We start from the raw sequence: 57,671 nt of genomic DNA on the forward strand, positions 1-57,671 counted from the left end.
TAAAACAAGCAAAGAATACATCGAAGAAATTATCGTTTCTAACCGAAGCAACGTAGAAAAACTGGAACAATTACAAGCGCGATATAATGTGTCTACTACAACAGATTGGAAGCAGCATGTTACATTTGTTGATACGATTGTTTTAGCAATGCCGCCTTCTGCACATGAAGAATTATTAGCAGAATTATCTCCTTTACTATCGAATCAACTTGTCGTAACGGTAGCTGCCGGCATCGGCCCATCTTATTTAGAAGAAAGACTTCCTAAAGGAACGCCTGTTGCTTGGATTATGCCAAATACAGCTGCTGAAATTGGTAAGTCTATCTCCTTATACACGATGGGACAATTCGTAAACGAGACTGATCAAGAAACCCTGCAATTGCTTTTAGGGGGGATTGGTACTTCGCAACTTTGTACCGAGGAAGAAGTTCATCAGCTTACTGCAGTTACTGGAAGTGCACCAGCCTTCCTTTATTACTTTGCTGAAAGCTTAATTGAAGCAACAAAAAGTTATGGAGTCGATGAAGCAACCGCAAAACACCTTGTCATTCAAATGATTTCCGGCTCTGCTTCTATGCTTGAACAAACGCAAGATCCAGCTAACCTCCGCGAACAAGTAACAACACCCGGTGGTTCCACAGCTGAAGGTCTCAAAGCTTTATATGAATATAATTTTTCAGAGGCAATTCAAAAAGCAGTAGAAGCAACAAACAAAAAAGCTAGGGGGAAATAATATGAATTTAACAAGTTTAAAAGACTATACAACATTACATAACGGTGTAAAAATGCCTTGGTTCGGTTTAGGTGTTTTTAAAGTAGAAGATGGTTCAGAAGTAATTGAATCTGTAAAATCAGCAATTAAAAATGGTTACCGCAGCATTGATACTGCAGCAATCTATCAAAACGAAGAAGGCGTTGGACAAGCAATCCGTGAATCAGGTGTTGCACGTGAAGAATTATTTATTACATCAAAAGTATGGAATAGCGATCAAGGATATGAAACAACACTTCAAGCATTTGAAACTACATTAGAAAAATTAGGTCTAGAATATTTAGATTTATATTTAGTACATTGGCCTGTAAAAGGAAAATATACTGAATCATGGAAAGCGTTAGAAAAGCTTTATAAAGATGGCCGTGTTCGCGCTATCGGTGTGAGTAATTTCCACATTCACCACTTACAAGACGTATTTGAAATTGCTGAAATTAAGCCAATGGTCAATCAAGTGGAATACCACCCACGTTTAGCACAAGAAGAATTACACCATTTCTGTAAAGAACATAATATCCAGCTTGAAGCTTGGTCACCGTTAATGCAAGGACAACTACTAGATAATCCAACGTTGCAAGAAATTGCGACAAAATATAATAAATCAACTGCGCAAATTATTTTACGCTGGGATTTACAAAACGAAGTTGTAACAATTCCTAAATCAATTAAAGAACATCGTATTATTGAAAATGCAAACATCTTCGACTTTGAATTAAGTGCTGATGATATGAAAGCAATTCAAGCTTTAAATGAAGATCGTCGCGTTGGTCCAGATCCAGATAACTTTAACTTCTAGTAGAAAAACCACTGCCATATGCAGTGGTTTTTCGTTAAAGAAAACTGAAAATTTAAACTATATTTCATTCAGTTGACACTTCATCATCCAAGGTGTAAGATTTTGAATTATCAAATAAACACAAAAATTAATAAAGTTTATTCGTTTACTCATTGTATCAAGAGAGGTGGAGGGACTGGCCCTTTGAAACCTCGGCAGCAGGTTCATTTTTGAATACTGTGCCACTTCCTGCAAGCTTTATAGCTTGAAAGATAGAATGAGGGACTTCGTTTATATACGGGTGCATAACTTGTACGTAAAAATCCCTCTTTCTCAATATGAAAAGAGGGATTTTTTATTTTTCATTTCCCTCATCATCATCCAAACTTAATTATTTAGGAGGAAAATCAAATGAAAAAAAAGTTTGTACCCGGTATTGCATCAGTTGTGGGAGTAAGTATTTTATTAACTGGTTGCGGTAGTTATAAAAACGAAGCAAGCGGAGCAAATGCAAAAGACGAGGCGCCTAGTAAACAGGTTTTAAACTTATCTTCACCTACTGAAATACGAACAATGGATACAGCTCGTGCTACAGATACTGATTCTGGTCAAGTAATGAGAAACGTATTTGAAGGTTTGTATAACCTTGGTGAAGGTAATAAACCTGTCCCTGGTGTTGCAAAATCTCATGAAGTAAGTGGCGATAAAACGAAATACACATTCCACCTGCGAGATTCAAAATGGTCAAACGGTACTCCTGTTACAGCGAAAGATTTTGTCTTCGCTTGGCAAAGAGCTGTCGATCCAGCAACAGCCTCTGAATATGCATTTCTATTCTTTGATATTAAAAATGCAACAAAAATTAACAACAAAGTACTTCCAGCCGACCAACTTGGTGTAAAAGCAGTTGATGACCATACGTTTGAGGTAGAATTAGAGCGTCCTGTTCCTTATTTTATTAGCTTAACAGCGTTCCCAACATTTCTACCAATTAACGAGGAATTCTTTAAAAAACAAGGTGATAAGTACGCTTTAGAAGACAACACAATCTTGTACAACGGCGCTTTTACACTAAGCGATTGGAAGCATGAACAAAGCTTTAAATTCAAGAAAAACCCTACCTATTGGGATAAAGATACTGTCAAACTAGAAGAAATCAATTTTAACGTTGTAAAAGAAAAATCAACAGAAGTAAACTTATTCGAATCAAAACAATTAGACCGTATAAAATTAACATCTGATTTCGTTGATAAATATAAAAAGGATGCAAACTTTAAAGAACGCCCGAACGTAGGCGTACAATTTTTACGTATGAATCAACAAAACAAAGTACTGCAAAACGTTTCTGCACGCCAAGCAATTGATCAAACAATTGATCGAAAATCCTTTGTAAATACGTTATTAAATGATGGCTCTACACCAACCTTTGGTCTCGTTCCAAAAAACTTTGCAAAAGGGCCTGATGGAAAGGACTTCCGTACTATAAATGGAGATTTAACTAAAGTTGATACAAAATCTGCACAAGAGTTATGGAAAAAGGCAAAACAAGAGCTTGGTTCTGAAAAGATTACATTAGAATTATTAACGAGTGATGCTGACCTTGATAAGAAAACAGGTGAGTTCTTAAAAGGACAACTAGAAAAGAATTTAGATGGATTAACAGTAAATGTGAAACCACAACCACGTAAACAACAAGTTTCACTTTTATTAAAAGGTGACTATGAAATCGGTATTGATGGCTGGAGCCCTGACTTTGCTGACCCAATTACATTCCTTGAATTGTTTACAACGAATAACCCTTACAACTTAGATCATTACTCTAATAAGGAATTCGATGAAACAATTGAAAAAGTTAAAACGACTTTAGCTGGTGATGAAAAAGCTCGCTGGGAAGCATTACTAGCATCTGAAAAAATATTATTTAAAGACTCTGTTATCGCTCCCCTTTACCAAAAAGGCGAATCTTATTTAGAACGTTCTTATGTGAAAGGAATTGTGCAAGTAGACTTTGCAGGTCAATTAAACTTCAAATGGGCACAAATTGAAAAATAAAAGGCAAGCTGAATCGATGTTTTTCTATCTACAGTAATTATTTTATTAAAAAAATGTATTAAAAGCGGATTCTCAATAAGAGGAAATCCGCTTTTTTAATATATTATTTTAAAAAATTAATGCTCAACTTTTTATTATTGACATATAGTTCTCTCCAGTGTTAATATTCTAAATAATCAAAGAAACGAAATATTTCACCATCATAATATAACGTCTACTACGTCGAAGCATATAATGATAAATTATAGTTCAACATGTATATACATATAGAACACCTGATTACCTACATGTACATATTTATAATAGGTTTTCTCTTCTTCTATAGATACACTTCAAAACATGGACATTATGACGTTACGAACAACACATTTAGGGAGGAACGAACAATGAAGAAAAAAGTTGTACCTGTTGTTGCATCTGTTTTAGGGGCAAGTCTATTACTAACTGCTTGCGGGGGAAATAAAGATAACGCAAGCGGAGCGAAGGCAAATGATAAAGCACCTGATAAACAGGCAATTAACTTATCATTTGCTTCAGAAATTCCAACAATGGATGTTGCAAAAGCAACGGATGGGGAATCCATGAACGTAATGCGTAATGTTTTTGAAGGGTTATATGCAATGGGAGAAGATAATAAACCGATTCCTGGTGTCGCTGAGTCGGTTGACGTTAGTCCCGATAAAACGAAATATACATTCCATCTGCGTGATTCAAAATGGTCAAACGGTACTCCTGTTACAGCAAAAGACTTTGTCTTCGCTTGGCAACGTGCCGTAAACCCTGATACAGCAGCTGAATATGCATTCTTATTCTTCGATATAAAGAATGCGAAACAAATAAACCAAAAACAATTGCCGATTGATCAACTAGGGGTCAAAGCTATTGATGACAAAACATTAGAAGTACAACTAGATCGTCCTGTTCCCTACTTCTTAAGTTTAACGACATTCTCAACATTCTTACCAATTAATGAAGAGTACTTAAAGTCTCAAGGCGATAAATACGGTTTAGAAACAAATCATTTAATTTACAACGGTGCCTTCACATTAGATAACTGGAAACACGAGCAAAGCTTCCAACTGAAGAAGAATCCTAACTATTGGGATGCTAAAACGGTGAAATTAGAAGAAATCAACTTCAATGTCGTTAAAGATAAGTCTACAGAAGTTAATTTATATGATTCAGGACAAATTGATCGCGTTGCTTTAACTGCGGAGTTTGTTGATAAATATAAGGGCGATCCAAACTTCAAAGAACGCGCTGAAGTTGGCATTCAATTTTTACGACTCAATCAAAAAAATGAAACATTAAAAAATCAACATGCACGCCTTGCTATTAACGGAGCAATGAATAAGAAAGCATACGTAGAAACAATTTTAAATAACGGCGCTGTTGCAGCTGAAGGAATGGTTCCTGCGAAATTCGCAAAAAGTCCTGATGGCAACGACTTCCGTAAAGAAAATGGAAATCTAGTGAAAGATGATGTGAAAACAGCGAAAGAAAACTGGAAAAAAGCGAAGCAAGAACTTGGTACTGACAAAGTAACAATTGAACTCCTAACAAGTGATAATGCTTTAGCTAAAAAGACTGGTGAATATTTAAAAGGTGAACTAGAAACGAACTTAGATGGATTAACAGTGAATTTAAAACCACAACCACGTAAACAACAGTTAAAACTACTGTTAAGTGGTGACTATGAAATCGGTATTGATGGCTGGGGCCCTGACTTCGCTGATCCAATTACATTCTTAGATTTATTTACAACAGATAGTGCTTACAACTTCGATAAATACTCTAACAAAGAGTACGATGAGCTAATTCATAAAGTAAAAACAGATTTAGCTGGTGATGAAAAAGCTCGCTGGGAAGCAATGAAGCAAGCTGAAAAAATTCTATTACAAGACGGTGCTGTCGCTCCTTTATACCAACAAGGTCGTTCTTACTTACAACGCGGATTTATTAAAGGACTTGTAACAACTGACTTCGGTGGTGAGTTTAACTACAAGTGGACAGAAGTTGCAAAATAATAAGTGCTAATAAAAAGGTATCCCACCGAGGATACCTTTTTATTTTATGCTTCTTTAACTACAGAGCTTCTTCTTCCCTTTACCATTCCTTTTATAGCTAAAGTCATCACTGCCACTGATTGTGTAACCAATACAATAACTAATAACGAAATAATATTTCTCTCTAAATTAACTCCTCCAAATATTATTGTATAATAGCCATTCGCTGCATATGTTGCAGGAAATAATCCGCCGATTGTTTGATATGTTTTAGAAAGCATCTCATGTGGGACAATTACACCGGAACTTACAAGTTGTAACGATAGTGAGATAATATTAAAAATCATACCTGCGTTTCCAAACACAGTTAGAAACATTTGTGTTAATGAAAGAAATGCGAAGAAGACTATTGCTTGAAACACCCATATACTCCATACCGTTTCGTGCATCTCAATTTGGAAGCCTTTCATCAAACCAATTGTAATACATGCAAGTAAAATCGATACTGTACCGTTTATAATTTGTCTTGATAAGAAATTACTCCAACTGCCCTTTACTTCTTTTGCAACTTTTGATAATTCCATACTCATTATCATTGCTCCTACAAATGAAGCTAATACGATCATTAGCGGTACCATATTCACTGAAAATCCTTTTGCATCATTTACTTTATGAACTGTAAAACCAATTGAATCTTCAGTTAACCCTTTTATCACTTCTACATTCTCATGTCCTACAGCTTGTAGCTTTCCGACAATCGCTTGTTTCTTATAACTTGCTACCTCTTTATTTACATTATCTCGAATTTGTTTTGCAGCTCCTTCCATCATTTGCTTTGCCATCATGGCATTCGCTTGATTAATGTGGAAGTTTAAATTTGATTTTCCTGTTTCATTTATATCTTTTGAAAAAGAAGCAGGAATTTCAATAATCATATCGTACACATGGTCATTCATTTCTTTGTTTGCTTTTTCCACAGAATGTTCTGCCTTCACTTGAAATGGTAAATTTCTCTGTAAGCCTTCTGCTATTTTACTCCCTATATTTGCATCCTCATTCACAATAGCGATACGCATTTGATCTGCTCGTTCATTCACTCCATCATATGCCGTTAACCACACGCAAAAGAAAATAAGTTGAAATGATAGCGCTACGATCATTCCTACGTACGTACCTGGTCTTTTCAAAAACTGTTTTAATGTATCCATCTTCCCGCTCTCCCACTCAGCAAGTAAGTACATGCTTGCATTTTATTTTAAATAAATACTAGGGTCTTAATGCCCTAGCATATAAAACAATATTATTTTCAATAAATTTCTCATCATCAACTTCTGTCAGGCGATCGGCAAAACGTAATTTAGATAAGAAATATCCAAAATTAATCCAGATAAAGTTCATTACTTGCGCTTCAATATTTGTATCAATAATGTTTCCTTTTTCCTGCATTTTTGCAAAATAGATACTTAATTCTTCTTTTAGTCCTTGTGGTATTTTAGCAATTTCCCCGTCTAATTCAGGAAATTCTCCAGCCTCACGTATACCAATAGCAATAATATCTTTTACCCCATCTAAAAAATTATGATAATGCCTTGCTAAGTTCTTTAAATCCGTTTCTAATTCCCACACAATTTCTGTTTGTAAAAACTGCTTTAAATGCGGTACATATGAAAATTCAGCAACCGCAGCTTCAATAACACCCTTCTTACTTTTAAAATTGCGGAATATCGTTACTTCATTAACACCAGCACGCATTGCAATTTCTTTCGTTGTCGCTGCTGTATATCCTTTTTCTTTCACTAATTCAATCGCTGCTTGAATAATTCTTTCTGCTGTCTTTGAACGCGCCATAAAACCCTCTCTTCCTTATGCAAGTGATCACTTACATTTAGATTATATAACTTTTCCAATAATTGTCAATAATCCTTTCTCCCTTCTTTTTGCACGGAACCAAAACTCATCATAAATATAAACACAAACATCAAATATGTTCTCCACGTCAAAGAAGGTATATGCCCTGACCAAAGATAGCTAACTAAATAATTAATTCCCATAATACAAGACGATATTACTAAACTAATACTTATTAGTTTTACATATTTGAGCATATCTTTTCTCCTTGTTTTTTATTTTTCTAATTCTTCAAATTGTAGATTCACTGGTTCTTCTAAAAGTGTTTCATAAAAGTTCTCTGCCAAATCTGTTGTAGGAATTTTTTCATCTACTTCATCAAATCGAATACTATCTAGCCACACACAACCTTCTCCTGATAATAAAACACCAAATGCAATACCAAGCGCTCCTTCTTTTATATCTAATACAACCGAGTACGATTGCCAATTATTCGTATTTTTAATGGGACGATTTTGCATATTATCCATAGCAAGCGGTTCTGTCTCTTTTCCATCTACTCGCATCCACAATCCTGCCCAATCTCTTACATTTTCACTCTTAACAAATGCTGTAAAACGTAATCTCTTCCCTACATATTTATCTGCTCGGAACATTTGCATTAATGTTGAAAATCCTCCGTGCGTAACATTCTCTTTTGCTTTTATGTATGCAGATACTTTCCCTTGATGGACAACTTCATAATCTAAACCCATCTCATATTCAGCAGGATGACTTCCACTTAAGATCCATCCTTTCGGTATACCTTTTTGCATTGAAACACCCTCTCTTTCTATATAAAATGACTGGAAGTACTTTCGATATTTCTTTGGTGGCAATTGAAACATTCTTTTAAAAGCTCTCGTAAATGCCTCTTGTGAGGAAAAACCATATTGCATTGCAATATCAATAACTGCTCTTTCAGTCGATACTAAAGTCTGCGCAGCATGAGTTAACCTTCTCTTTCGAATATAATCCGTTACACTCATCCCAACATATCTTTGAAAGATACGATGAAAATGGTACATCGATACTGCACTGTGAGATGCCACTCTTTCTGTTGTAAGCTCCTCATGTAAGTGATTCTCTATATATTCAATTGATTTTTTTATTATCTCTTTATACTCTTCATGCATTTTAGTCCCTCCCTCACAACTTCAATTTACCATATACATACAAATCGTTTTTGATTTAAATTGCGGATTAGCCCTTATGACTACAGAATAATAATTTATTTTCAACACATACATAATTACATGTTTTTGGGAAAAACTTGTATAGAACGAATTTACATAAGGAGGAATTTATAATGAGAACTCTACTATCAGTTTTATTAGCTCTTATGCTAGTACCTGCATTAACAGGATGTAAAGCTCCTGCAAAAGAAGATACAACTTCTAATAAAAAGACGACTGAAGAAGCAAAAAACGAGGCTCCTGCAGATTTAAAACTAAACTTCAATGAATTCGATTTAAAGGCAGACTACCAAGATACAAAGAAAGACTACGAAGCAGACTATAAAAATGTAGCAGCTGATAAGAAAATGGAAGCAAAAATTGAAGATCATAAAGCAGATGTAAAATTAACAGGAGACGAGGCTATCACAAAATTAAGCCCACTTCTACAAGAATTAAAATTTGATAAAGATACTGCTGACCAAGAAGTAATCGATCAAGTAGTGAACGTGTTCAAACTTGATAAAGACTATCAAAAATTTGATTTAGAAGTTGTCTTCTCTGATGGAACGAAAAAAGAATATAAAAGAGAAATAAAATAAAGAAGTAGGCAGTTGCCTACTTCTTTATTTTTTAATTTTTGCGTATCTTAATTCTGGACTAGAACCAATAATGAATTGGACACCGGATACTGATGATTTTTGTAAATAGGAAGCACTTGGGAAAATAATTGGGATTAATGGTGAATCTGTAAACATAATATCTTCCGCTTTATGCAATAAGTCAAAACGCTTATCTTCATTTTGTTCAACTTCTGCTTCCTTCACTAAAGCGTCAAATTCTTTATTATGCCATTTTGCATAATTGTTTGGACCATCACCTGCATATAAATCTAGTTTAGTAATTGGATCTAATAAAGAGCCGCCCCATCCCATATAAGCTAATTGGAAATCACTTTGCTTGTATGTGTCGATGTAACTCTTCCACTCTTTATTTTCTAATTTAATATCTACGCCAAGATTTTTCTTAAACATTTCTTGCATTGCTTCTGCTACTTTTTTATGTTGTGTATCTGTAGTGAATTTTAATGTTACTTCAGGTAATGTAGACCAGCCTTGTTCTTTCATGCCTTCTTCTAATAACTTTTTCGCTTCTGCTGGATCAAATTTAACGTAATCACCTTTTTCTTTACGGAAATCACGGCCACTTTGTGTTTTTGCTCCTTCTGGAACGAATGCATATGCTTCTTGCGCATTATTTTTATACAATTTTTCAACGATAAATTTACGATCAACCGCTAATGAAAATGCTTTACGTACCTTTGCATTTGTAAACGGCTCTTTTTCTACGTTAAACGAATAAATATAAGAAGAGAACCCTGCAACACGCTTATATTCTTTATTTCCTTTTTCTTTTTCGATCATCTCTTGTGGTAAACCACTTAGTAAATCTAATTCTTTGGATTTAAATAATTGATACGCTGTTTTAGAGTCTGGAATAATACGAAACTCAATTTCTTTTAATGTTACCTTTTTATCATAGAATTCTTTATTTTTTTGTACTGTAATAGCCTGGTTATGCTTCCACTCTTTTAACGTGAATGGCCCATTCGTAATTAACTCTTTTGGATCTGTTTTTAATTTATTATTATCATCAATCGACTTTTTAGCTAATGGAATAAATAGTGAGCTTGCTAGTTTTTGTTTAATAGAAGCAACTGGGTGTTCAAGGGTTACCTTTAATGTTTGAGGATCAACAACTTGAATACCAACTTGTCCTTCTTCACCTTTTCCAGTATTATACGCCTCTGCCCCTTTAATAAAATACATTTCTGTCGCATTCATAGAACCCGTTTTCGGATTTAATAATCGCTTCCATGCAAATTCAAAATCATTTGCTGTAATAGGAGAACCATCTGACCATTTAATATCTTTCTTCAAATGGATTGTATATTCAGTTCCATCAGCATTTACTTCTTCTTTCTCCGCTAATTCATTTTGATATTTCCCATTACTATCTTGCGTATATAAACTTGAAAACAACTGCCCAATTATATAACCTGACGTGCTATCTGTTGCAATAGCAGAATCAAGTGTATATGGATCACTACTAATATTCGTTACTAATCGATCGCCTTCTCCCTTACCAGCACTCGCCTTTTGCGTTTCTTTCTTACCGCAAGCAACAGAAGTAATTGCTAATACGGTCATAATGACAAACAGTAAAAACTTCTTCATCCTACATTCTCCTTTAACCTGAAATTTTTGGTGTAGATGCTAATAATGTTTTTGTATAAGAATGTTGTGGATTACGGAATACTTCGTCCGTATTTCCAAATTCAACAAGTTCTCCTTTGTATAAGACAGCTACTTTTTCACATAAATAGTGAACCATCGGTAAATCGTGCGCGATAAATAAATATGTATAACCTTGTTCTTTTTGGATTTTTTGCAGCAGATGTACAATTTGAATTTGCAATGAAACATCTAATGCCGAAATTGGTTCATCAAGAATCAATACTTCCGGCTCACACAATAACGCTCTTGCAATAGCAATTCGTTGACGTTGTCCTCCGCTAAATTCGTGCGGATAGCGATCAATATATCGTCTATCTAACCCCACACGCTCTAGCGCATCACCTGCTACTTTATCCTTTAATCCTTTATCACCTAAACCAAATGAAATATAGCCTTCCGTTACGCTATCGCGTACTTTCCAGCGCGGATTTAATGCAGCTGTGGAATCTTGAAAAATAAACTGTACTTTCTGTAAGAAATCACGTTTATGAGCTGCCTTCAACTTGTGAACGACTTGACCGTTATAATCAATTTCACCAGACGTTGGGCTCTCAATCCCAGCTATGAGCTTACCAAGTGTTGTTTTTCCTGAACCACTTTCTCCAATAATGCCAAGCGTTGTTCCTTTCGGGATCGCAAGTGATATGTCTTTTAACGCTGCGATTTCTTTATTTTTACTTCCATACGTTTTCGTTACTTGCTTTACAGTAATTAAATCTGTCGTCATGAGGCATTCACCTTCTCTTTTGATTTCGCTTTATTATGCTCCAGAACATGTTGCCAGCAATGTGAACTATGCTCCCCAGAATATGTTGTTCTCTCTGGGAAACGATGAATACATTCTTTTATCGCTACTGGACAACGATTTACAAAAGGACAACCAAAGCTATTTAACGTCTCAATGGAAGGTGTCGTCCCTTCTATTGCACGTAATACTTTTTCGGAATCGTCCATATTGGGAATTGCTTGTAATAAGCTTTTTGTGTATGGATGTTTAGGAGAACCTATCACTTCCTCTATCGTTCCTTTTTCAACAACACGTCCTCCATACATCACAACTACTCGATCCGCTACTTCACGTACAAGTGCTAAATCGTGCGTAATTAGTAAAATACTCGTATTTTGCTTTTCCTTTCTTTCCTTTAATAACTTCATAATTTGCTTTTGAATTGTTACATCTAATGCTGTCGTAGGTTCATCCGCAATAACGAGTTTTGGGTGGCAGGCAAATGCGATCGCTAAACAAATACGTTGCCTCATGCCTCCGCTTAATTGATGTGGGTACTGTTCATAGCGTTTCTCTGCTTCATGTATTCCTAAATCATTTAATAAGTTAATTGCAATTTCTTTTGCCTCTTTTTTCGATTTCTTTTCGTGCTGCAAAATCACCTCTGTAATTTGCCTTCCCACCTTCATCGTCGGATTTAAAGATGAAAGTGGATCTTGAAAGATAAAAGAAATATCTTTCCCACGAATTTGATTCCATTCTGATTCTTGTAGATTCGTTAATGCCTTTGATTCAAAAGATATATTTCCATCATCAATTTGAATTGATTCTTGATTTAAGCCGATAATAGATTGTGCTGTAACACTTTTCCCTGAGCCACTTTCTCCTACAAGTGCAACTATTTCACCTTTGCTAACAGAAAAGGAAACATGCTTCACAATTGCTTGTTTACTATTCTCTTTTTCAACGGCTAACGTTACGTTTTCTAAAGATAAGAGCTGTCCCATGTTTTTTCTCCTTTCGATTCTGTTTTACGATTTTTGGATCAATTGCATCTTGTAAACCATCACCAATCGCATTAAATGCGAACATAATGAGCGCAATCATGATTGCTGGGAAGAATAGCTGCCACCATTCCCCGCTTAGTAATGTCCCAAGTGCATCATTCGTCATCGTCCCCCAGCTTGCTGCCGGTGATTGCACTCCTAGTCCGATAAAGCTTAAAAATGATTCTGAGAAAATAGCTGCTGGAATTGTAAATGATAAATTTACGATAATAATGCCTGTTAAATTCGGAATTAAGTGCCCGTATATAATTTTCATATGTGATGTACCTAATCGCTCCGCTGCAATAACAAACTCTCTTTGTTTTAAAGATAAGACTTGCGCCCTAACGAGACGTGCCATACCAATCCATCCTGTTAATGCAAGGGCGATGATAATGGTAAAAAGACCTGGTTTCATAACAATTAATAGTAAAATAACAATTAATAAATACGGGATACCGTATAATACTTCGATTCCTCGTATAATCCACTCATCAATTAATGTCCCAAGGCGATTGCGCCCTCTCACATATCCACTAAATCCTCCAATTAGCACACCAAGTCCTATATCAAGAGCAGCTGCCACTAATCCAACTGTTAATGAAATTTTCCCGCCAGCCCAAGTACGTGCCCATATATCTCTTCCCAAATCATCTGTTCCGAACCAATGCTCACTACTAGGTGGTAAGTTTGTCGCCTCTTTTACTTGTTCACTCGCAGTAAATTGCGTTAAACTTTCACCAACAAGTGAAAAAACAATAATGAGTAATAACGTCACTGATCCTAAAACTGCGATTGGATTCGATACAAACTTACGAAACACTTCTTTCTTTCGGCTAATCTTTTGCTGATCTTTATTTATTGTTAATTCTTTTTTCTCTTCATTTGTTAATAACTGGTCATTAATTTCATAAGCCCCCATCTAAACATCTCCCTCCTTACGTAATAGAACGAATACGTGGATCAACAATACGATGAATAATATCTGTAATAAAAATACATACAATTAAAAGTGCACTATAAAAAATGGTTGTTCCCATAATCACTGGATAATCTCGATTAAAAATACTATCTACAAAATATTTTCCGAGACCAGGAATTGAAAAAATCTTTTCAATAACGAAAGTACCTGTTAAAAGTCCCGCCATTAACGGTCCAACAAATGTAAGTACCGGAACAATTGCATTTCGAAGAGCATGTCTTATAATAATTTTCTTAATCGGTATACCTTTCGCTCTCGCTAACTTAATATAATCACTCTGCAAAACTTCAATCATATTAGAGCGAACAAATCTTGTAATCACTGCGATTGGTCCTAACGCTAATGCAAAGGATGGCAATACCGTATGTTCAAATGTACCCCAAGAGGCTACTGGTAAGAGCTCGAATTGAATAGCGAATACTTGTATAAATAGTGGTGCTAAAATAAAGCTCGGAATAGAAATACCGAGGATGGCAAGTAAACTTACACCGTAATCAATTACCTTCCCATGATAGAGAGCCGCAAATGTACCTGCAGCAATTCCGACTAGCAATGAAATAATAAGTGCTTGTAAACCAATAATTGCTGATGGACCAAAACCAGTTGTTATAATTTCTGATACACCTTGCCCGGTTGATTGAACAGATTCACCAAAATCAAAATGAACTACGCCGTCTAAATAAGCAACATATTGATTCCATAACGGTTCATCAAGGTGATACTTCGCTCTCATGTTTTGGATCACTTCTTCAGGAAAGATTTTTGCATCTGATGAAAATGGATCCCCCGGAATAATATGCATAATTAGAAATGTCACCGTCGTAATAACCCATAGCGTGAACACCATAACTGATAATTTTTTAATTACATACACTTCATTAACCCCCTAAACACATATATTTACTTAGTTTTATGAACGTACTTTTTCCATTACTCCCTTTTCTCTTTTTAGAATACAAAAAGCCTTGATCTTAAAAAATAAGATCAAGGCTTAATAAACAAAGGCCTATCACTTATCTTTCAAGACTTGCTTGCTGGAATTAGCACGGTGTTCCTATTACAGAACCCGCTGCTGAGGTGTCATAGGGCCAGTCCCTCTACCTCTCTGGATAAGTAAATTGCTATTTTATTATTTGGTTCAAATTGTATATTTCGAATTATAATTCTGAAAAAATGAAAAGTCAATCAAATTGGATATATTTAGAAAAATCAGTTTTTAATAGTGTGTTTATCTAAATTACAGTTTTTCGCCTATAATAAAAAAAAACGATATGAAAGGAGTTATATGATGGATCCCTTACTTCTAGCAACTATAGGATTACCATTAACAATCGTTATACTTGTTATCATTGGATTTTATAAACTTTTCATTAAAAAGAAAAGCATTACCTCTTTTTACACCCCCTTTGATAATATTACCGGGCAAACTATTTCCGAATTTCACGAAGAACAGAAGGTATTAGTATCCGAGGATGAAGACGGCGATCGTAAGAAGAAAAAATAACCTTGCACAGGCAAGGTTATTTTTTCGTTTCTGCTTGAAAACGTTTATAGTATGTCGATGCTGTTGCAAAATTAATTTCTATATCACGAATCAACGATGAATCTTCTTCTTTAGCTAACTTCTGTAATTTTTTCATTGCTTGTTCCGATTCATTCAAGAAACCGACATATACCTCATGTTCTTGCTCTTTCGACTTCGGAACACGAATTTCTTTTCGTATATGACCAATATCTTCTAACATGCTTGTTGTTACCTTTTGCACATCTTCTTTATATGTAGCAGTCGTTATTTCCTTACCGCCCTTTTCTTTTGCCACTTCAAATAACTGCAGTGCGTTATTAATTTCTTTATTCATTTTCAAATCGTATTTTTCATGTACTGCACGGTATTCTTTCATTTCTTCTGTTTGTTCTGTAGATTGCTCTACCTTTTCTTTCGGTTCTTTCGTATCCTTATTTCCATTACATCCTGCTAGAAGGATCATACTTCCCATTACAGCAATACCCAAAACCTTCTTCATCTCTTCTTCTCCTTTTATCTACAGCTACTACTCATTATAGTTTCTTTTATCTCCACTTGTTATTATACCGAGAACATCCTACTTTTTACACTTAAGACGACATCGTAATATATATACCAACATGTTTGTCACAGTATCGTCACTTTATACAAATAACTTTTGCACTGCTTTACTACAGCACCTTATAAAACTATATGAGGTATTTCAAAGAAATGAAAAAAAGAACTGATTCAAATATTCCCTTTGAATCAGTTCTTTTTTGTTAAGCCTCTAAATTTTGTCTTGCTTGCAGTTCAAACTGCTTTTCACTTCTTCTAGCCATAAATAAATAGCATAGTACCGCACCAATTTCACAAAGAGCTATTACAACACCCATCGGTAATGCGGTATTACTTCCACCAATACCTACTAGCGGTGCAACAAGCGCTCCTGAAATGAACTGTAATAAGCCTAATAAAGCTGATGCTGTTCCTGCAGCTTGTTTTTGATTTCTCATCGCTAATGAGAACCCAGTTGTTGAGACAACCCCAACACTTGATACGACAAGGAATAACGAGCATAAAACACCAATTAACCCTATTCCTAATAAGATTGTTAGTAGTAAAGATAAACCACCAACAGCTGCAATAACAATACCAGAGACAAATAATGTCTTCTCATTCACTTTCCCTGCTAAACGACCCGTAACCTGACTCGCAATAATAATACCGATACCGTTGATTGCAAAGAATAAACTAAATTGCTGTGGTGATGCTCCGTATATGTTCTGCAACACAAATGGTGATCCCGAAATGTATGCAAACATTGCCGCCGTTACTAATCCTTGTGACAATGCATATCCCATAAACAAACGGTCCTTTAACAATTTTCCGTACGTCGCTAACGTCCCTGACAAACCGCCTGTTTCTCTTTCTTCAGGAGGTAATGTTTCACGCAATACGAAAGTAGCTGATATTAACATGAATACACTTATTGCTCCGAGAACGATAAAGACACCGCGCCACGTTGTAAACTGTAATAATTGTCCCCCAATAATCGGTGCCAAAATAGGTGCTGCTCCGTTTACTAACATAAGCAGTGAGAAGAATTTCGTCATTTCAGAACCTGAATACATGTCACGTACCATTGCACGTGATATAACAATACCGGCTGACCCTGAAACTCCTTGTAGAAAGCGTAATAACACTAAAGTCCAAATAGATGGCGCAACAGCACAAAGTAAAGAAGAAGCAACATAAATAATAAGAGCAATAATAAGAGGTTTGCGTCTTCCGTAAATATCACTAATTGAGCCAACAAATAATTGTCCTACTGAAAGCCCAAGCAAACAAGCTGTTAATGTAAGCTGTGCTAGAGATGCACCTGTTTGCAAGTCATCCGTTAATTTCGGTAACGAAGGCAAATACATATCAATAGATAATGGTCCAATCGCCGTAAGTGTTCCTAATACAAGAATCATCCATAACCTGTTCATCTTTACAGGCTTATATATTTCCTGATTAACTTCATTCACTTTTTTCGTTCACCCTTTCCTATACATACTAAATCGTAACAATTATAGTTACAACATAAACATACGTCAAGTATAGCGCATTTTCCTGTTTAATTTTGTAAAAAAAGCGATAGAATCTCTATCGCTTTACTTGTTCAAATTACTATTTGTAAATTTAGATACGGAAGACATCGCCTCTCCTGTATCTAAATATGTGATTTGAATTGGATCTCCCACTTCTGTAAACATAGCATATGGGAACTTTTTCGCAGGTATCATAAACACTTTTTGTTCGTTCTCCAACAGTACATAAACAATTGTATTTTCACCTGATTTTTCTTTATATACACGTTGTACAACGCCTTCTTTTTGCGCCTCTTTTCCATTTGAAGTCGGTCTAAATGAATCTCCGCTTCCACTCAGCGCATTTTTATAATTCTCAAGCGCTTCTTTTTGCGTCGAACCTGTTGCAAATATTTTCGCATTAGAAGCATAGATAACCGTATGGGCACGCACTAACCCTCCATCATCAATAACAGGTACAATCCAAGAAGGTTTACCGTACACGTTATAAATAACCGGCATCGTTCCATGCCATTTCTCTCTCTTAAAGGAATTATCCACGACTTCCGAAGCAGCCGAACCATCCATAATTCCCTTTACTTCTTTTCCGTTATAGTAATACAACTTACCTGTACGCGCATCGATAAGTGAATAACCTAGTGCAGAATCTACTCCCTCTTTCGGAGAGGTGAAATCAGTAAAGTAATATAACGTTCCATCCTTACCGAAGATTGGTGTAACTCCTTCTTTCGTTCCCCACTCAGTCGGAATCTTCATGTCCGTTTGCGAGAATTTTGTATTCCAAAATCCGTGAATGTACTTACCGAAATACGTATTTAATGTAGATGCGGTCTCGTGATTTAATACACCATCAACAAATTTAGGTGCCTTTCCTTTATCGTATCTTTTCACTTCACCTGTTTGTGCGTCTACTACTACAACGCCCTCTACCTCAAATCCAGATCTTCCTGAAATAAATTCACCGTACGTCATTGTATAATACGGTTTCCCTTTATCATCCACTTCAAATTTAGGTTTTCCTTTAAAGATTAAATTTGGTTCTGCTTTCCTTACCACACGCTCTAAATTATTTCCGAAAAACATGCTTGGCACGTATTTCATTTTATAACCAAGGTGCAGCTTTGCTTCTGCATCAGGATTCGTACCTGACATCGTGACGTACCCTGGAATTGTCTCAGCTTTACGTGCTTTAAAAAATCCTGAAACTTCAATCGGTGCTACATATAAAGCCTCGCCATTTACCATTTGTGGCGTTAATTCTCCTAGCTCAAAATAAGCTACTTTCGGAATATCCCCAAATACTTTTTTCATCTTATTCTCCGCTGTCTTTGGCGGCACTGTAAATGGCTGATCATTTTCAGTAAATGGCTCTGAAATATCTTTCTCTACCTTTACAACAGAATCATATTTCTTTTGCGAGATTACTATATCGTGCAAATAACCAAAGTAGCCGTAACTTGCAAGTAAAACAAACATTAGAAATCCTTTTAACGTGCCTTCTAATTTACCTATTTGATCTTGGGAAAATAAAACAAGCCCAATTAAAATCGCTACTGCAACAGAATAATGAGTAAGAATTGAATCTGCTCGATCATCAATTAGCCAAAAATATTCATAGATTGCAATACCTATCCAAAATAAAACTGGAATAACTAAAATAGATGATTTCTTACCCTTTACAACCTTCTCATCCCCTTTCTTATCCACTGCTCGAAGTTTACTACCGCTTCTTCTTGTCCATGGAATCAAAAACAAAGTGAGAATAGCTAAAATTAAAAATTTCATCAAAGGCAATGTCCCCTTTTCTTTTGTCTTCCCCTTTAGTATAACAAATAAAGGTTATTCAGGTAAAAATGGGAATTGTTATATTTTTTTACTACTTAGTACAACTCCGCTCACTACATATAAGATAGATGCAATATAAAAAATCGTGCCGATCGTAAAGAAATCTACTAAATATCCTGTTGCAATAATTGCTACTGCTCCTCCAATCGATGTCCACACATGATATTTTCCAATCTCATAACCAGCATTTTCTTGTACAACTTTTCGTGCTAACGAAGTCTTCTCCGTATTACGCTGCACAGCCCCTAAAATACCCATTAAAATTTGAAGAATGTATACATGCCATACTTCTGTTGCAATAGGAAAACAAAGCATTAATATTGCCATAGACCAGGCGTATATAATTAGTAACTTTCTATCACCTACTCTATCAGATATTCTTCCAACTAACGGATATACTAGAGCTGAAGTTAAGGCAAATAAGCCATATGCCCAGCCAAACTGTGAGAAGCTATTTCCAACATTCCGAAGCAATAGAATGTAAAAAGGAAATACCATACTTCCTGCCATCATAATGATGCTTTGTGAAGCTACAAATCTTCTATATGTCATTTCGTATACTCCCTATAAAATAAATTCACAAATCTCTCTTTTGGATCCGCTTCTTTTTTCTTCTGAAGAAATTCTTCTATACGAGGATATGCTCTCTTTAACTGCTCTTTCGTTGGATAAGAATAATACGGTAAATAATAACTACCGTTATGCTTTAACGTAACATCAATCATCTTCTGAATAACATCCTCTGTTTTCTTTATCTCATTTTCAGAACGCCCTTGATTAATTAAAAGAACCAGTGCAAACATATCACCTTTCGCATAGGATAAAACTGCATTTTCATTCTTTTCCACGTAACGAATCGTAATATTGAGCAAATTAAACTCTTCTTCATTTAATACGTTACGTAAATTATCTATGTATTCCGTGAAAGAATCTATAGGCACAAAATATTCTTGTAACACCTCTGTCCTATTCGGATTTTCATATTCCATAAAGGCACTATCTGACCTCATAACATTATTTCGCGTCTCATACTTTCCATCTGTACGTTCGAAATAACTTCTTTGTATATCCCAAAACGTATTCTTTCCCCAATCACTATAGCGTGATAATCCAAGTAAAAATTTCGGCGCTGCTATAATAGTTTCTTCTTTTAGTTCACTATACTCTTCCCTCATATTTTGATTTTGTGCCAATGTATAATCTGTCACATACATTTCTCTTAAGAATGAATTTGGAGCAACAGAAATACGAGCTAAGTGCATACGAACATTAGCATCTTTTTTCACTTTTTCTTTGAAATAAGACGTGTATTCTTTATAATCTAGCATTTTCGTATGCGTTTCATATAATTCATCATTTGTTAACTTTAAAGTCACATCTAAAATGACACCAAATAACCCATAACCGCCAATGACGTAAGGAAATAAATCCGCATTCTCTTCTCTACTTACATTACGTACAGTGCCATCTGCCATTAGTAATCGAAATGATTCGACTGTATCAATCAATGCCTCATGACGAATATCACGACCATGTACATTTACACTTAATGAACCACCAACCGTAAAAATATTTTGAGATTGCATCACCTGAACAGCAAGACCATATGGATTTATTTTCTTCTGAATATCATTCCACGTGACACCACTTTGAACTGTAATGCGCTTCTTCTCTGGATCAAATTCTAATATTTTATTATACCCTTTCATATCAAGCATCGTACCATGTGGATAATACGTCTGCCCGCCCTGACTATGTTGCATACCAGCAATAGAAATCTTCTCTCCAGAAACATTCGCATCTTGCACTAATTTTATTAACGATTGCTCATCAGTAGCACTTTCAACACGTTTTATTTTTGTCGGAAGCAATTTACCTACATCACTCATAATAGGATGATCGAGTTGTTTTTTATATGTATGTACAGACGTTGCAAGCAACACTGTATATGCTACAATGACCACCGCTATCTTTCCTTTTTTCAAATGACACTCTCCTCTTCTACATCTTTTCCTCTTTATATTGTACCTATTTTCCTATGAAGAAAGAATACAAAAAAGAGGGACCTTATTTTAGGTCCCTCCTTATCAAAACTGTTACTTTGCTGCTGGCAATTGTATTGGGTCAAACTTTTCATACGACGTATATTTTGCGTTCGTAATAATGTGTGCTTTATCCTTGCCATTACTACTCATAATCATGTCTATCTTTGCTGATTCATATTTAAAATCTTTTGTAATGATATATTCTGCATCCACTTCTTCTATCTTCGCATTTTGTGCTTGTAACATTTTCTTCTGCGTTTCATCCATGCTAGTTAACATACTTTCTGTTTCTTGCCCTTTTAATGTAAATTTCAGTTTATATTTATCTCCGCTTTTCTCCAGCTTCATTTTATCTAAAACTACTTCCGGTACTTCTAATTTATCTATAATATCTTGAGTCGCTTTCATTCCACCAGCGTTTAATTGCTCCTCTGGTACGGTTATAACTTCTCCTGTATTAGGGTTTTTTACCTCACCAGCAACTTTACCATCCACAGTATACACTACAACATCTGTACCGGAAATATTCATTTCAGAACGAGAATTCTTTGTCTTTGGCTCTAATTGCATCTTAGCCTTTAATATATCCATCTCTGTTCCCTCAGCTTTTACCCCTACACCATATGTCATCGTTACATGTTCTTCATTTTTAAAAGCTTCATTCGTTTTCTTGAAAACATCTTTCGCCGTTAATTCCTTTTCTTTTTGAACGGATTCTTTTTTCGGCTCATCCGTCTTTGCTGTTTTCTCATTACTACATCCTACCCCTAGACTGATTGCAAGCACTAAACTTGAAATAAAAATAATTTTTTTCATAATTCCGCCCCCCTTTCCCAAAATAATATCATCTCTTTTCCTATGAAATCTATATAAATTTCAATCTATATTCGCTATATAGCGACATGTTTAATGAAGAGTTTAAATATGATGTAAATAACGACAACTCATTTCAGGAGGTCATTATGAAGGCGATCATTTGCACACAGTATGGACCACCTAACGTTCTTCAGCTTCAAAATATAGAGAAACCTATACCTAAAAAGAACGAAGTATTAGTCAAGATTCACGCAACGAGTGTAACGACTGGAGATTGTAGAATACGTGGATTTAATAGCCCTCTCTTATTTTGGATTCCTATGCGAATCATATTAGGTTTTAGAAAACCGAGAAAGCCTATACTCGGTGTAGAGTTATCCGGCGAAATCGAAGAAATAGGAACAGATGTAACTCAATTTAAAAAAGGAGATCAAATTTTTGCATTAACAGAGCTTAATGTCGGTGGTTATGCAGAATATACATGTGTACATGAAAGTGGATTAGTAGCATTAAAACCTACCAATGTAACGTATGAGGAAGCAGCAGTTATTCCCTTTGGCGCAACTTCGGCACTACACTTCCTAAGAAAGGCCCGTATAAAAAGGGGGCAACAAGTACTAATATATGGCGCATCTGGATCAGTAGGAACAGCTGCCGTACAACTTGCTAAATATTTCGGCGCAACCGTTACAGCTGTTTGTAGTCATTCAAATTTTGAACTCGTGCAATCTTTAGGGGCCGACAAAGTAATCGATTATACGAAAGAAGATTTTACTAAGCAGGGGGAATACTATGATGTTATATTTGATGCAGTTGGAAAATATAAAAAATCCCTTTGTAAACAAGTATTAACACCTAATGGAATATATGTATCTGTTAATGGAATGATGGCAAAGGTAAGTAAAGAAGATATGTTTCTACTAAAAAAACTAACTGAAACAGAAAATTTAAAGCCTGTTATTGATAGAACTTACCGATTAGAAGAAATTGCTGAAGCTCATATATATGTAGAAAAAGGGCATAAAAAGGGGAACGTTTCGATTACCTTAAAATAAAATATATTCAGAAAATAACGTTGACAATTCTTTTTGTAAGATTTACTATTAGTACCATATTAAAAAAACTACATACACATACTCTTATCAAGAGTGGCGGAGGGACTGGCCCGATGATGCCCGGCAACCGAGCTTATAACGTATAAGCTAAGGTGCTAATTCCTGCAAAACGAGTTCTCGTTTTGGAAGATAAGAGAGGAATCTATTTTGTCTATTCGGCACCTCTCTTATTTTTGAGAGGTGCTTTTTATTTTGGAACGTATATTTAAGGGGGAATTATAGATGAAGAAAGTATTATTAAGCATTGTAAGTGGGGCTGTATTATTATTAAGCGCATGTAGCGGGAGTTCAGATAAAGAAGTAAAAGCGTTAGATGAGAAAAAGATTACTGTCGGTGTAACAGGAGGGCCACATGAACAAATTTTTGAAAAGGTAAAAGAAGTAGCAGCGAAAGACGGTCTCGAAATTGATATAAAAGTATTTAATGATTATGTAGCACCGAACGTATCCCTCGATGAAAAAAGCCTTGATGTAAATAGCTATCAAACAAAATCATATTTAGACGTATTTAAAGCTGAACGTAATATGAAATTAACTGAAGTATTTTCAACAGTAACATTCCCTATGGGCGTATATTCAAAAAGCTTAAAGGATGTAAAAGAATTAAAAGAGGGCGATGCAATTGCTGTACCAAATGATCCAACGAATGAACTTCGAGCTTTAAAACTATTTGAAAAAGCAGGGGTTTTAAAAGTGGATCCAAAAGCGACAGAAAAAGCGACTGCAAAAGATGTAATTGAAAATCCAAAAAATTTAAAGATCGTTGAATTAGAGGCATCTCAATTACCAACACAACTAAGTGAAGTGAAAGCAGCTGCCATTAATACAAACTTTGCATTAGGTGCAAAATTAAGCCCTGCGAAAGATTCTATCTTCCGCGAAGGAAAAGATTCACCATATGTAAACTGGGTCGTTGTTCGTACTGAAAATAAAGATGATGCTGTTGTAAATAAATTAAAGAAAGCTTATCAATCTAAAGAAGTAAAAGAATTTATCGATAAAAAATTTGATGGTTCTGTTTTACCGTCTTGGTAGGAGCTGACGATAATGATTGAATTAAAAAATGTATCCAAAGTATTTACAACAAAAAAGGGGAATGTGGAAGCTCTTAAGTCTACTTCCCTCCAAGTAAAAAAGGGCGAAGTATTTGGAATCATTGGATATAGCGGCGCTGGCAAAAGTACATTAATTCGCTGTGTAAATTTATTAGAAAAACCAACAACAGGAAATATTATTGTAAACGAGCAAGATTTAACAACACTGTCTACAAAAGAACTAGCAAAAGCGAGACAAAAAATCGGGATGATTTTTCAAGGGTTCAATTTACTTAAAACCGTTACCGTCTATGAAAATATCGCACTACCTTTACGCCTTGCTGGCATTCCAAAAGTAGAAATTGAAAAAAGGGTAGAAAAGTATTTACGTATTGTCGATCTCTTTAATCGAAAAGACGCCTATCCAAGTGAACTTTCTGGTGGCCAGAAACAACGTGTAGCCATCGCGCGTGCACTATCACATGAACCGGAAGTGTTATTAAGTGATGAAGCAACGAGCGCTTTAGATCCAGAAACAACTGATTCTATTCTTGACCTATTATTAAAGATTAATGAGGGAATCGGGATTACAATTTTATTAATTACACATGAAATGAATGTCATCCAGCGTATATGCGACCGAGTTGCTGTTATGGAACATGGAGCAGTAGTTGAAAGCGGGACTGTGAAAGATATTTTTACAAACCCACAACATGTAACAACGAAGAAATTTGTAAATAGCGCATTTGCAGCGAAAATTCCAGAAGAGGTACAAAAAGAACTTCAAACTACTGGTGAAATTGTAACTCTTTCTTTTATAGGAAATTCTTCAGGAGAACCAGCATTAGCTGTCGCTACAAAACGATTCCAAGTATATCCGAATATTTTATCCGGTAATATTACTCAATTAAAACATGAAGCATACGGGAAACTTATCATCCATATGCAAGGGGAACAAAATGAAATCAACCGTGCTTTATCATTTTTACAAGAACAGGGAATCATCGTAGAAGGAGGTAGAACAGACCATGGAAAACAAGTCCTTTTTGGATGAATGGGGTAAAGTTATATGGGAGGCGACCATACAAACTTTTCAAATGACATCTATTTCATTACTCATCTCGATCCTTATTGCACTGCCACTTGGTGTCACACTTGTTTTAACGAGACCTGGTGGACAGCGAGAAAACAAAATCATTTATCCAATTCTTAATACAATTATTAATATCATTCGCTCTCTTCCATTTATCATCCTATTATTCTTCATTCTACCTTTTACAAAATTTCTAATGGGAACATCCATTGGTGTACAAGGTGTTATCGTACCGCTTGTCGTCTTCACTGCTCCCTATATCGCAAGATTGATGGAGGCCGCATTATTAGAAGTCGATCGTGGTGTGATTGAAGCTTACCAAGCGATGGGCGTTTCTACTATAAAAATTATTTGGCACGTCATGGTGAAAGAAGCTCGTCCCTCCCTTGTACTTGGATTAACAATTGCAACGATTGGCTTAATCGGCGCAACAGCAATGGCTGGTCTTGTAGGCGCTGGTGGGCTAGGGGATTTAGCATATCGATTCGGACATTTACGCTATGAACCTGAAGTAATGTATGCAACTGTCTTTATTTTAATTATCCTCGTTCAAGGATTACAGTCTTTAGGGAATGGTATTGCGCGAAGATTGAAGAAAGATTAAAAAAGAAGGTATCTCACCAGGGTGAGATACCTTCTTTTTACCTTTTGAATCCACCTTCTGAATGAATAACTTGTCCAGTAATCCATTCCGCTTCTTCACTTACTAAAAACTTAATAAGTCTTGCTGCATCCTTTGGTTCACCAATTCTACCAAATGGAAACATCGGTTTTAATCCTCGCTTTATCTCTTCAGTCATCCAGCCTGTATCAGTTGGACCTGGGTTAATTGCATTCACTGTTATTCCTAAATGAGCTACCTCGGCTGACAACGAACTAGTAAGAGCATCAATAGCCCCCTTCGTTGTTGCATACGCTAGTTCTCCAACCATAGGCCCTTGAAATTGTCCCGAAGTCATATTCACAATTCTACCACCAGATTTCTTATCAAACCCTCGGGCAAATTGACTACTTAATAATGTAGTCGCACGAATATTGACCATGTAGTGCTTATCTAATTCTTCAGCAGTCAAATTAGAGAAATCATTATTCGTAGAATACGCTGCATTATTAATTAATATATGAGGGTAGCCTAGTTGTTCAGTAACTTTATTTATAAGCTCTTTCGGTGCATCATTCTGAGTTAAATCTAACTCCATACTCGATACTTTCACACCGTTTTTTAGTAACTCTTCTTGTAATTGTATTTGTTCACTTTGATCAACGCCCCAAGGCATCTCTTTATCATACTCTGTCCAATACGTAAAAAATATATCGTATCCTGCTTCAGCTAATTCTTTACAAATTGCTGCGCCTATACCATCTAAACGACTTACACCTGTAACAACTGCTACTTTATGTTTTAATTGATTCATCATATACTCCTCCAATTTTAAAGGACGCATATTTTATATAAGAGATATGAATTTCCCCACATACGTATCTATCCTTACAAAGGGGATGCACAAGCCAAATATGCAGTCCTTGCATGATTTACAGATAGCTAAATACCCCCTCACTTATGAGAGAAAAATTCATCTATCTAATTTCGAATCATTACAAGTTCATCCACATATTGAGTCCTTGTCTCCTTTCCATATATCTCTAAATTTCATTTTAACATTAAAGATTTAATATTTCAAAAAACGAAATAATTACTCCTATTCATGAAGTATCATGTACTATAAACCGTAGTTAATAACAAATTTGCATTTAAGTGTATACATTTACTATTACCTATTCGTTGTATAAGTGTAGGGAGGAAAAATGATGGGAAAAGAAAATATATTAACCTCCTATCTTATCAATTTAGGAGAGGAAGTGTTCAAACTATTATTAGCGAAAGGGGCTATAAAAGAAGATGCGGAAGACATCATCCAAAATACCTTCTATAAAGTATACACATTGCTAGATAGCTTAACCGAGGATAACATACGTCCATGGTTTTTCAGAGTCGCATTAAATGAATACATTGACTTAAAGAGAAAAAAAGAGCAACAGAACATCTATTTAACTGAAGAGATTTATTCAAAATTACAATATACAGACCGGGAATTGGATACTGTTTTAAATAAAGATGAGATTTTCTATCTATTAAAATATATAAAACTTGAATACAAAGAAGCCTTCTTTTTAAAGTATTATTATGATTTTACATATGAAGAAATCGCACTAATACTAGATATTCGAGTAAACAGCGTCAAACAAAAGTTACATCGCGCACGTAAAACAATTCATTCTACAGTAGGAGGAAAACCTTAATGGATACTTCTTTAAAAGATGCATTAAAAAAAGCTAAAAGGAAACAGTTACTTAAAATCATCATTACTTCTATTATCGTTGTCATCATACTTATCCCTATCATTTATAAAGTGGGTAATTACTTCGCAGCGAAAGGCTCTATGAGGCTTCACGAACAACTCTTTTTATATAATTCAATTGCAGAACCGAATGTACAAATTGATTCTCAAGTAACGAGTAGCTCCTCTATGTTTGGCGGCAATATTACATCAAATCGTTCTAAAAATATTAATGGTTACGTAGTGAAATGGAATACACTGACAAGCCCTTACGATTGGTTTCGCTCTAACATCGATTACAATGAGGTAATACCAGCAACTCATTGGGGGAGGTCTAATACAGAGTCTTATAATTACGATAAACAAACGAAAAATAAAGTTGCCACATTTTATAATCCAGCTATCAAGGAATATTACGATGGAGTCAAAAATGAATTAAGTGCAGTTTCCAAAATGGAAAACTATGTTGCGGAAGTCGCTATCTCTTTCGATCAACCTTATACATTAAAAGAAATTCAAACAAAAATACCAGACAACTTAAATATCGTATGGCTATATATGGTCTCACCTATTAGAGATGAAAGCGGAGGTCCTGCCGGTATGCCAGTTTATGGATTTGAGCCAGGAACCCCTCTCGAAGAATCGTACAAAGGGTTCTTTGATTCCCTTAAACAATATAATGATAGGTATGACAAGGACATTCAAAAGTTTTTAAAATCAAATGAAAACAAACCATTTGATCAAGTGAAGATTTTAGGTGTTATGCTAACAGGAAAAACGGAAAACTTTAAGGCATTAGAAAACCAAAACTTTATTCGTGGTGCTTCTGTAGGGGTTACTGCACAAATTGTTCCTTATATAAAACCAGAGAAATAATAAGGAACGCCCAGATGAACTTAAAGAACACACATAAACCTGTTTACTACGGGAGCTATCCGCTACAATAGATAGCTCCCATCTCTCATTTATTGCTTAATTTTCAAAAATAAACTTCATAATATTTTAGGTGCAATTTTATAAATAAAAAATCATATATTTGTTCACATTATATCCATTGTGAATTTTTTCACAATGGATATATAATAAACTTGTAAATACAATATTGGAGGGATTTCAATGGTTATCAATTTTTTAAGAACTGATAAACGTGCTGCTTTCATATTATTATTTTTACGACTTTACATAGGATATACATGGCTCGCTGCTGGAATCGGCAAAGTCTTTGGACAATCTTTTGATGCAAGTGGTTTTCTAAAGGGCGCTATTGCTCAAGCATCAGGTGACCACCCTGCCGTACAAAGTTGGTGGGCAGATTTCCTTCAACACTTTGTTCTTCCAAATGCAGACCTATTTAGCTTTTTAGTTCAATGGGGAGAAATTTTAGTAGGTCTAGGTTTAATTTTAGGCGGATTAACAAAAACAGCTGCATTTTTCGGAATCATAATGAATCTTGCATTTTTATTAAGCGGAACTGTTAGTGTAAACCCAAACCTGCTTATTTTAACTATGTTCATTTTAGTTGCAGGACAGAATGCTGGACGCATTGGATTAGATGGCTATGTTTTCCCAAAACTTTTCCGTAAAAACAACCACGGAACATATAAATTAAGTAAAACTGCGTAGTAACGGTTTACTCTTAAAATATAAATAAGAAAAAGAGCCTGCGTATAGGCTCTTTTTTATTTACTCCAAATTTAAACTCTTAACGAGCCACGAAAACCTCTGGCAGCATAATAAGAGTCTGCTCCATTGTGGTACACGAAAACATGTCCGAAGCGATAATCGCAAAATAACGCACCACCGAGTTCTCTAATATCTGAAGGTGTTTGTACCCAGCTTGATGATTTCATATCAAAATCTCCAAGTTGTTGTAACTCTCGATATTGTTCTTCAGTTAATAGTTCAATACCCATAGCGGCTGCCACATCAATAGCGTTATTTTCTGGTTTATGCTTCTTTCTTGATTCTAACGCTTCAAGATCATAACAAAGGCTTCTACGACCTTTAGGACTCTCCTTTGAACAATCATAGAAAGTATACTCGTCCTTCTCTTTGTCATATCCAACAACATCCGGCTCACCGCCTGTTACTTCCATTTCATTAAGTGACCATAATTTTTCAGCATTAGCTTCTATCTTCGCTTCAACTTTAGCCCATTCAAGACCTTCATGGCGGGTCATGTTTTTCTCAAAACGAGCTTGTAATACTTTTATTAGTTCTTCACGTTGTTCTACAGATAACTCATTTTTATTCGCTGTCATATTCGTCCTCCGAATTACGTTTCTTTATACTCACTTAAATCTCTTCAATAATAGTTTAGTTTACAACAAATTATATAATTTGTTGAATCTCTTTTTCAACAATCTGACCCGATTACCCAACGGAAAATCCCTGCGCGGATATCTATTATATAGTTCTAAAATCTTTCATACTTTCCCCAAGTATATAGTGTGAAAACCACATCAAGTTCTGCTTCATAATAGCTACATGAATTCCTGGCTGATCAGAACTATATGCCATTTCTTTAAATATAATTAGTTCTGTATCAACTTCCATATCTCTTAATCCTTCATATAACTCATATGCATTTGTAACTGGAATTCTTGCATCCTTTTCGCCATGTTGGATTAAGGTAGGTGTACAAGCTAATTTAATATACGTCATTGGTGATGTTTTCGTATATATATCTGGATCATTCCATGGAGTATTTCCTAAATGCATCCTAATGAAGTAAGGGATATCTGTATTTACGTAATGAGTACTCCAGTTCGTAATTCCGCCCCCAACTGAAATTGCCTTAAATCTGCTACTAAATGTAGCACAGAAAGCTGATATATATCCTCCGTTACTCCATCCCATAACTCCTACTCTATCTTTATCTACAATCCCTTTTTCAACTAGTTCATCCACTCCAGATATAACATCATCGTAATCAGCAAGTCCTTGTTTTCTGTAGTTCGCTTTTAAAAATTCATTGCCATAACCAGAACTTCCTCTATAGTTTGGCTCTAAAACGATAAAGCCTTTTTCAACAAACTGTTCAATCGGATATTTCTCATTGAAGCAGTCTGAAAATATCGGAAAAGATGCCCAAGCCGGACCTCCGTGAATTACTACTAATAAAGGATATTTTTTATTTGAGTCAAACTCTACTGGTCTTGATAAAACACCCTCTATTTTAAGACCATCACTACTTTGCCATGAGATGATTTCCCTGTTGCTTTTAAGCTTCCCTTCGAAAAAGCTATTTTCATTCGTTATTTTTTTATCGTCCAAATAGATTTCAAAGGTCTCATTTGTTATAGCTTTACTATAGGTTATATGATTTCCATCCTTTGTTATAGAAGCATCCATTATAAAACCATCTACGTTGTCACTTAATACTTCCATAGTGCCATCTTCAGCTAGTAATCCAATACGATAATTCGTTTTATCCTGCCATCTAATTAAAATCCCTTTAGCTGTCCACTGTAATGGCATAACCGTACTATCAAAGTTTGTTAAGGGCTGAAGTACCTCTCCAGTATTCATATCATATATCTCTAATGTACTCTCTTGTATATGGCTTCTATAATACTCCTTCTCTCTTATGCTTGCTGAGTAACATATTTTGTTGCCCTCAGGAGAAAAGCAAACGCTCCCGCCCAACAACCTATCTACATTCATCTTTTGTAGTTCCTCAGCTTCAACATCTAATATGTATAGATCACCATTCATATAATCGTTTAGGCTTGGTGTAGCCATACATACAACTTTTTTCCCATCATTTGAAATATCAAAGTCATGGATATAAAAATCCTTACCATCAGTTAATTGATAAACACCGTTAATCTCTCGTTCCTCTTTATCATTTTGTATCACTTTTTCTATTTCAACGTAGCATAAACAATTATTTTGATGTTCCTTACCTACATGTTGAAAATCTCCATATAGCTCCTTACGTTTCTTTATTTCCTCACATTCTTTTGACTGTGTAATATAATAAAAACCTTTACCGGTAGGATTCCATTTGAATATACTGATCCCTTCTTCCTCATCAGTAATTTGCACCCCACTATAACCATCTAATGACTTAACGAAGATTTGATTTTTCCCATTACCACCAGGGCTAAGGTATGCAATATCCCTAGAATTTGGAGACCATAACGGGCATGTACTATCTATATCCCCATTTGTTAATGGATAACTTTTCCCTTTACCTTTTTCATATATCCATACATAATTTCTATATGTATTGTCTTTCCAATTAGCTGTCCTCTTAACAAATGCTACATTTTTGCCATCATCACTTATGTTTGCACTTGATAAGGCCGGTAATGAAATAATCTCTTCTATACTTAAATATGTTTTTTCACTCACTTTCATCCATATGCCCCCTTGCAATGTCCATAAATCTCTCTTCCCTTTTTGTCATAATAAAGTAAATTGTTCACGGCTACTTAAAATAGTAACGGAAAATTCAGATAAGTAAAAGTGAAGTTGATAAAGTAAAACTTTAATCTATAGAGTTCTATCCACTCAAATTAAAGATTATGTGGTTTTCATCTAAATGGGAAAAATAAACGCATTTTGATTCATACATTCGTTTAAAGTGAACTTCCATCAGTGGGAGTCTTATAGCCTACGAATTGTGGAATAAAAAATGGACTAAGAATTTAATCTTAGTCCATTTTTTATTTTATATCCATTTTGTATGGAATGTACCTTCTTTATCTACTCGTTTATACGTATGCGCTCCAAAATAATCGCGCTGCGCTTGCAACAAGTTTGCAGGTAGTTTGGCAGTACGATAGCTGTCATAATAAGAAATTGCTGCTGAAAATGCAGGTATCGGAATGCCCTGTTGCACCGCCATTGAGATAATTTGGCGTAATCCACCTTGATATGACTCTACAATTTCTTTAAAGTATGGATCAAGTAAAAGGTTCGGTAGGTCAGTGTTAGTCTCATAAGCCTCTTTAATGTTCTGTAAAAAGGCAGCACGGATAATACATCCGCCTCTCCAAAGCATAGAAATGCTGCCAAAATCAAGGTTCCAATCATATTCCTCAGAAGCTGCCTTCAATTGCGTGAATCCTTGTGCATAAGAACAAATTTTACTCATATATAAAGCTTGGCGCACCGCTTCAATTAATTCGGCTTTTTCAACTCCAATTGCCGTTTTATCTTTAGGGCCAGATAAAACTTTGCTTGCGTTCACACGCTCTTCTTTTAAAGCAGAAATGCAACGTGCAAATACAGATTCCGTGATAATAGGCAGAGAGATACCTAAATCAAGTGCGCTTTGACTTGTCCATTTCCCTGTACCCTTTTGTCCTGCAGTATCAAGAATAACATCCACTAATGGCTTACCAGTTTCTTCATCTTTCTTCTTGAAAATATCGGCTGTAATCTCAATTAGATAGCTGTTCAGTTCACCTTTATTCCATTCAGCAAATATTTCATGGAACTCTTCTGCAGTCAAATCTAGTGTTTGTTTCAAGAAGAAATATGCTTCACAAATTAATTGCATATCTCCATACTCAATACCATTATGAACCATCTTTACATAGTGTCCTGCCCCATTAGGTCCGATATAAGAACAGCAAGGCTCGTTATTCACTTTTGCAGAGATGTTTTCAAGCATATCCTTTACTTTTTCGTATGCATCCTTCTGTCCGCCTGGCATAATAGATGGTCCCTTCAATGCACCCTCTTCGCCGCCTGACACACCTGCCCCGATGAAATTGATTCCTTCTTCGGCAAGACGTTTGTTTCGGCGAATTGTATCGACAAAGTATGTATTACCACCGTCAATTAAAATATCGCCTTTATCGAGGTGAGGGACTAGAGAATCAATCGCTTTATCTGTAATTTCCCCCGCATTAACCATTAATAAAATCTTTCTAGGTGATTCGAGTGAGTTAACAAACTCTTCAACTATATGAGTACCAACTAAGTTTTTACCACGGTTTTCCTCAATGGTTTCATCAACTTTTTCCTTTGAAATATCATATAGGGCAACAGAATACCCTTTACTCTCAAAGTTAAGTGCGAGGCTTTTTCCCATAACGCCCACACCAACAACTCCAATTTGTAACTTTTCCATATTCTATCGTTCCTTTCCATGTATGTTACTCTGTATTATAGTATATATACCTAAAATAACATTTTAATCAAATAATCCAACTTTTTCATTTCAATAGGCTCTGCCAGTATTCGTGCAAAAGGTTAAAGGGACACGGCACATCACTATCAAGTTAAAAAATAAAGAGAAATTTTCATCCTTATTAATCAATCATGAAAAATAACTGGTTAATTATGAAAAATCACATTAAACAGCTTCCGTATCCCTTTTACTGTTTAGAAAGATCTATACAAATAAACTTAATAATAAAGTAAACCCTAATCCGGCTACAGAAACGATAGTCTCAAGTAAAGTCCATGTTGCAAATGTTTCTTTCATGCTTAAACCAAAGTACTCTTTGAACATCCAGAAACCAGCATCGTTCACGTGTGAAGCAATTAAACTACCAGCCCCTGTTGCAAGGACAACTAAAGCAAGGTTAACATCAGATTGGCCTAACATCGGAATCACTAAACCGACAGTTGTTAATGCAGCAACCGTAGCAGACCCCAATGAAATACGTAAGATGGCAGCGATAATCCATGCGAGCAAGATCGGTGATAATGAAGTTCCTTTGAATAATTCGGCTACATAGTTACCAACGCCGCCATCAATTAATACTTGTTTGAAAGCGCCGCCTCCACCAATAATTAAGAGCATCATCCCAATATTCGAGATCGCTGTTGTACAAGATTCCATCACGTTTTTGATTGGAATATTTCTTGCCAATCCCATTGTATAGATCGCAACTAGTAAGGATATCAACATGGCAGTATCCGCATTCCCAATAAACTCGATCGTTGCTAGTAAACTATTATCTTTGAATCCCATTGTTTTTTGCAACAAAGTAATAATTGTAGCGACTGCCATTAAAAGAACAGGCAGTAAAGCGGTAAAAACACTGATTCCAAAACCAGGAGTTTCTTCAAGTTTAAATACTTTCTGCTCACCCAATGATTGTATATTACCGGTTTTTGTGAACGCCTCAGGTACTAGTTTTTTTGCAAGTTTAGTAAATACAGGTCCAGCTAACACAACCGTTGGAACCGCTATCATAAAACCGTAAAGTAATACTTCACCGATGTTTGCATGCAATTCACCAGCGATAGCAGTTGGTCCTGGGTGTGGTGGTAAAAATCCGTGTGTTACAGATAAAGCAGCTGCCATCGAAATACCGAGATATAAGATAGAAACTTTTAATTCTCTTGAAATTGCAAATACAATCGGAATTAATAATACTAATCCTACTTCAAAAAATAATGCAATCCCGATAATAAATGAGGCAGTCACAACAGCCCATTGAATGTTCTTTTCACCAAATTTTTTCACAAGGGTCATGGCAATGCGTTGTGCACCCCCAGAATCTGAAAGCAACTTACCTAACATCGCACCAAGTCCAAAAACGAGTGCTAAGTGCCCAAGTGTTCCGCCTAATCCCGCTTCAATGGTTTTAAAAATCTTTTCTGGTGGCATTCCAAGTGCTAACGCAACCCCGACGGATACAATGATTAATGAAATAAAGGTATTTAATTTAAAGCGCATAATCAGTAAAAGTAATGCTAAAATCCCAATTGCTACAATGACTAATGGCATCGTAGTTCCCCCCTAATCTTAGCTGTATTTGTATTTATCCCGCTATTCGTGGGCAGTAAGGCCCCCACCACCTCGAGATTTAGATAGAAGCGAGGCGTGGGAGATTACTGATGAAAGTTTTACTTTATTAAATTTCTTTGATAATTTGCAATTCGTGTATAATCATCTTCTAACGCCCTTGATAGGTTAATAAATATAGGCAGTAATTGTCTGTATTCTTTTGTTGCTTCTTCTTTCGGTGTATGTTTGTAGGTACTACCAACCATTTCGGAAACGATTTCAAAAGAATCAATTTTTCCTGTGGCATAGAGACCTAATATACATGCACCTAGACAAGAGCTTTCGTAGCTCTTTGGAACAACGACTTCAGATGCAAAAATATCGGACATCATCTGTCGCCAAACGTCAGACCTTGCGAAACCGCCTGTTGCTTGAATACGAGTTACAGGACCATCCATACATTCTGTTAATGCTAAAAATACAGTGTATAAATTATATATAACACCTTCTAAAGCTGCACGAATCATATGTTCCTTCTTATGTGACATCGTTAAACCGAAGAAGGAGCCACGTACATCTGGATTCCATAATGGTGCACGTTCCCCTGCGAGGTACGGATGGAATAATAATCCGTCTGCACCAGGTCTCACGCGTTCTGCTATTTTAGTTAATACATCGTATGGATCAATTCCTAGTCTTTTCGCAGTTTCTACTTCTGATGAAGCAAGTTCATCACGAATCCAGCGAAGGACCATCCCTCCATTGTTTACTGGTCCACCAATTACCCAATGCTTTTCTGTTAAGGCATAACAAAATATTCTTCCTTTTGTATCTGTTTGTGGTTTATCAATGATGGTCCGAATAGCACCACTTGTTCCAATTGTGACAGCAATCTCCCCTTTCCGAATTGCATTCACACCTAGATTAGAAAGCACCCCATCACTAGCACCAATGACAAACGATGTTTGGGAATCGATACCAATCTTTTGGGCTAAATCTGGATTGCAGTTGCTGAATATTTTGGTGGTTGGTACGAGTTTAGATAATTGAGCTGATGTTATACCAGCAATTTTTAAAGCTTCCTCATCCCAATCTAGCGTTTTTAAGTTCATCATACCCATGCACGAGGCGATGGAATGATCAACAACATATTGATCAAAGAATTTTTTGAAGATATATTCTTTAATTCCAATATATTTTTTCGTTCTAATCGCAATTTCCGGATGGGCATTCACAATCCATGTAATTTTACTTAATGGTGACATTGGGTGAATAGGTGTTCCTGTTCGTCTATAAACTGCATGGCCATTCAATTCATCTTTGATTTTATGTGCCCATGCCTCACTACGATTATCTGCCCAAGTGATACAAGGTGTCAGCGGCTGATCATTTTCATCCATAGCAATGACACTATGCATAGCACTGCTAAATGAAATAAACGATGGTTTTTTATCTGAATGCTGTTTCGTTATATTTGATATTGCTTGTAAAACAGCTTGGAAAATCTCTTCTGGATCTTGTTCCGCTGTGGATATATCCGGTGTGCGAAGTGGATAACCAATATTCTCGGTTTGAATGACTTCGCCTTTTTCAGTAAATAAAACTGCTTTCGTACTTGTTGTACCGATATCTATACCTAACATATAGCTACTCATGTCCTTGCTCAACTCCTTTAGATAGCATTTGTTGTGACATCCAGAGGTCTTCGACTTTCCCTTGAACATCATCAAAGTTTTGATGTAAGGCCTTAATCATGAGGGCTCGATCTTTTGATTCGATTGCTTTTATATAAAGCTCATGATTTTTAATAATCCGTTCAAAATCTTCGTACTTTTCCTGGAAACGAGTACGCATTGATAAAAGGATTAAGCTTTCCATAACAGGCTTTAAATTATTCCAAATCATCAGGATGTAGGAATGCTCAATGGTTCGAATAATCGTTTCATGGAATAAGAGATCTTGATAAGAAAATTCATCAGAATCATGATACTTAATGGCGATTTTCATCATTTCCATTATTTTATTTAGTTCTCTTACTAAATCATTTGTGTCCATCTTTCCAAGTCGCTCAAAGATAAACGTTTCTATAAGTAAACGAACATCATATATTTCTTCAATTTCTTTCTCGGTTAAACCAATGACAACTGCGCCCATTCTTTCTAAGCGAATAATATTTTCAGAAGCTAGTAATTTTAATGCTTCACGAACGGGTGACCGACTTACAGAAAAATCGGCAGCTATTTTATTTTCTGACAGGATGGTACCGCTTTCAATCGCACCTGCAATAATGCGCATTCTCAATTCGCTCGCAACACGATCACCTGTAGAAGCTTTTGAAAGCCATTTTTCAGGATAAAGAAATTCCATTGATTTCGTCATAAATCCACCTCGTGTTAATCAAGTATACTTGTATACAAGTATTATAACTCGGATTTTTAATTATGCAAGCGCTTTTATTGTTCGCGTTGGTTCTATTAGAGGAAAGCACATAATTATTAAGCTAACAAATCAAGTCACCCCAAAACTATTATTGTTGATAAAGAAGATTTAGGAAATGGAAAACTAAACAAGTGGTATGAAAGACAAATAATTATAGAATCTATGTAAAAAGAAGCAGCTACCTTTAAATGGAGAGGTAGCTACTTTTTTAGTTGTTCATATTCTGCTGATGCTTTGAAATTAATTTAGACATATAGACAAAACCCTAAATTACGTATTGTCTTGTAACTCCATGAATATCTATTCGCGCTATTGTGTTTATACATTGCTCATTGATAGTTTCCCGATTAATTCTCAATAACATCATGTAACCTCTCAGCAAACTCTTTATGATGCACTGTGTTATAACCCACATGATGTCCTGGAAACTCTGCGAATTCTGTTCCGAGGTGTTCTGCTAAGTTGAATGCGCAATGATAAGGAAAAGTTTCTCTTGAAATACTTCCACCAGCTGGACGTACCTGTATCGATGCAGGTTTTAATAGGGACTTTAATGCATCGATATTTAAAGTATAGCTGAGAATTCCCGGGATTTCATACTCAGTGAAATACATCGAATTGCCAAGTAGTCGCTCTGTTAGCATATCCTTCGATGGTTCGGAATTAATATCATCAATATTTGACAATAACTTCATGACCTCACTTTGATGATTCCCTTTAAGGTCTTCCATGAAATTTATAGCCTGCTTCAACTCATTTTCAGATAAAAGTTGTAATAAAACCGGTTCGTGTGGAATTAGTAACTGTACCTGCTCAGGATGACGTATGCACAAATCAAGTCCGATAACAGCACCAGAACTACTTCCGAATACATAAGCCGGTTCTTTGGTCAGATTAGCTAGCAACCGATGAGCATCTTCGCTATGCGTGTGCACATGGTAATCCTCATTTTTATTGACGAGATTGCTACGGGAATGACCACGACGATCGTAAGTAACAACGGTATACCATTTAGCAAGATAGTCGGCGACATTATGGAACTTGTCGGCATCACCACCCCCACCATGAATCAAAAGAAGAATTGGACCCGAGCCACGCACCTCATAATAGATGCTTGCTCCAATTACTTGCAATGTTCCGTTTTTTACTATACTCATTTGTACATTCTTCCTTTCTTTTGTCATCTCCCTTAACATTACATGATTGGTGAATGATATAAAATGCAGGAAATAACTAAGAAACAAATTCACCATAAGAAAAAGCAATGTGTAGCTTTAAAATAAAGTTTGATTAAAAATACTGTGTTAAACCGTATTCTATGATGAATAAAAAGAAACCATTTTGAAAGAGTCTAATCAAAATGGTTTCTTATCCAACAGGTTTATGTTTATGTTTTATAAAAAGGTTTGATCATAGCTTATTTACAATTCTTTGATTAAAGAGATAAAGCATCGCACCTTTTTTATAAACGTCTTAACTTTATTTCAAAACTACAATATATGTAGGTTTAAAATAAAGTTTGATTAAAAGAGTACTGCAAACGTTGTTTTTATAATAGAAGAAACCCACACATTTTGAACAAAGATTGATCAAAATGCGTGGGTTTTGGTTTCGAAGTATTGAAGTTTTTATAAAAAAGATTGATTAAAAAGAGCTTTGTAAAGTATTTTCAATTTGAATAGGAACATGAATACGATCTCTTGCTACTACTGTATCTTCGTAAACAATATAACATTCTACGAAATGATCTCCATTGAAATCTGCTGATTCTGTACGCTTTTCCATTCCCTTTTTTATTTGCCCTCGAATACAGTTTCTACGAATTGCTTCGTCACCTCTATTCAGGACTTTCCAATATATATCGAATTTGATTTTTTCATCCGAACTAAAGCTATTTATTTGGTTACGTTCTTTAATAATTTGCTCAAATTCGTTTTCAACAATAAAAAATTCAAGTGTCCTTTGGCGTTTAATTCTAATTTGACCTTTCAAAAGGTCTCTTAAAAATGTCGGTCTATAACCATCTTGTTTAATAATACAGTCAACTTTAAGCGAATAACGTATATCAACTCTAAATTTATTTTCAATGAATTCCTCGGTGTTAGTTGCTCTAGTATAAGCAGATTCAAAGTAGGCAACAGATTTATTAACTGTTTCTGGAACTGGGAAGGTTTGGCCAAATAAATATACTAGCGTTTCATATAAGTCTGTACTATCCTCATCTAAATCTTTAATTTTGTTATAAGCCTTCTTTGCTTTCTTTACGAACTTACACTTTTTATTGTAGACTTTTTGATTACTGCCTAGAGCATACCAATATGCTTGATCTTCATTCAAATCTTTTAAATACTTAAATAAGTCTTTTAACAAATCTAAATAATCAGTAAAATCTGCAGAATAATATTTAGAATTTGCGTTCAAGAATTTGTAGACTAATGTATCAAGCAGTAATCCGCCAAATTTAAACCCAATGTTATTTTTCCAAGCTCTAACTAAATAACAGACATAGCTAAAATTATTATTGGTAGTAATATTGAAAGCAGCTGCTTCATCAATTTCTGGAATAGGGTTTGTTTTTTTCCAACTACCACCTTCATTTGCATCAGGATATAAAAAAGACCCGTCCGACTGTTCAAATACAGGACAAACTTCAACAATCTTTTTTAAGCTTTCAAAACTCACAACAACAACTTGTCCATCGCCACGTACAATTGTCCTAGAATAGCGCTTTTTTATTTCTTTTTTTACATCTTGCAGTAGTTTTGACTGGCCATTTCCATCATGGTCATCATATTGCTTCTTTTTACTGCTTGGTAAAATAAATAACATATCTACATCACTAAAAGATTTAATTGCCGTTTGTCTTCCAAGTGATCCAACGACCTCACAATGTTCGGTTTCACTTTCACAATCATCATAATAGGATTTGTTTAGTCTCTTTGTAATTTCTTTTACACGTTTAGTCTCCTCTTCAGTATCTTTTATCTTTAAAGAATCAATAAATTCTTCTATGTGTGTAGCTAGCATCCCTTATCCCCCTTGCTTCTAATTCTCAATACAAAAATTTATTACAAGAACTAAATTTGTAATAATTACAATGGCAGTCCATATTCTAAAAGACATTGGAAATTTATCTTTCCAAGTGAATCTTTTTTGCTCATCAATCCATTCATGCTGCGCTTGATAAAAGAATTTATAATGGGCATACCAATCACTAAATGTTATTTGCTTTGTGATGCTTATGGCATAATAGTCATTCAACAGTTTTTGTAGTTTTTCTTGCTCTTCATTGGTCACCTCAGATTCAGTAGAACTCTTTGTCTGATAATACATATCTTTTAATTCATTATGAATTTCTGTTAGTTTTATGCCAGCTTTCATATAATCTTCTTTATTAGAGTTGTATAGGTTTATTTGCAGTGCAACAACACTTACTAAAATAATCACAAGAGACACTTCTTTGCTATAGTCAAAAGACGGTGCATACAATTGCCATATCCCGATTAATAATGTAATCAAAGCTATTCCACTTGGTACTTTTTCAACAATATCGTAGGTCGCAAAATGCTTTTTAGCACCAAACATCACATTGTATCCATGTTCTGCTAACGACTTTAAAAAAATTTCTTTTTTCATATTAACTCCTTTTCTATAAAAAAAGCATTCTAATATTACGTAATACTAGAATGCTTTTTGATTTTTAAATAAACATTTGTTGCATGAATCCTTGTTTTTGTTTTTGTAAAGCTTTTTGTTTTATTTGTGCTAAATGAACTTTCATATCTAGTTTTGCAAGAAAACCAGCAATTTTTTCTTGTTCTTTGACGGAAGGCAATTTGATTGGAATACTATTAATAGAGTCATTATTTAATGTAATTCCTTTTACAGCCTGCATACCGAAACTAGCAATGTTAATAAAAGTAAAGTAATAATACATATACTCTGTATTGACGTTTTCTACTTTCCAATTAAAATGACATATAGCTTCATTAGTAAAAATAGGCTTTTTAATGATTGCTAATTTCCCTATTGTCAATTTAAAACTCATAATTAAAGTATTAGCTTCTACTCTATTATGTTTTAATTCGCCAATAGAAGTGACTCCTTTATTACCCTCTGCAATATACTTTTCTTTCATACCAGCTATAGATAACCAATTCTTTAAATTATCATCCCAATAAGAAGTTTCTTTAGTATCAGGTGTATATCCTTTAGATACTAGGGCTATCTCCTCAACACTTCTTATTTCCCACTCTGGATAATCTTTCCCATCTGCATCCTTGAACCTTAACTCCTGCTTAAAAATCTTCTGCATATACCCTTTTTTCTGCTCTTGCAGCAAATCGATTTTTTGTTGTTGGAGTTGGATTTTTTTCTCTATAATTTCTAAAAAAGAAGAAATGTATTTTTGTACTTCCAAACTTGGAAGTTGAATTTTAGATTCCATAAAATCTTTTTGACTTAGCGTCTTATTACGACCTGCCCCACCAGGAGAAGCATCTTCTAATAGTTTTTTACCCTTTGGAGTTAATAAGTAATGCATTAAATAATCTAAATTCACATTCTTCTTCGTTTTGTACATTGGAAATCTATGTGAAGCAATCAATCCATTTAAATCTGAAGTTGTTTTAGAAACAGCACGCTCCCATGCAAAAACAATATTCACTATTAAACAATCTGGTTCAATCCAAAAAACTCGTTTGTTCCCTAATGATTCACCCGTAACAGGTTCTTTAACAAAAATACCTTTACCGTGTGAACGAATACCTATCTGTGTGTAAGTTTCGGCTTTTTCAACTTCAACTGGTTTACTTATTCTACTCAATAAATCTTTCAATTCAAATACTTGTAAAGTATTTTCTAGGAGATTCACACCCTACACCCCCAATTCTTTGAAGTATGCAGCTAATTCTTCATCGACTTTGGCGATTTCTTCATCGATCTCTTGAATACGTTTTGCGACTGCTTCTAAATCAACTGGTTCTTCTTCCTCGAATGTATCAACATAACGAGGGATATTTAAGTTGTAATCATTTTCTTTGATTTCATCTAATGTTGCTGCGTAAGAATATTTGTCGATTGTTTCACGATTTAAATAAGTAGCCACGATTTTATCAACGTGGTCATCTGATAAGTGGTTTTGATTTTTACCTTTTTCAAACTCATTTGATGCATCGATAAAGATGACATTGTCATCGTGTTTACGGCATTTTTTGAACACTAGAATACACGTAGGGATACTTGTACCAAAGAAAATATTCGCTGGTAGACCAATAACTGCGTCTAAATAGTTTTTCTCTTCGATTAAATATTTACGAATAACGCCTTCTGCAGCGCCACGGAATAAGACACCGTGTGGCAATACGACCGCGAATGTACCATTGTCATCTAAATGATGAATAAAGTGTTGTACAAATGCGAAGTCAGCTTTTGATTTTGGTGCTAATTTTGCGTAATTACTGAAACGTTCGTCGTCTTGGAATTTATCATCAGCACTCCATTTTGCACTATAAGGTGGATTGGCAACGATTGCTTCAAAACGTTTATCCATGTGCTGTGGTTCTTCTAATGTATCTGCATTTTTAATATCAAAACGTTGGTATGGGATATCATGCAGCAACATATTCATACGTGCTAAGTTATACGTTGTTGATACTTTTTCTTGTCCATAGTAGTTATAAACTTTTGCCTCTTTACCTACACGTAGTAATAATGAGCCAGATCCACATGTACCATCATAAACATCTTTAATTTCTGTTTTACCAACTGTGACGATTTTCGCTAAAATGCGTGATACTTGTTGTGGTGTGTAAAACTCGCCGGCTTTTTTTCCTGCATTGGCAGCGAATTGTGAAATCATATATTCATAGGCATCGCCAAGTACGTCGATTTCTACATCATCTTGCAAGAATGGAATATCTGCAATATTCACAAGTACTTTCGCAATTATTTCTGAACGTGCTTTTACAGTACGCCCTAATTTTGATGAGTTTAAATCCATATCATCAAATAAGTTTTCAAAGTCTTCTTGGCTATCTGCGCCCATTGTAGAAGCTTCAATCGCTTTTACACCATTTTGAAGCATTTCAATATCAAAGTTACCATTCGCACCTAATTCGATTTCTTTTACGAATGTAGAGAATAAATATTGAGGTGTGATGACATAACCTAATTCATTAATTAAATACTCTTGTAAATCTTCATGATATTCTTCATTTTCCCAAGCTTCCGCAAAGTTTAATTCATCTTCCGCAAGTAATGAATTTGCACGTGATTCTACTTTTTCTGATAAATAGCGATAGAAAATCAATCCTAAAATATAATCTTTAAACTCATAAGCATCCATTTGACCTCGTAAGTCATTAGCCATTGCCCATAGCTTCTTATGTAACTCAGCTTGCTGCTGGCGTTGTTTTTCACTTGTTGTCATCTATATGACCTCCTATTATTCTGTAATCTTCACCATTTGATGACGAAGAAAAAATTGTTCCAATGTATCTTTTTCTTTTAAAAGTGCTGACTTTTTCTTCTTTAATTGTGCTATTTGTCCAAGCTTTCGTTGCTTTTCAATGGTCGGAAGCACAAGCTCAATTTCTTTTACATTCGATAACTTCAATGAAGAAATAATACTTCCTTCTGTAAATAGCGCAATTTGTTTTTGAATCGAAGGATGTTCATTAAATAACCACTCCATAAAATGCACATCTACTTCTTCCGAGAAGCTTATTTTCATAAAATTATTTGTCAACAATAGACCTTGATATTCTGGAGGAAACCAAACAACCTTTTGCGTTAATGTATGCAGTACAAGGCTTTTCGTATCTGTTAATACTTCTTGTTTAATCTTCTCTTTTTTCACATAAATCGAGCGATCTTTTTCTTGAGAAATCCGATAATCGGTTCCAAGTAAATGATTGAACTCTTTTAATGTTACTAACTGCAGTTGAACACTGTCTTCATTCAAATTCGAAGTTTCAATCCGATTTGTAAAAACGCCTTGTGTGACTTCTGCACATTCTCTTAACTTCATCATATGACCTCCTCTCTGGTTATTATATTAAATGATATTTTAAATAATATCAAGTTAAAATTAATTTATTTTTTGATATTATTTAAAATAACACAAAAGATAGGGGGGATCCCCTCTCTTTTTTCTATGCTCCATATTTTGCTACTTGCTCATGAATAAAGCTTTTAATCGCTTTAATCGCCTTATTTTTCTTTAAGAACGAACCTGATAAACGGTCCATAATTGTACTATCTTCAATGATATTGGCATATTCATATGTCGCCACTTGTTCTTTTAAAACAGATTGCTCTAATCCTACTTCACTTGCAAAAGTATTCATTTCTTCTTCTTGCACTTCTTCTTCATACTTTGAATATTCATCAAGAATGGATACATTTGTACCGAGTTGCGGCACAATTTTATCTAAGAAATTATGAATTAGTTCAACTTTTAAACGCAATTTTTCATCAGATGCATGATCTAACTCTTGTTTGATTAATTTAATTTCTTGATCTCGTGTTTTTTCATCATCCATTGTTAAATTAGCAATCAAATTCATAATATAGCTAACATTAATACGATCTGTATGCATTAACTCCAGCTCAAAATCAATGTCTTGTAGAATTGATTCTTTGCGAGGATCCTCTTTTTTTAGGCGGTCATGGATTTTGAAGTATTTACTTTTATAATCCTCATAGGATTGCTCTGTAATTTGCAGTTCATCTTCATCAAATTCAAAATCAGAAAATGATTGCAGGCGTTGAAGCATTTTCGTGACGTTTTTAAAGGCAACAATAAATTCATGTTGATCTTCTTCTGTTTGAAGTGAATCTACTTGTTCAGGTGATGCAGCAATTTTTTTAAGGCCTTCTAACGCTTCTTTAAATTTTGCTAGATAGGCATCATAGTTTTGCATTAAGACATCATCAACAGAATTTGTTTTAGAGAATAAGCGGATTGTATCATCTGTTTGATCTTTCAAGTTACGATAACAAACGACATTCCCATATGGTTTTGTCGCCTTTTCTACACGGTTTGTACGACTATAAGCTTGTAATAGATTGTGATACTGCAAGTTTTTATCTACATATAATGTATTTAGTGGCTTACTATCAAATCCCGTTAAGAACATATTCACGACTAATAAAATATCAATTTGTGCTTGTTTCATCTTTTTCGATACGTCTGAGAAATAGCGGTCCCATGTATCTGTTGAATAATCTGTTCCAAACATTTGATTATAGTCCACAATCATACGGTCCAATGCTTCACGTGAATGTTCTTCTGTACCATCACTTTCTTCATTAGCTCCAAACGAATAAATCCCTGCAATTTTCAAGTTATGATTCTTCGCTTTAAATAAATCATAGTACTTAATTAACGTTTGAATCGAATCAACCGCAAAGATACCACAATACCCTTTACTTTTCGCACGACGATGATGATTATCGATAATATGGTCTGTAATCATATTTAAACGCGTAGGATGGTGCAGCACCTCATCTGTATCAATTCCTTCGACTTTCGTATCATCGAATTCATCCGCTTTAGATTGGAACGTGCTAATATATTCAACTGAAAAGCCTAATACGTTCCCATCACGAATCGCATCTTTAATTAAATAGTGATGTAAACATTTTTCAAATAAATCTGCTGTCGTACGACCATCTTGGCTTTTATTTTCTTCAAATCGTGGTGTACCCGTAAATCCGAAGTATTGTGCATTTTGGAAGTGATGATCAATATCTTTACGCATATCACCAAATTGGCTACGATGGCATTCATCAATAATAAAGACAACATGTTCTTGTTTATACGGTTCCATAATTTTTTCATAACGTGGATTTTTAACGGCGTTACTCATTTTTTGAATCGTTGTTACGATGAAACGCTTCATTGGATTTTTAATTTGTTTAATTAATTCATCCGTTTTATCTGTACGGTCCACAGAGCCTTTTTCAAACTTGTTAAATTCTGCTGTTGTTTGACTATCTAAATCCTGTCGGTCGACGAGGAAAAAGACCTTTTTGATACTATCTTCATTCGCTAGAATCTGTCCTGCTTTGAAAGAAGTCAAGGTTTTACCAGATCCTGTTGTATGCCAAATGAAGCCGTTGTTATTTGTTTCATTTGCACGTTTTACTAAAGCTTCTACTGCATACACTTGATATGGACGCATCACCATTAATGCTTTGTCTGTATCATTAATAATCATGTAACGGCTAACCATTTTCGCTAGATGACAAGGTTGTAAAAATGCTTTCGTAAAATCTTGTAAGTTCGTAATAATGTTATTTTCTTCATCTGACCAGAAGAAAGTAAAGCCAAATTGAATGTCATAATCAGAATTTGAAAAGTACTTCGTATCGACACCATTACTCACAACAAAGATTTGCAGGAAATGATATAATCCTTGGAATGAATGGCGACGATAGCGCTGGATTTGATTAAACGCTTCTTTAAAGTCTAGACCACGGCGCTTCAACTCAATTTGAACAATAGGTAAACCATTAATGAAAATCGTGACATCATAACGATTTTCATATTTACCGAACATCGTTGTTTGTGTTGTCACCTGGAATAAGTTTTTACACCATTGCTTTGTATTCATTAATTCTAAATAAAGTTCTGTTCCATCTTCACGCTCAATTAATAATTTGTCACGTAGAATCTTCGCAGATTCATAAATACTTTTATCTTCTGTTGCGACAAGTACACGCTTAAATTCTTTATCTGTTAATGGCTGCCCATTTAATTTTTTTTCATTAAATTTATTTAATTGCGCACGAAAATTTTCCAATACAGCTGCATAATCTGATAATTGTACAGCCTCATACCCTTGCGTTTGCAACTGTTCGACTAAATGTTTCTCTAGTTGTGCTTCTGACTGATAACCCACTTCTCTATCCCCCACATATCCACTTTTATATATTCAAAATATCTTTACCTATCAATAATCATACCATCGAAAAGAATTTCTGTATTAATATTCCATAAATTATATTACTAAATTTGTTCTATGGAAAATTATACAATTTTTCAAACTAGCTTTTCAAATAACAATTTAGCTTTATGTATAACGCTTTTCTTACTGTGTTTAGTTTTTTTTACAACAATACCTTCTCTTTCTATCCCCATAATCAATTCCTTGGCCCAAACACCACTTTTATCCACTAAGCCCGTCAACATGTCTTGAATAACCGAAGACCATTCCACACTGATAATTGCGGACAATATCAACATAGATAAAGAACGACTTTCTCGCTCGATTTCCAAAACTTTGTACTGTCTTCCATTAAATAATTCTATACTAGCTACTATGTACTTACGATTTGTAATTCCATCATCTAAGTAACTAAATTTCCGCTTTTCACTCCCTGTAGGTAATATACCTGTAGCTACATTAATTGCTTTAACTTCTGGATAACCTTCTAAAACCTTAAGTACATTAATAAAATCCAACAATTCACCTTGTGCCTGTATCTCATATAAAGGTTTATTTTCTATTCCTCTTGCAAGCTGATTACCGCCAACATCAGCGGTAGATCTTCGTCCGTTATCCTCAATGAAATAACGTTTTGTATTTTCATCTTCTTGTGTTCGTTGTTTATTAGAATTTCTACGAATTTTTGTTACCTTCGGAAGCTTTTCGTATTCATGAATTTGATTATCCATTTCTATTAAATCAAAATCATCAGTTGTTCCCTCAGCTTCTTCATCTAATTTCATTTCAGATTCACCTATACCATCATTCTGCTTTGAATGAAATGCATATTTTTTAGCTTCGCTTGTCCTTTCATTTTGAATTATCTCTGGATGAGTAAATGAAATCTCTTTATAAGGAATCTTTTTGTTTTTAACACGCTTTATTCGAAGGATAGTTCCTCCCGCTACACTTAATTTCACAACAGCAGTAACGGTAATAGGTTGCTTGAATAACCAATCAAACTGTAGGACTCCTGTATTAATAAAGGTATAAGCGGTATTTTCGAACACTTGTCTTAGATCTGAATTTGTTAAAAGCCATACTAGCTGGAATAAGTAGGAGTCTTTCGTATACTTACGATGATATTGTGATGAAAAATCTAGATGTAGCTTATTGGGCTCATATTGCTCAATAAAATATTGCGGAAAAGAATTCGTTTCAAATAAACGATATAATAAGAATCGATTTGGCGCTAAAATACTACGCACAACTTCAATAAGGGGCAAGATATATTTTTTATTTTGGTATGAAACAGTGAAACTACGCGAAACATCTTTATCATTTGTACCAAAGATGTTCCAATCTCTTTCTGAATAGGTCACAGTGTTTGGATAAATTTTAATTTCAACTTCTTCTATACCTGACGGAGGAATACTTTGACTAATGTTGCCGTTCATGTAGTAATGCTGAATAGCTAAAGCTGGCAATGTTCCCCAATCAACTAATAATTTTTCAGTCCTATCATTTGCTCTAAAATACGCATAAATCATCGTTTTTTTATCTTGCAAAAAAGGAGAGCTAATCCAAGTTAATTGTGCTTGCTCTCCTTCATCAAATGGCCAATTATTCAGTTTAACCTGTTGTTTGCTCATCGTTACTCACATCCTGTTTCCTTTTCAAATATTCTTCTAGCTTTGGTTTTATTTCATGAAAATGATGCGTTTTCACTGCTGCTATACGCTGTACTTGCCATAGTATAACTGGTTCATCCATCGTTATCATTTGGTCAATCACTTTACAACAACGACGAATTTGAAATTGCTCGACTGACTCAATTATTTCTTCTAATAATCCCTTCGTTTGCGATAGTTTATCTAAATGACGCTCTAAGTTCGTTAATATCCCTAATCGTTTACCTATAGCTGAAACCGTTATTCGAATAGGTCTTTCTTTCGCTAATAGCTCTTTATAGAGCATTTTTATTTTTACAACGTATTCTCTATCTCTTTTATCCCAGTCTACCGTTTTAGTTGACTCTGGCTTCTTTTGTTTTATAGGCAAATTCTTCATCAACCATTCTTTATCATGCCGATATAAAAACATATATTGCTTTTTAAAACGTTCTCTCAAAGCTGTACGAGATAAATTAGGAAGTTTTCGTATCCCTTCTATCATTTCGTCTTTATATTGTTCAAGTAATGCTTTACTCTCCATTTTCACTTGATTACTTATTATCGTATGTCCTTCTAAATACCTTTTAACTGTCTTTGAATCGGCTCCTAATTCTCTCGCAATTGCCCTGGTACTCAGTTTTCTATTAGACAACTGTTTAAGCTTTGACTTCCACACTTCACCAAATACTTTTACTCTTCCTATGCGAAATCGATCTTCTAAAGACATATCAGGGCCTTTTCTTGCATAGACAAAACCACACGAACAGCTAAATGTACCAATTGGAATTTTTGATTTAAAATCTCTTGTAACCTCAACACTAGGAATGACTGATTCTTTATAGTGTGTGGCTGCTTTATTCAAACAAGGCCAAGGCCCCACACCAAACGGACCTACATGAGCCTTTTGATTCACAAAGTCATCTATATCCTGTTCTAAGAAATAAAGCGTTAACAAATGCCTAAAAGGATGTACATGGCGCTTGGTATTACGAGTAATCACCTTTAACCAGTGATACTCATCCGCTATATTTAGAGTACTCTCATACTTTTCTAAAAAGCCTTTAGGGAACTTATTTTTAAACGCTTGATACAATTCTTTTTGACGTACTCGATTCGAAATTGTAATCAGATTTAATTCACTCAATAACGTACGGTATTTCAACTTAATATCTTCTCGTGAAAAATTATGTAACGGTAATTGCAATAATTTATATGCTTGTTTTGATAAGTGAATTGAAATTTCTGCAAAAGGATTCTCTTCGTATTTAGAAGATAGATTCATATTCTTTAACTCAAAACGAATATATTCAATACGGCTTGTTGTATCTACTGGATATTTTCTTAATTGCACCTCATGGTGAGGGCAATAATCAAGGCCTTGTAATTGATGCTCCCGATGCATATACGGCTCTCCGAATTGCTCTACATCGCTCTTTGTACATTCTGCACAATAATAGAATCCAGTTTTCCTACAAATGCTTCCTGCAATCATACCGAGTCTTGTATAAAGTGCTTGTCCATTACTAGCAACGTCTTTTAGAATTTCTTGCTGACGCTGCTTTGTTAAAAACATTGCATAATAAGGATAAATTGTATGATTAGCTAATATAGTCTCAACAGAATAGTTAGAGCCTAGCTGTTCAGCTAATATAGCAAAATGACTACCAATCTCCACACTTGGAATCACCGAACGACTTTGAAACACTTCTTCTAATGTATCTTTGCAATCAATATTGCCACTATAAAAGTGATAACGTGCAATCGCTGAATATACCAATTCATCTGGATAAGGATTAGTGAAGAAGGTTAACATTTCTACATCCTCCTAGTAAAATTCCTCTAATGGATTTTTCACATAGCCGTTAACTGTCAACAATTCATATGAATGTTTCTTTTTCTGTAACGCTTGTTCTCGCAACTTTAATAATGGTAATAAGTTTACATTTTTAATATTTTTCTTAGACTTGTGTACTTTCTTCTTTTCATTTAATGCCATCACTTGCTGAATAGACTCTAACTTTAAAGTATTGTAGTCACTATCAATAGGTTTATTCTCTACAACTTTGGTGATGAGCTTCCGAATATCATTAACGTTTAAAGCATCAAAAATTCCTAGTGAGGCAACTTCAACACTTAAACTTTCAATCGTATCTTGTCGCTTATATTGCAATGTATTTTGGCGTTCTTTCATCGCTGCTTTGATTTCCCCCTCGTACTCGGTGTTTTGCTTATGATTAATCATTAACTCGTCAAGGTTAATCATAATATCCTCATACTTATACATTACCTTCAAATCATTTTTACGAATGGCATTAAGCATTGGCTGAATAATTTTCATATCCTCTTTAGCTGTTTTCCTTAACACGCGAGAAGTAATAACCTCATTTTCATTTGATTCATCAAATAGTGCTCGCTCCTGTGCTAGAATAAACAAATTTACAGCTACTGAAGTAATTCCTTGGCATTCTTCATAAAACGTCTTTTTAATTTCGCCAGTAAGCTCTGAACGAGTTTTTAAACATTGTAACTCCCATAATGTTTCTAAAAAGAACTCCCATTCCTCACTGTCCTCAGCCATACGATCCCAAATAATTGCACCTTCACTTGCTGCACGACGAGCTTGACGGAAGTTTCCTTTAAATAATTGTTGGGCCTTAGAGGTGCCAATTAACACTGTAGGGACGCCGACTGTATTTGATAATGTAACAAAAAAATTCAACATCTCTTCTTGGTCATTTTTTGAATGTAGTAAATGCTGTATTTCATCAATAACTAACACACCGATACCATACATACTTGCTAAAGAAGTCATGTGTAAAAGCATCGTTGATGTAACGCGATTTAAATAACCATACTTCTCTAAGTAACGAGTACCAAGTAGATCATCAATCGCCTTGAAGAATCCTTTACACATTGTAGATAAGCTGCCATCATATGGACAATCAATTTTAAGCCAAACAATTTGTGTACGATTAAACGCTTGTCCTTTGTAAGCTTCATGTTTAATAACTTGCGGATACATAAGTAGCAAACGCTCAATTGCTGTTGTTTTCCCAATACCTGAAATGCCAATAATCGATAAACTATCTGCTGTGGAGCGAATATAATTTAATCGCTCATCGATGTATTTATGTGCTTCCTCTTCATCTTCCCTTAGCTGATGTAACAACCGAATACGCTCTAGAAATGTTTTATCTAATGGATTACGTGCTAAATAGCCTCGGCGAATTAAAGTTGATAGGCGCCGCTCTACTTCAAAATGGATAGGTAAAGGTTGAATAAAGTTTTTCACACGCTTCAACACATGATAGCGAATATTCGTTTCACTTAGTTTATCTTGCTCTGTAATACGTGGTGTCACCATAAAACGATCCAACACATCATCCTCATCGAAAATGGGCGGAAGAGCTTCGATGAAAGGGTTATTGCTGTATTCAGATAAAACTTGTTCTTTATAATTTGCTTCTTCAAAATCTCCTTTAAATACAAGATTATTTATCTTTTTCAAACTCCTCATCTCGCTTCTTCTTTAATTTTCCCATTAGACGTGAGCTAGATTTCTGTGTAGGTGATGCTGCCGTTTTTTTATTCGTAAATTCAACCACCTGGGCAGACTCTAATTTCGGTTTTTCGGCTAAAACAAATTTTTCTCCTTCCCTATTCATCAATTTTTCAGCTTGTCTATTTGTTCGAATATCTTTCAACTTTTCAGCTTTACTTGTTAATTGGGTCTCCGTTTCTTTTTTCTGCTTTACTGCTTGTTTAATAATAGATTCAATCGCTACATCTGTATTAATCGTAGTTTCAGTTTGCTTATCGGCTTCTCGTTTCTTTGTTTCCTGCAATAACTGCTGATAAAATTGGATTTCTTCCAGTGAATCCCCTTTGTATTGCTTACTTGTATCTAATAAGTAGCATGTATAAAAGCTTCGTCCATCTGCATAAGGTATATAAATTTGGTCCATTGAACGTGGATCGAAAACTACTTCGATACTTTGATTTTTCATTTTCAAATACCATTGCTCATTTAAAGCTTTTTCAGAGCCATATGCCAATCCTTTAAAATTAATTCCTGCTCTCGTAATGCGTGCTTTTCCTTTAGGTAATAAATTTAATCGTAATATATTTTGATTGCTTACTTTCTGTAAACGACCTTTTTTATTGGCAATGCCCCAATTCCACAAGTTAATCGGAGTTGCTGTTAATTGATCAGTAATCATTTCCTTTTCCAATGGATATTTATCAATGATTTTTTGATTATGATGCAATACAAGATGAATAATGATTTTCGTGAATTCTTCAAGGTTTAAGCTGGCATCTAATCGATAATCTCGATCTCCTCGTTCACGATATTCTTTTTGAATAGCACCTGGGGCTTTGCGCTTTATTTTGCCGTTGATGGTACGAAATTGGCGTTCAATAATCCCCTTTAAATCCCCTCGATACGGCGATGTATTTTCGATTTTGATATTGTAATTATTAATTAAACTTTCAACGGAATAACCTTCAAATTCCCCTCGGTCTGCGATGATGATTTCTGGCAGGTGATTGGCCGGCCATTGTGATTCATCAATCTCAATATTATATTGCTTACAAAATTCTACTTTATTAGTCACCATATTATCTAAAGTCATCATAGCACCTACCCACGAAGGACCCTCTAAACCAACATAAATGCCTGTCAGTAAGCGTGAATACACATCAATCACACCATATACAACTGGGCGACCTATAATTAAATTACGATTAAATGAACTAACTAAATAAACATCAGCAATCGTCGCATCAATTTGGAATCGTGTACCTGGTCCATCTGTTTCTAAAGCTGAAGTGCTTAATATTGGTCGATGCTTTAGCTCAAACTCTTTTTGGCTATGACGTAATTGAAAATCAAGTTTCGAATTTTCCAATTTCTTAAACCAATAGTAAAACTGGTGGTATGTAGGGATTCTTGATTCGTCCCAAACCTTATACTTAAGCTTTTTTCCTTCATAGTAGTTGTCCGAATAAAATTCTCTTAACAAATATTCATAAGTATCGGTAAGAGATAGCTGCTCTTTTTTACGATAATATTTTTTCACTACATAGTCGAACTGCTTCTTCACATCGTCCGTAATATTAACCCCTTCCTTAGATGACGTATATTTTCTTGGACGACCCACTTTAGCATTCGCTGATAGTTGACGCTCTTTTCCTTTACCACCTGAGTGCATATAATCAGGAAGAAGTGCATTCTTATTTAAACCCCGTTGCCAAAAACGAGTAAAAATCCGCTTCACCTTTATTTTAGCGATACGATGTTGTTGAGCAATTTGTTCAAAAATCCTATCCCGTTCTTTTTTATTGAGCAGTGTATCTTTAACTGTATCCCAGCCTTCAGAAACGATTTGCCAATCCTCATCACGCTTTTGAATTTGCTTTTCCGTTAAATCTTTATCTACATAGCTTTTCACAAATGGGTCTGGAATTGGAATTAATATCCCACTCTGTACTTCAGTTTCAATATCAGATAAAACGGCTTCTTTAGGCATTGATGTATCTCCATATAACTCAACAAAATAAACAATTGGATTATCGATAGTGATGATACGAATACGATTCTTTTCTTCTTTATCTGTATATTGATACACTTGATTGTAAAAGATCATATCGCTCTCACCTTCTCTGAAAAGTCTTTTCGTACGGCTTTAACTTGCTGAATTTGATTTACATCTAACTTTTCTAATAAATCCATTTCAATTGCCTTCGTCATGATTAGATGCTTAAATAGCGAAAGACCACAACCAACAACCATGCCAAAATCTCGTTCAAACTCTTTAGCAATTTGTTTTACTGTTTGATCTTTCGCTAATAACTTTTTAATAAAATAAATACTCATATCTTCTATGCCGTATGCTGTCACTTCTTCAAATCCTTCAATGGCAAAAAGGTCCGCATACCCATGAACAAACGCAATATTATGTGCCATCTCTTTCGGTATTTCTAGTTCCGTCACAATGCCCCAATTAATATCTTGTCGTTCCCAATAAACACGCTCAATTTCAAACTTCTCAAGTACACGTTTGTTCATTAACTCATCTTTGTACTTCAATGTTCGAGCTAAATGTTGATGTTGCTGATTTTTACTGATTGTTACTAAAAAATCCGTTGTCATCACAATTGGCTCACCTGTTTTAGGATTAGCTGGGTGTTTAATACCTAGTTCATCAGCAATGACTATCGTCTCTTCTATAGGCAATAAGGGATATTGTTCTCGTATATCAACCACCAAATCGGAACATTCCAACAAATAGAAGTAGTTTCGTTCCAAGTCTGAAAGAAACTCAAATCGTCTTGGTATTTTAACGCCCTTTAGACGTGTTGCACGACCTAATGAAGGAACATCTTGAATCGTAACCCATGGTTTATAATCAACCCCTAACCCTTGTCCACGACCGTCTTTAAGATTTTTTTCGATAGATGGCGAGCGTTTGCGTTTGGACATTAAACCCCTCCTAATCGGATTTCTAAAGATTAACTAAATCATTTACAACAATTCTTGAAAAATTACGTGGCACTATGCCTTGAATATTAAGTCCTAATTGTTGAATATCAATTGGTTCAAAGTATTGTTCACAGTAGTAGTTGTGATATTGTGCTACCCATTCATATTTAGCATACAGCTTTGGATTATTACTAAATTGTTGTAATTTTTCTTCAACAATATCCTTATGTTTTTTTAATTGATCAACATACGAATTAAAATCCTCGTCGCTTCTATCGCCACAAATAAACATTTCATGCAATCCATATAAATAGTTAACAAAGCAACTTCCATCTGCATCTTTTAATAAATGGGAGAACTGCGGAGCAAATGTTAACGGCGCATAATAATCTAAATGTTCACATACCATTTTGACCATATTATCACTTAGAATAATTCTAGGATAACTAGCTTTACTACATTCTAAATCATGTGCTTCTATTAATGCCGGTCCATATGCAAAATCATCATCACCATAGTAATCTCCTAAAGCAATACCGCCACGTAAGAAATACCCATTCAATGTCATCTCTAATTGATAATCAATAAATGACATAAACAAACTACCTGATTGTCCTTCACCATCTTGAAATCTTGGATATGCTAGTATGACATTGTCAGTAAATGTTTTAAAATGACCGTATGGGTTCATCTCTCTCATTAGCGCATATTGATTTGTAAGAATTTCATGAAGATTTTTGAGTAAATGATTTCCGGACTGTCGATTAGGTGTGTTTATAATTAAATTGGAAAACCCTAAAATATCAGTAAAGCAAACTATCGATTCTAACAGGCTTGGATTATCGGAATTATATTTTGGTAACATTCTCATCTCACCTTTTTTCTGAATAATAAAAAATAACCTCTTACGGATATCATACCCGAAGAGGCTATTTTTAATCAAACTTTATTACAAATGATCAATCTTTATTTTAAATAATCGAACTTTGTTTTAAATGATCAATCTTTTTTATAAAACTACAATATATTTACTAACCTACTAATCTCCTACTCAACCGTAACAGACTTAGCTAAGTTACGTGGCTTATCAACGTCACACTCGCGGTGAAGTGCTGCGTAGTATGAGATAAGTTGTAATGGAATAACTGCTACTAGCGGTGCTAGTGCTTCGTGTACAGCTGGTAATACGAAGCTGTCACCTTCCATTTCTAAGCCTTTCATTGAGATGATACATGGGTTAGCTCCGCGTGCTACTACTTCTTTCACGTTACCACGAATTCCAAGGTTTACGTGTTCTTGTGTAGCAAGTGCGATAACTGGTGTACCGTTTTCGATTAAAGCGATTGTACCGTGTTTTAATTCTCCTCCAGCAAATCCTTCTGCTTGGATGTAAGAGATTTCTTTTAGCTTTAACGCTCCTTCTAATCCTACGTAGAAGTCTACGCTACGTCCGATGAAGAAACAGTTACGAGTTGTTGCTAAAAATTGTTTTGCTAATGCGTCCATTTCTTCTTTTTGATCACAAAGTTGTACCATTGCATTTGCTACAAGTCCTAGTTCGTGTGTTAAGTCAAAACCAAGAACTTCACCTTTTGCTTTAGCAATATCTGCAGCTAAAATTGAAAGTACTGCAAGCTGTGCTGTGTAAGCTTTCGTTGATGCAACGGCGATTTCTGGTCCCGCGTATAACGGAAGTGTATAATCCGCTTCACGAGAAAGTGTAGAACCAGGTACGTTTGTAATTGTTAATGCTTTATGCCCCATTTCATTTGTTTGTACAAGTACTGCACGGCTATCAGCTGTTTCACCACTTTGTGAAATGTAAATGAAGAATG

49 protein-coding genes and 3 riboswitches (2 of these 52 cut by a window edge) are annotated in these 57,671 nt (G+C 35.0%); of the genes, 13 read left to right on the top strand and 36 right to left on the bottom strand.

The window, feature by feature from the left end:
• The 4 genes from proC to QCI47_RS27085 all read left to right on the top strand — a co-directional run.
• Window positions 1-733, top strand: the 3' portion of a protein-coding gene (gene proC / locus QCI47_RS27070) for a pyrroline-5-carboxylate reductase (RefSeq protein ID WP_074541449.1). Its footprint begins 71 nt before the window's first position; the window shows 733 of its 804 coding nt (coding positions 72-804); its start codon lies beyond the left edge, outside the window; its stop codon occupies window positions 731-733.
• A gap of 1 nt (window position 734) precedes the next feature.
• The gene (locus QCI47_RS27075) at window positions 735-1,568 is read left to right on the top strand and encodes an aldo/keto reductase (RefSeq protein WP_242277235.1); all 834 of its coding nucleotides are present in this window, start codon (window positions 735-737) and stop codon (window positions 1,566-1,568) included.
• A gap of 151 nt (window positions 1,569-1,719) precedes the next feature.
• Window positions 1,720-1,826: riboswitch (SAM riboswitch) on the top strand.
• 132 nt (window positions 1,827-1,958) lie between these two features.
• Window positions 1,959-3,599 (top strand): peptide ABC transporter substrate-binding protein, encoded by a 1,641-nt coding sequence (locus QCI47_RS27080; protein ID WP_242277234.1) that lies wholly within the window; start codon window positions 1,959-1,961, stop codon window positions 3,597-3,599.
• 386 nt (window positions 3,600-3,985) lie between these two features.
• On the top strand, window positions 3,986-5,626 hold the full coding sequence (locus tag QCI47_RS27085; protein ID WP_309423314.1) for a peptide ABC transporter substrate-binding protein: 1,641 nt from the start codon (window positions 3,986-3,988) through the stop codon (window positions 5,624-5,626).
• 44 nt (window positions 5,627-5,670) lie between these two features.
• On the opposite strand, the gene QCI47_RS27090 is transcribed toward QCI47_RS27085, so the two are convergent.
• The 4 genes from QCI47_RS27090 to QCI47_RS27105 form a co-directional block, all read right to left on the bottom strand.
• Window positions 5,671-6,813 carry a YhgE/Pip domain-containing protein gene (locus tag QCI47_RS27090; RefSeq protein WP_144533689.1) on the bottom strand — a complete coding sequence of 381 codons (1,143 nt, stop codon included), beginning with the start codon at window positions 6,811-6,813 and terminating at the stop codon, window positions 5,671-5,673.
• A 58-nt stretch (window positions 6,814-6,871) separates the two neighbouring features.
• Entirely contained in the window at window positions 6,872-7,453 is a 582-nt protein-coding gene (locus tag QCI47_RS27095; protein WP_000124370.1) for a TetR/AcrR family transcriptional regulator, read from the bottom strand.
• 65 nt (window positions 7,454-7,518) lie between these two features.
• The gene (locus QCI47_RS27100) at window positions 7,519-7,710 is read right to left on the bottom strand and encodes a hypothetical protein (RefSeq protein WP_000922549.1); all 192 of its coding nucleotides are present in this window, start codon (window positions 7,708-7,710) and stop codon (window positions 7,519-7,521) included.
• An 18-nt stretch (window positions 7,711-7,728) separates the two neighbouring features.
• On the bottom strand, window positions 7,729-8,628 hold the full coding sequence (locus QCI47_RS27105; RefSeq protein WP_046199329.1) for a helix-turn-helix transcriptional regulator: 900 nt from the start codon (window positions 8,626-8,628) through the stop codon (window positions 7,729-7,731).
• Window positions 8,629-8,801: 173 nt separating this feature from the next.
• On the opposite strand from QCI47_RS27105, the gene QCI47_RS27110 reads away from it, so the two are divergent.
• On the top strand, window positions 8,802-9,269 hold the full coding sequence (locus QCI47_RS27110) for a YusW family protein (protein ID WP_001259643.1): 468 nt from the start codon (window positions 8,802-8,804) through the stop codon (window positions 9,267-9,269).
• 24 nt (window positions 9,270-9,293) lie between these two features.
• Here QCI47_RS27110 and QCI47_RS27115 read toward each other — a convergent pair whose 3' ends face one another.
• The 5 genes from QCI47_RS27115 to QCI47_RS27135 are packed head-to-tail and all read right to left on the bottom strand — an operon-like array spanning window position 9,294 to window position 14,593.
• A complete protein-coding gene (locus QCI47_RS27115; RefSeq protein WP_046199328.1) occupies window positions 9,294-10,904 on the bottom strand; it encodes a peptide ABC transporter substrate-binding protein in 1,611 nt (536 codons plus the stop codon).
• A 13-nt stretch (window positions 10,905-10,917) separates the two neighbouring features.
• Window positions 10,918-11,691: an ABC transporter ATP-binding protein gene (locus QCI47_RS27120; RefSeq protein ID WP_000205663.1), complete on the bottom strand. Its 774-nt coding sequence runs from the start codon at window positions 11,689-11,691 to the stop codon at window positions 10,918-10,920.
• Entirely contained in the window at window positions 11,688-12,698 is a 1,011-nt protein-coding gene (locus QCI47_RS27125; RefSeq protein WP_076868596.1) for an ABC transporter ATP-binding protein, read from the bottom strand. Before QCI47_RS27125 ends, QCI47_RS27120 begins: the two co-directional genes overlap by 4 nt.
• Window positions 12,655-13,659 carry an ABC transporter permease gene (locus tag QCI47_RS27130; protein ID WP_000501526.1) on the bottom strand — a complete coding sequence of 335 codons (1,005 nt, stop codon included), beginning with the start codon at window positions 13,657-13,659 and terminating at the stop codon, window positions 12,655-12,657. The genes QCI47_RS27125 and QCI47_RS27130 overlap by 44 nt, the downstream gene beginning before the upstream one ends.
• Before the next feature lie 16 nt (window positions 13,660-13,675).
• Complete coding sequence (locus tag QCI47_RS27135) at window positions 13,676-14,593, bottom strand: ABC transporter permease (RefSeq protein ID WP_000289310.1); 918 nt, start codon at window positions 14,591-14,593, stop codon at window positions 13,676-13,678.
• A gap of 136 nt (window positions 14,594-14,729) precedes the next feature.
• Window positions 14,730-14,835: riboswitch (SAM riboswitch) on the bottom strand.
• Between the two features lie 172 nt (window positions 14,836-15,007).
• Between QCI47_RS27135 and QCI47_RS27140 the strand changes: the two genes are divergently transcribed.
• A complete protein-coding gene (locus tag QCI47_RS27140) occupies window positions 15,008-15,223 on the top strand; it encodes a DUF3951 domain-containing protein (protein WP_000371392.1) in 216 nt (71 codons plus the stop codon).
• A gap of 16 nt (window positions 15,224-15,239) precedes the next feature.
• Here QCI47_RS27140 and QCI47_RS27145 read toward each other — a convergent pair whose 3' ends face one another.
• The 6 genes from QCI47_RS27145 to QCI47_RS27170 all read right to left on the bottom strand — a co-directional run bounded on the left by QCI47_RS27145 (window position 15,240) and on the right by QCI47_RS27170 (window position 22,025).
• A complete protein-coding gene (locus QCI47_RS27145) occupies window positions 15,240-15,743 on the bottom strand; it encodes a hypothetical protein (RefSeq protein WP_309423320.1) in 504 nt (167 codons plus the stop codon).
• A gap of 262 nt (window positions 15,744-16,005) precedes the next feature.
• Window positions 16,006-17,217, bottom strand: a complete 1,212-nt coding sequence (locus QCI47_RS27150; RefSeq protein ID WP_353812018.1) for a multidrug effflux MFS transporter — start codon at window positions 17,215-17,217, stop codon at window positions 16,006-16,008.
• Window positions 17,218-17,382: 165 nt separating this feature from the next.
• Window positions 17,383-19,104 (bottom strand): DUF3981 domain-containing protein, encoded by a 1,722-nt coding sequence (locus QCI47_RS27155; RefSeq protein WP_098671505.1) that lies wholly within the window; start codon window positions 19,102-19,104, stop codon window positions 17,383-17,385.
• A 78-nt stretch (window positions 19,105-19,182) separates the two neighbouring features.
• Window positions 19,183-19,716, bottom strand: a complete 534-nt coding sequence (locus QCI47_RS27160) for an MFS transporter (protein WP_000222369.1) — start codon at window positions 19,714-19,716, stop codon at window positions 19,183-19,185.
• Complete coding sequence (locus QCI47_RS27165; protein ID WP_353811993.1) at window positions 19,713-21,149, bottom strand: FAD-binding protein; 1,437 nt, start codon at window positions 21,147-21,149, stop codon at window positions 19,713-19,715. The genes QCI47_RS27160 and QCI47_RS27165 overlap by 4 nt, the downstream gene beginning before the upstream one ends.
• Window positions 21,150-21,260: 111 nt before the next feature.
• Window positions 21,261-22,025, bottom strand: coding sequence for a DUF6612 family protein (locus QCI47_RS27170; protein WP_000720045.1), 765 nt, complete (start codon window positions 22,023-22,025; stop codon window positions 21,261-21,263).
• Between the two features lie 146 nt (window positions 22,026-22,171).
• On the opposite strand from QCI47_RS27170, the gene QCI47_RS27175 reads away from it, so the two are divergent.
• From QCI47_RS27175 to QCI47_RS27190, 4 genes are all read left to right on the top strand, one after another.
• Entirely contained in the window at window positions 22,172-23,080 is a 909-nt protein-coding gene (locus QCI47_RS27175; RefSeq protein ID WP_000643888.1) for an NAD(P)-dependent alcohol dehydrogenase, read from the top strand.
• 81 nt (window positions 23,081-23,161) lie between these two features.
• A riboswitch (SAM riboswitch) is annotated at window positions 23,162-23,276 on the top strand.
• Between the two features lie 86 nt (window positions 23,277-23,362).
• Complete coding sequence (locus QCI47_RS27180) at window positions 23,363-24,175, top strand: MetQ/NlpA family ABC transporter substrate-binding protein (protein ID WP_000757003.1); 813 nt, start codon at window positions 23,363-23,365, stop codon at window positions 24,173-24,175.
• Between the two features lie 12 nt (window positions 24,176-24,187).
• Window positions 24,188-25,228: a methionine ABC transporter ATP-binding protein gene (locus QCI47_RS27185; RefSeq protein WP_098671504.1), complete on the top strand. Its 1,041-nt coding sequence runs from the start codon at window positions 24,188-24,190 to the stop codon at window positions 25,226-25,228.
• The gene (locus QCI47_RS27190) at window positions 25,203-25,871 is read left to right on the top strand and encodes a methionine ABC transporter permease (protein WP_353811994.1); all 669 of its coding nucleotides are present in this window, start codon (window positions 25,203-25,205) and stop codon (window positions 25,869-25,871) included. Before QCI47_RS27185 ends, QCI47_RS27190 begins: the two co-directional genes overlap by 26 nt.
• 37 nt (window positions 25,872-25,908) lie before the next feature.
• On the opposite strand, the gene QCI47_RS27195 is transcribed toward QCI47_RS27190, so the two are convergent.
• Window positions 25,909-26,685 carry an SDR family oxidoreductase gene (locus QCI47_RS27195; protein WP_002170348.1) on the bottom strand — a complete coding sequence of 259 codons (777 nt, stop codon included), beginning with the start codon at window positions 26,683-26,685 and terminating at the stop codon, window positions 25,909-25,911.
• A 391-nt stretch (window positions 26,686-27,076) separates the two neighbouring features.
• Between QCI47_RS27195 and QCI47_RS27200 the strand changes: the two genes are divergently transcribed.
• The 3 genes from QCI47_RS27200 to QCI47_RS27210 all read left to right on the top strand — a co-directional run bounded on the left by QCI47_RS27200 (window position 27,077) and on the right by QCI47_RS27210 (window position 29,229).
• Window positions 27,077-27,568 carry an RNA polymerase sigma factor gene (locus QCI47_RS27200; RefSeq protein WP_309423326.1) on the top strand — a complete coding sequence of 164 codons (492 nt, stop codon included), beginning with the start codon at window positions 27,077-27,079 and terminating at the stop codon, window positions 27,566-27,568.
• Window positions 27,568-28,482, top strand: coding sequence for a sigma factor regulator N-terminal domain-containing protein (locus QCI47_RS27205; RefSeq protein WP_071741929.1), 915 nt, complete (start codon window positions 27,568-27,570; stop codon window positions 28,480-28,482). Before QCI47_RS27200 ends, QCI47_RS27205 begins: the two co-directional genes overlap by 1 nt.
• Before the next feature lie 240 nt (window positions 28,483-28,722).
• A complete protein-coding gene (locus QCI47_RS27210; protein ID WP_061130846.1) occupies window positions 28,723-29,229 on the top strand; it encodes a DoxX family membrane protein in 507 nt (168 codons plus the stop codon).
• Between the two features lie 71 nt (window positions 29,230-29,300).
• Here the strand turns inward: QCI47_RS27210 and QCI47_RS27215 are convergent, their stop codons facing one another.
• The 20 genes from QCI47_RS27215 to glmS all read right to left on the bottom strand — a co-directional run.
• On the bottom strand, window positions 29,301-29,867 hold the full coding sequence (locus tag QCI47_RS27215) for a DUF4256 domain-containing protein (RefSeq protein ID WP_309423329.1): 567 nt from the start codon (window positions 29,865-29,867) through the stop codon (window positions 29,301-29,303).
• 145 nt (window positions 29,868-30,012) lie between these two features.
• Window positions 30,013-31,971 carry a S9 family peptidase gene (locus tag QCI47_RS27220; protein ID WP_309423331.1) on the bottom strand — a complete coding sequence of 653 codons (1,959 nt, stop codon included), beginning with the start codon at window positions 31,969-31,971 and terminating at the stop codon, window positions 30,013-30,015.
• A gap of 313 nt (window positions 31,972-32,284) precedes the next feature.
• Window positions 32,285-33,694, bottom strand: coding sequence for an NADP-dependent phosphogluconate dehydrogenase (gndA, locus tag QCI47_RS27225; RefSeq protein ID WP_000413557.1), 1,410 nt, complete (start codon window positions 33,692-33,694; stop codon window positions 32,285-32,287).
• Window positions 33,695-33,958: 264 nt separating this feature from the next.
• The gene (gene gntP / locus QCI47_RS27230; RefSeq protein WP_001131723.1) at window positions 33,959-35,305 is read right to left on the bottom strand and encodes a gluconate permease GntP; all 1,347 of its coding nucleotides are present in this window, start codon (window positions 35,303-35,305) and stop codon (window positions 33,959-33,961) included.
• A 119-nt stretch (window positions 35,306-35,424) separates the two neighbouring features.
• On the bottom strand, window positions 35,425-36,960 hold the full coding sequence (gene gntK, locus QCI47_RS27235; RefSeq protein WP_071741932.1) for a gluconokinase: 1,536 nt from the start codon (window positions 36,958-36,960) through the stop codon (window positions 35,425-35,427).
• Window positions 36,953-37,684: a gluconate operon transcriptional repressor GntR gene (gntR, locus tag QCI47_RS27240; RefSeq protein ID WP_309423332.1), complete on the bottom strand. Its 732-nt coding sequence runs from the start codon at window positions 37,682-37,684 to the stop codon at window positions 36,953-36,955. The genes gntK and gntR overlap by 8 nt, the downstream gene beginning before the upstream one ends.
• 407 nt (window positions 37,685-38,091) lie before the next feature.
• Window positions 38,092-38,901, bottom strand: coding sequence for an alpha/beta fold hydrolase (locus QCI47_RS27245; RefSeq protein WP_353811995.1), 810 nt, complete (start codon window positions 38,899-38,901; stop codon window positions 38,092-38,094).
• 487 nt (window positions 38,902-39,388) lie between these two features.
• Window positions 39,389-40,771: a nucleotide-binding domain-containing protein gene (locus QCI47_RS27250; RefSeq protein WP_220779716.1), complete on the bottom strand. Its 1,383-nt coding sequence runs from the start codon at window positions 40,769-40,771 to the stop codon at window positions 39,389-39,391.
• 18 nt (window positions 40,772-40,789) lie between these two features.
• Entirely contained in the window at window positions 40,790-41,380 is a 591-nt protein-coding gene (locus QCI47_RS27255) for an SLATT domain-containing protein (protein WP_220779717.1), read from the bottom strand.
• 64 nt (window positions 41,381-41,444) lie between these two features.
• Window positions 41,445-42,617: a restriction endonuclease subunit S gene (locus tag QCI47_RS27260; RefSeq protein ID WP_220779718.1), complete on the bottom strand. Its 1,173-nt coding sequence runs from the start codon at window positions 42,615-42,617 to the stop codon at window positions 41,445-41,447.
• Window positions 42,618-42,620: 3 nt separating this feature from the next.
• Window positions 42,621-44,174: a type I restriction-modification system subunit M gene (locus QCI47_RS27265; protein WP_220779719.1), complete on the bottom strand. Its 1,554-nt coding sequence runs from the start codon at window positions 44,172-44,174 to the stop codon at window positions 42,621-42,623.
• Between the two features lie 15 nt (window positions 44,175-44,189).
• Window positions 44,190-44,774: a restriction endonuclease subunit S domain-containing protein gene (locus QCI47_RS27270; protein WP_220779720.1), complete on the bottom strand. Its 585-nt coding sequence runs from the start codon at window positions 44,772-44,774 to the stop codon at window positions 44,190-44,192.
• A 124-nt stretch (window positions 44,775-44,898) separates the two neighbouring features.
• Window positions 44,899-47,652, bottom strand: coding sequence for a type I restriction endonuclease subunit R (locus QCI47_RS27275; RefSeq protein ID WP_220779721.1), 2,754 nt, complete (start codon window positions 47,650-47,652; stop codon window positions 44,899-44,901).
• A 140-nt stretch (window positions 47,653-47,792) separates the two neighbouring features.
• Window positions 47,793-49,331 (bottom strand): Tn7-like element transposition protein TnsE, encoded by a 1,539-nt coding sequence (locus QCI47_RS27280; protein WP_220779722.1) that lies wholly within the window; start codon window positions 49,329-49,331, stop codon window positions 47,793-47,795.
• On the bottom strand, window positions 49,312-51,165 hold the full coding sequence (locus QCI47_RS27285; RefSeq protein ID WP_220779724.1) for a TnsD family Tn7-like transposition protein: 1,854 nt from the start codon (window positions 51,163-51,165) through the stop codon (window positions 49,312-49,314). Before QCI47_RS27285 ends, QCI47_RS27280 begins: the two co-directional genes overlap by 20 nt.
• Window positions 51,166-51,177: 12 nt before the next feature.
• Entirely contained in the window at window positions 51,178-52,869 is a 1,692-nt protein-coding gene (locus QCI47_RS27290; protein WP_220779726.1) for an ATP-binding protein, read from the bottom strand.
• Entirely contained in the window at window positions 52,844-55,000 is a 2,157-nt protein-coding gene (locus QCI47_RS27295; RefSeq protein WP_220779728.1) for a Mu transposase C-terminal domain-containing protein, read from the bottom strand. The genes QCI47_RS27290 and QCI47_RS27295 overlap by 26 nt, the downstream gene beginning before the upstream one ends.
• Window positions 54,997-55,836, bottom strand: coding sequence for a TnsA endonuclease N-terminal domain-containing protein (locus QCI47_RS27300; RefSeq protein ID WP_220779729.1), 840 nt, complete (start codon window positions 55,834-55,836; stop codon window positions 54,997-54,999). The genes QCI47_RS27295 and QCI47_RS27300 overlap by 4 nt, the downstream gene beginning before the upstream one ends.
• Window positions 55,837-55,858: 22 nt before the next feature.
• The gene (locus QCI47_RS27305) at window positions 55,859-56,536 is read right to left on the bottom strand and encodes a hypothetical protein (protein WP_259652953.1); all 678 of its coding nucleotides are present in this window, start codon (window positions 56,534-56,536) and stop codon (window positions 55,859-55,861) included.
• Between the two features lie 347 nt (window positions 56,537-56,883).
• Window positions 56,884-57,671, bottom strand: the end of a protein-coding gene (glmS, locus tag QCI47_RS27310; protein WP_000334168.1) for a glutamine--fructose-6-phosphate transaminase (isomerizing). It continues 1,015 nt past the right edge of the window; only the last 788 of its 1,803 coding nucleotides appear in the window; its start codon lies beyond the right edge, outside the window; it ends in the stop codon at window positions 56,884-56,886.

Source organism: Bacillus cereus group sp. RP29 (assembly GCF_040459765.1).
In the GTDB taxonomy this organism is placed as follows: Bacteria; Bacillota; Bacilli; order Bacillales; family Bacillaceae_G; genus Bacillus_A; species Bacillus_A paranthracis.

Coding starts and splice junctions, on each gene's coding strand:
- QCI47_RS27075 (WP_242277235.1), top strand. CDS start 735: ATGAATTTAACAAGTTTAAAAGACTATACAACATTACATAACGGTGTA.
- QCI47_RS27080 (WP_242277234.1), top strand. CDS start 1,959: ATGAAAAAAAAGTTTGTACCCGGTATTGCATCAGTTGTGGGAGTAAGT.
- QCI47_RS27085 (WP_309423314.1), top strand. CDS start 3,986: ATGAAGAAAAAAGTTGTACCTGTTGTTGCATCTGTTTTAGGGGCAAGT.
- QCI47_RS27090 (WP_144533689.1), bottom strand. CDS start 6,813: ATGGATACATTAAAACAGTTTTTGAAAAGACCAGGTACGTACGTAGGA.
- QCI47_RS27095 (WP_000124370.1), bottom strand. CDS start 7,453: ATGGCGCGTTCAAAGACAGCAGAAAGAATTATTCAAGCAGCGATTGAA.
- QCI47_RS27100 (WP_000922549.1), bottom strand. CDS start 7,710: ATGCTCAAATATGTAAAACTAATAAGTATTAGTTTAGTAATATCGTCT.
- QCI47_RS27105 (WP_046199329.1), bottom strand. CDS start 8,628: ATGCATGAAGAGTATAAAGAGATAATAAAAAAATCAATTGAATATATA.
- QCI47_RS27110 (WP_001259643.1), top strand. CDS start 8,802: ATGAGAACTCTACTATCAGTTTTATTAGCTCTTATGCTAGTACCTGCA.
- QCI47_RS27115 (WP_046199328.1), bottom strand. CDS start 10,904: ATGAAGAAGTTTTTACTGTTTGTCATTATGACCGTATTAGCAATTACT.
- QCI47_RS27120 (WP_000205663.1), bottom strand. CDS start 11,691: ATGACGACAGATTTAATTACTGTAAAGCAAGTAACGAAAACGTATGGA.
- QCI47_RS27125 (WP_076868596.1), bottom strand. CDS start 12,698: ATGGGACAGCTCTTATCTTTAGAAAACGTAACGTTAGCCGTTGAAAAA.
- QCI47_RS27130 (WP_000501526.1), bottom strand. CDS start 13,659: ATGGGGGCTTATGAAATTAATGACCAGTTATTAACAAATGAAGAGAAA.
- QCI47_RS27140 (WP_000371392.1), top strand. CDS start 15,008: ATGGATCCCTTACTTCTAGCAACTATAGGATTACCATTAACAATCGTT.
- QCI47_RS27145 (WP_309423320.1), bottom strand. CDS start 15,743: ATGAAGAAGGTTTTGGGTATTGCTGTAATGGGAAGTATGATCCTTCTA.
- QCI47_RS27150 (WP_353812018.1), bottom strand. CDS start 17,217: ATGAACAGGTTATGGATGATTCTTGTATTAGGAACACTTACGGCGATT.
- QCI47_RS27155 (WP_098671505.1), bottom strand. CDS start 19,104: ATGAAATTTTTAATTTTAGCTATTCTCACTTTGTTTTTGATTCCATGG.
- QCI47_RS27160 (WP_000222369.1), bottom strand. CDS start 19,716: ATGACATATAGAAGATTTGTAGCTTCACAAAGCATCATTATGATGGCA.
- QCI47_RS27170 (WP_000720045.1), bottom strand. CDS start 22,025: ATGAAAAAAATTATTTTTATTTCAAGTTTAGTGCTTGCAATCAGTCTA.
- QCI47_RS27175 (WP_000643888.1), top strand. CDS start 22,172: ATGAAGGCGATCATTTGCACACAGTATGGACCACCTAACGTTCTTCAG.
- QCI47_RS27180 (WP_000757003.1), top strand. CDS start 23,363: ATGAAGAAAGTATTATTAAGCATTGTAAGTGGGGCTGTATTATTATTA.
- QCI47_RS27185 (WP_098671504.1), top strand. CDS start 24,188: ATGATTGAATTAAAAAATGTATCCAAAGTATTTACAACAAAAAAGGGG.
- QCI47_RS27190 (WP_353811994.1), top strand. CDS start 25,203: ATGGAAAACAAGTCCTTTTTGGATGAATGGGGTAAAGTTATATGGGAG.
- QCI47_RS27195 (WP_002170348.1), bottom strand. CDS start 26,685: ATGATGAATCAATTAAAACATAAAGTAGCAGTTGTTACAGGTGTAAGT.
- QCI47_RS27200 (WP_309423326.1), top strand. CDS start 27,077: ATGGGAAAAGAAAATATATTAACCTCCTATCTTATCAATTTAGGAGAG.
- QCI47_RS27205 (WP_071741929.1), top strand. CDS start 27,568: ATGGATACTTCTTTAAAAGATGCATTAAAAAAAGCTAAAAGGAAACAG.
- QCI47_RS27210 (WP_061130846.1), top strand. CDS start 28,723: ATGGTTATCAATTTTTTAAGAACTGATAAACGTGCTGCTTTCATATTA.
- QCI47_RS27215 (WP_309423329.1), bottom strand. CDS start 29,867: ATGACAGCGAATAAAAATGAGTTATCTGTAGAACAACGTGAAGAACTA.
- QCI47_RS27220 (WP_309423331.1), bottom strand. CDS start 31,971: ATGAAAGTGAGTGAAAAAACATATTTAAGTATAGAAGAGATTATTTCA.
- gndA (WP_000413557.1), bottom strand. CDS start 33,694: ATGGAAAAGTTACAAATTGGAGTTGTTGGTGTGGGCGTTATGGGAAAA.
- gntP (WP_001131723.1), bottom strand. CDS start 35,305: ATGCCATTAGTCATTGTAGCAATTGGGATTTTAGCATTACTTTTACTG.
- gntK (WP_071741932.1), bottom strand. CDS start 36,960: ATGAGTAGCTATATGTTAGGTATAGATATCGGTACAACAAGTACGAAA.
- gntR (WP_309423332.1), bottom strand. CDS start 37,684: ATGACGAAATCAATGGAATTTCTTTATCCTGAAAAATGGCTTTCAAAA.
- QCI47_RS27245 (WP_353811995.1), bottom strand. CDS start 38,901: ATGAGTATAGTAAAAAACGGAACATTGCAAGTAATTGGAGCAAGCATC.
- QCI47_RS27250 (WP_220779716.1), bottom strand. CDS start 40,771: ATGCTAGCTACACACATAGAAGAATTTATTGATTCTTTAAAGATAAAA.
- QCI47_RS27255 (WP_220779717.1), bottom strand. CDS start 41,380: ATGAAAAAAGAAATTTTTTTAAAGTCGTTAGCAGAACATGGATACAAT.
- QCI47_RS27265 (WP_220779719.1), bottom strand. CDS start 44,174: ATGACAACAAGTGAAAAACAACGCCAGCAGCAAGCTGAGTTACATAAG.
- QCI47_RS27270 (WP_220779720.1), bottom strand. CDS start 44,774: ATGAAGTTAAGAGAATGTGCAGAAGTCACACAAGGCGTTTTTACAAAT.
- QCI47_RS27280 (WP_220779722.1), bottom strand. CDS start 49,331: ATGAGCAAACAACAGGTTAAACTGAATAATTGGCCATTTGATGAAGGA.
- QCI47_RS27285 (WP_220779724.1), bottom strand. CDS start 51,165: ATGTTAACCTTCTTCACTAATCCTTATCCAGATGAATTGGTATATTCA.
- QCI47_RS27290 (WP_220779726.1), bottom strand. CDS start 52,869: ATGAGGAGTTTGAAAAAGATAAATAATCTTGTATTTAAAGGAGATTTT.
- QCI47_RS27295 (WP_220779728.1), bottom strand. CDS start 55,000: ATGATCTTTTACAATCAAGTGTATCAATATACAGATAAAGAAGAAAAG.
- QCI47_RS27300 (WP_220779729.1), bottom strand. CDS start 55,836: ATGTCCAAACGCAAACGCTCGCCATCTATCGAAAAAAATCTTAAAGAC.
- QCI47_RS27305 (WP_259652953.1), bottom strand. CDS start 56,536: ATGAGAGAGATGAACCCATACGGTCATTTTAAAACATTTACTGACAAT.